This is a genomic window from Actinomadura sp. HBU206391 (assembly GCF_014323665.1).
GTDB lineage: Bacteria > Actinomycetota > Actinomycetes > Streptosporangiales > Streptosporangiaceae > Actinomadura_C.
The window spans coordinates 1-54,393 of sequence record NZ_JABVEB010000027.1 but is presented as its reverse complement, the minus strand read 5'-3'; the positions used below and the strand labels follow the sequence as shown (position 1 = coordinate 54,393).

General features: G+C 70.5%; 49 protein-coding genes, 2 tRNA genes and 1 pseudogene. 11 read left to right on the top strand and 41 right to left on the bottom strand.

The genetic code is table 11. The annotated features are described in order from the left end of the window. Window positions 1–4 precede the first annotated feature (4 nt). Window positions 5–78 (bottom strand) — tRNA-Pro (locus HKK72_RS12640). A 271-nt stretch (window positions 79–349) separates the two neighbouring features. On the opposite strand from HKK72_RS12640, the gene HKK72_RS12635 reads away from it, so the two are divergent. After that, a tRNA-Gly gene (locus HKK72_RS12635) sits at window positions 350–423 on the top strand. 442 nt (window positions 424–865) lie between these two features. On the opposite strand, the gene HKK72_RS12630 is transcribed toward HKK72_RS12635, so the two are convergent. The 4 genes from HKK72_RS12630 to HKK72_RS42115 form a co-directional block, all read right to left on the bottom strand. After that, window positions 866–1,204 carry a hypothetical protein gene (locus HKK72_RS12630; protein ID WP_187234513.1) on the bottom strand — a complete coding sequence of 113 codons (339 nt, stop codon included), beginning with the start codon at window positions 1,202–1,204 and terminating at the stop codon, window positions 866–868. A gap of 47 nt (window positions 1,205–1,251) precedes the next feature. Then, window positions 1,252–1,704 carry an HIT family protein gene (locus HKK72_RS12625; RefSeq protein WP_187234512.1) on the bottom strand — a complete coding sequence of 151 codons (453 nt, stop codon included), beginning with the start codon at window positions 1,702–1,704 and terminating at the stop codon, window positions 1,252–1,254. 177 nt (window positions 1,705–1,881) lie between these two features. Next, entirely contained in the window at window positions 1,882–2,346 is a 465-nt protein-coding gene (locus tag HKK72_RS12620) for an SRPBCC family protein (RefSeq protein ID WP_187234511.1), read from the bottom strand. 126 nt (window positions 2,347–2,472) lie between these two features. Continuing rightward, on the bottom strand, window positions 2,473–2,880 hold the full coding sequence (locus tag HKK72_RS42115) for a DUF2795 domain-containing protein (RefSeq protein WP_187234510.1): 408 nt from the start codon (window positions 2,878–2,880) through the stop codon (window positions 2,473–2,475). Window positions 2,881–3,109: 229 nt separating this feature from the next. Between HKK72_RS42115 and HKK72_RS12610 the strand changes: the two genes are divergently transcribed. Then, window positions 3,110–3,412: a hypothetical protein gene (locus HKK72_RS12610; RefSeq protein ID WP_187234509.1), complete on the top strand. Its 303-nt coding sequence runs from the start codon at window positions 3,110–3,112 to the stop codon at window positions 3,410–3,412. A gap of 64 nt (window positions 3,413–3,476) precedes the next feature. Here the strand turns inward: HKK72_RS12610 and HKK72_RS12605 are convergent, their stop codons facing one another. Continuing rightward, window positions 3,477–5,204 carry an ExeM/NucH family extracellular endonuclease gene (locus HKK72_RS12605; RefSeq protein WP_187234508.1) on the bottom strand — a complete coding sequence of 576 codons (1,728 nt, stop codon included), beginning with the start codon at window positions 5,202–5,204 and terminating at the stop codon, window positions 3,477–3,479. Between the two features lie 696 nt (window positions 5,205–5,900). Here HKK72_RS12605 and HKK72_RS12600 point away from each other — a divergent pair. Continuing rightward, window positions 5,901–7,388 (top strand): beta-N-acetylhexosaminidase, encoded by a 1,488-nt coding sequence (locus HKK72_RS12600; RefSeq protein ID WP_222720629.1) that lies wholly within the window; start codon window positions 5,901–5,903, stop codon window positions 7,386–7,388. An 81-nt stretch (window positions 7,389–7,469) separates the two neighbouring features. Here HKK72_RS12600 and HKK72_RS12595 read toward each other — a convergent pair whose 3' ends face one another. Beyond that, window positions 7,470–8,588: a PP2C family protein-serine/threonine phosphatase gene (locus HKK72_RS12595; RefSeq protein ID WP_187234507.1), complete on the bottom strand. Its 1,119-nt coding sequence runs from the start codon at window positions 8,586–8,588 to the stop codon at window positions 7,470–7,472. Window positions 8,589–8,847: 259 nt separating this feature from the next. On the opposite strand from HKK72_RS12595, the gene HKK72_RS12590 reads away from it, so the two are divergent. Continuing rightward, the gene (locus tag HKK72_RS12590) at window positions 8,848–9,072 is read left to right on the top strand and encodes a hypothetical protein (protein ID WP_187234506.1); all 225 of its coding nucleotides are present in this window, start codon (window positions 8,848–8,850) and stop codon (window positions 9,070–9,072) included. A gap of 81 nt (window positions 9,073–9,153) precedes the next feature. Here HKK72_RS12590 and HKK72_RS12585 read toward each other — a convergent pair whose 3' ends face one another. The 8 genes from HKK72_RS12585 to HKK72_RS12555 form a co-directional block, all read right to left on the bottom strand. Then, window positions 9,154–9,621, bottom strand: coding sequence for a ribose-5-phosphate isomerase (locus HKK72_RS12585; RefSeq protein WP_187234505.1), 468 nt, complete (start codon window positions 9,619–9,621; stop codon window positions 9,154–9,156). A 35-nt stretch (window positions 9,622–9,656) separates the two neighbouring features. Continuing rightward, the gene (locus HKK72_RS12580) at window positions 9,657–10,832 is read right to left on the bottom strand and encodes a hypothetical protein (RefSeq protein ID WP_187234504.1); all 1,176 of its coding nucleotides are present in this window, start codon (window positions 10,830–10,832) and stop codon (window positions 9,657–9,659) included. Window positions 10,833–10,852: 20 nt separating this feature from the next. After that, a complete protein-coding gene (locus HKK72_RS12575) occupies window positions 10,853–11,821 on the bottom strand; it encodes an ATP-binding protein (protein WP_187234503.1) in 969 nt (322 codons plus the stop codon). A gap of 157 nt (window positions 11,822–11,978) precedes the next feature. Next, window positions 11,979–12,731 carry an energy-coupling factor ABC transporter ATP-binding protein gene (locus HKK72_RS12570; RefSeq protein WP_187234502.1) on the bottom strand — a complete coding sequence of 251 codons (753 nt, stop codon included), beginning with the start codon at window positions 12,729–12,731 and terminating at the stop codon, window positions 11,979–11,981. Continuing rightward, window positions 12,716–13,498, bottom strand: coding sequence for a cobalt ECF transporter T component CbiQ (gene cbiQ, locus HKK72_RS12565; RefSeq protein ID WP_261986755.1), 783 nt, complete (start codon window positions 13,496–13,498; stop codon window positions 12,716–12,718). Before cbiQ ends, HKK72_RS12570 begins: the two co-directional genes overlap by 16 nt. A 39-nt stretch (window positions 13,499–13,537) precedes the next feature. Beyond that, window positions 13,538–13,846 (bottom strand): PDGLE domain-containing protein, encoded by a 309-nt coding sequence (locus tag HKK72_RS39830; protein WP_222720627.1) that lies wholly within the window; start codon window positions 13,844–13,846, stop codon window positions 13,538–13,540. Window positions 13,847–13,857: 11 nt separating this feature from the next. Next, window positions 13,858–14,559 (bottom strand): energy-coupling factor ABC transporter permease, encoded by a 702-nt coding sequence (locus tag HKK72_RS12560; RefSeq protein ID WP_222720626.1) that lies wholly within the window; start codon window positions 14,557–14,559, stop codon window positions 13,858–13,860. Window positions 14,560–14,726: 167 nt separating this feature from the next. Continuing rightward, window positions 14,727–15,335 (bottom strand): disulfide bond formation protein DsbA, encoded by a 609-nt coding sequence (locus HKK72_RS12555; RefSeq protein WP_187234501.1) that lies wholly within the window; start codon window positions 15,333–15,335, stop codon window positions 14,727–14,729. A gap of 279 nt (window positions 15,336–15,614) precedes the next feature. Between HKK72_RS12555 and pepN the strand changes: the two genes are divergently transcribed. Next, window positions 15,615–18,149, top strand: a complete 2,535-nt coding sequence (gene pepN, locus HKK72_RS12550) for an aminopeptidase N (RefSeq protein ID WP_187234500.1) — start codon at window positions 15,615–15,617, stop codon at window positions 18,147–18,149. 82 nt (window positions 18,150–18,231) lie between these two features. Here pepN and malQ read toward each other — a convergent pair whose 3' ends face one another. Then, window positions 18,232–20,397 (bottom strand): 4-alpha-glucanotransferase, encoded by a 2,166-nt coding sequence (gene malQ / locus HKK72_RS12545; RefSeq protein ID WP_222720625.1) that lies wholly within the window; start codon window positions 20,395–20,397, stop codon window positions 18,232–18,234. A gap of 141 nt (window positions 20,398–20,538) precedes the next feature. Next, window positions 20,539–21,969: an amidase gene (locus tag HKK72_RS12540; protein ID WP_187234498.1), complete on the bottom strand. Its 1,431-nt coding sequence runs from the start codon at window positions 21,967–21,969 to the stop codon at window positions 20,539–20,541. Between the two features lie 274 nt (window positions 21,970–22,243). Here HKK72_RS12540 and HKK72_RS12535 point away from each other — a divergent pair, with 274 nt between their 5' ends. Then, window positions 22,244–23,032, top strand: coding sequence for a nuclease-related domain-containing protein (locus HKK72_RS12535; protein ID WP_187234497.1), 789 nt, complete (start codon window positions 22,244–22,246; stop codon window positions 23,030–23,032). A 98-nt stretch (window positions 23,033–23,130) separates the two neighbouring features. Beyond that, window positions 23,131–24,993 carry a dihydroxy-acid dehydratase gene (ilvD, locus tag HKK72_RS12530; protein WP_187234496.1) on the top strand — a complete coding sequence of 621 codons (1,863 nt, stop codon included), beginning with the start codon at window positions 23,131–23,133 and terminating at the stop codon, window positions 24,991–24,993. 13 nt (window positions 24,994–25,006) lie between these two features. Here ilvD and HKK72_RS12525 read toward each other — a convergent pair whose 3' ends face one another. From HKK72_RS12525 to HKK72_RS12515, 3 genes are all read right to left on the bottom strand, one after another. Beyond that, the gene (locus HKK72_RS12525; RefSeq protein ID WP_187234495.1) at window positions 25,007–25,369 is read right to left on the bottom strand and encodes a cupin domain-containing protein; all 363 of its coding nucleotides are present in this window, start codon (window positions 25,367–25,369) and stop codon (window positions 25,007–25,009) included. Window positions 25,370–25,538: 169 nt separating this feature from the next. Further along, entirely contained in the window at window positions 25,539–25,754 is a 216-nt protein-coding gene (locus HKK72_RS12520; protein WP_187234494.1) for an FmdB family zinc ribbon protein, read from the bottom strand. A 13-nt stretch (window positions 25,755–25,767) separates the two neighbouring features. Then, the gene (locus HKK72_RS12515) at window positions 25,768–26,277 is read right to left on the bottom strand and encodes an HNH endonuclease (protein WP_187234493.1); all 510 of its coding nucleotides are present in this window, start codon (window positions 26,275–26,277) and stop codon (window positions 25,768–25,770) included. A gap of 324 nt (window positions 26,278–26,601) precedes the next feature. Here HKK72_RS12515 and HKK72_RS12510 point away from each other — a divergent pair, with 324 nt between their 5' ends. Next, window positions 26,602–28,698, top strand: coding sequence for a prolyl oligopeptidase family serine peptidase (locus HKK72_RS12510; RefSeq protein WP_187234492.1), 2,097 nt, complete (start codon window positions 26,602–26,604; stop codon window positions 28,696–28,698). 64 nt (window positions 28,699–28,762) lie between these two features. Here HKK72_RS12510 and HKK72_RS12505 read toward each other — a convergent pair whose 3' ends face one another. Beyond that, window positions 28,763–29,335 carry a GNAT family N-acetyltransferase gene (locus HKK72_RS12505; RefSeq protein WP_187234491.1) on the bottom strand — a complete coding sequence of 191 codons (573 nt, stop codon included), beginning with the start codon at window positions 29,333–29,335 and terminating at the stop codon, window positions 28,763–28,765. A 9-nt stretch (window positions 29,336–29,344) separates the two neighbouring features. Further along, a complete protein-coding gene (locus HKK72_RS12500; RefSeq protein ID WP_261986754.1) occupies window positions 29,345–30,433 on the bottom strand; it encodes an XRE family transcriptional regulator in 1,089 nt (362 codons plus the stop codon). Between the two features lie 894 nt (window positions 30,434–31,327). On the opposite strand from HKK72_RS12500, the gene HKK72_RS12495 reads away from it, so the two are divergent. The 3 genes from HKK72_RS12495 (at window position 31,328) to HKK72_RS12485 (ending at window position 33,342) form a co-directional block, all read left to right on the top strand. Then, window positions 31,328–31,612, top strand: coding sequence for a hypothetical protein (locus tag HKK72_RS12495; protein WP_187234489.1), 285 nt, complete (start codon window positions 31,328–31,330; stop codon window positions 31,610–31,612). Window positions 31,613–31,951: 339 nt separating this feature from the next. Further along, a complete protein-coding gene (locus tag HKK72_RS12490; protein ID WP_315987208.1) occupies window positions 31,952–32,947 on the top strand; it encodes a mechanosensitive ion channel family protein in 996 nt (331 codons plus the stop codon). 11 nt (window positions 32,948–32,958) lie between these two features. Next, entirely contained in the window at window positions 32,959–33,342 is a 384-nt protein-coding gene (locus tag HKK72_RS12485) for a globin (RefSeq protein WP_187234487.1), read from the top strand. A gap of 70 nt (window positions 33,343–33,412) precedes the next feature. On the opposite strand, the gene HKK72_RS12480 is transcribed toward HKK72_RS12485, so the two are convergent. The 19 genes and pseudogenes from HKK72_RS12480 to HKK72_RS12390 form a co-directional block, all read right to left on the bottom strand. Continuing rightward, window positions 33,413–34,822: a S28 family serine protease gene (locus HKK72_RS12480; protein ID WP_187234486.1), complete on the bottom strand. Its 1,410-nt coding sequence runs from the start codon at window positions 34,820–34,822 to the stop codon at window positions 33,413–33,415. Between the two features lie 161 nt (window positions 34,823–34,983). Then, entirely contained in the window at window positions 34,984–35,424 is a 441-nt protein-coding gene (locus HKK72_RS12475; protein WP_187234485.1) for an acyl-CoA thioesterase, read from the bottom strand. Window positions 35,425–35,560: 136 nt separating this feature from the next. Further along, window positions 35,561–37,225: an energy-dependent translational throttle protein EttA gene (gene ettA, locus HKK72_RS12470; protein WP_187234484.1), complete on the bottom strand. Its 1,665-nt coding sequence runs from the start codon at window positions 37,223–37,225 to the stop codon at window positions 35,561–35,563. A gap of 64 nt (window positions 37,226–37,289) precedes the next feature. Next, on the bottom strand, window positions 37,290–38,579 hold the full coding sequence (locus tag HKK72_RS12465) for a GGDEF domain-containing protein (RefSeq protein ID WP_187234483.1): 1,290 nt from the start codon (window positions 38,577–38,579) through the stop codon (window positions 37,290–37,292). Window positions 38,580–38,977: 398 nt separating this feature from the next. After that, window positions 38,978–39,586: a single-stranded DNA-binding protein gene (locus HKK72_RS12460; protein WP_187234482.1), complete on the bottom strand. Its 609-nt coding sequence runs from the start codon at window positions 39,584–39,586 to the stop codon at window positions 38,978–38,980. A gap of 208 nt (window positions 39,587–39,794) precedes the next feature. After that, the gene (locus HKK72_RS12455; protein ID WP_187234481.1) at window positions 39,795–41,504 is read right to left on the bottom strand and encodes a GTPase family protein; all 1,710 of its coding nucleotides are present in this window, start codon (window positions 41,502–41,504) and stop codon (window positions 39,795–39,797) included. Next, window positions 41,501–43,258 (bottom strand): AAA family ATPase, encoded by a 1,758-nt coding sequence (locus HKK72_RS12450; protein WP_261986753.1) that lies wholly within the window; start codon window positions 43,256–43,258, stop codon window positions 41,501–41,503. Before HKK72_RS12450 ends, HKK72_RS12455 begins: the two co-directional genes overlap by 4 nt. 29 nt (window positions 43,259–43,287) lie before the next feature. Next, entirely contained in the window at window positions 43,288–44,544 is a 1,257-nt protein-coding gene (cobA, locus tag HKK72_RS12445) for a uroporphyrinogen-III C-methyltransferase (protein WP_187234480.1), read from the bottom strand. A gap of 84 nt (window positions 44,545–44,628) precedes the next feature. Continuing rightward, on the bottom strand, window positions 44,629–45,765 hold the full coding sequence (gene cobT, locus HKK72_RS12440) for a nicotinate-nucleotide--dimethylbenzimidazole phosphoribosyltransferase (protein WP_187234479.1): 1,137 nt from the start codon (window positions 45,763–45,765) through the stop codon (window positions 44,629–44,631). Continuing rightward, window positions 45,749–46,765 carry an Rv2231c family pyridoxal phosphate-dependent protein CobC gene (cobC, locus tag HKK72_RS12435; RefSeq protein ID WP_187234478.1) on the bottom strand — a complete coding sequence of 339 codons (1,017 nt, stop codon included), beginning with the start codon at window positions 46,763–46,765 and terminating at the stop codon, window positions 45,749–45,751. The genes cobT and cobC overlap by 17 nt, the downstream gene beginning before the upstream one ends. Further along, window positions 46,749–47,663, bottom strand: a complete 915-nt coding sequence (locus HKK72_RS12430; protein WP_187234477.1) for a sirohydrochlorin chelatase — start codon at window positions 47,661–47,663, stop codon at window positions 46,749–46,751. Before HKK72_RS12430 ends, cobC begins: the two co-directional genes overlap by 17 nt. Further along, window positions 47,660–48,289, bottom strand: coding sequence for a precorrin-8X methylmutase (locus HKK72_RS12425; protein WP_187234476.1), 630 nt, complete (start codon window positions 48,287–48,289; stop codon window positions 47,660–47,662). The genes HKK72_RS12430 and HKK72_RS12425 overlap by 4 nt, the downstream gene beginning before the upstream one ends. Further along, window positions 48,286–48,474: an indolepyruvate ferredoxin oxidoreductase subunit alpha gene (locus tag HKK72_RS12420; RefSeq protein ID WP_187234475.1), complete on the bottom strand. Its 189-nt coding sequence runs from the start codon at window positions 48,472–48,474 to the stop codon at window positions 48,286–48,288. Before HKK72_RS12420 ends, HKK72_RS12425 begins: the two co-directional genes overlap by 4 nt. Further along, on the bottom strand, window positions 48,465–50,198 hold the full coding sequence (gene cobJ / locus HKK72_RS12415; protein WP_315987207.1) for a precorrin-3B C(17)-methyltransferase: 1,734 nt from the start codon (window positions 50,196–50,198) through the stop codon (window positions 48,465–48,467). The genes HKK72_RS12420 and cobJ overlap by 10 nt, the downstream gene beginning before the upstream one ends. Continuing rightward, window positions 50,191–51,432: a precorrin-6y C5,15-methyltransferase (decarboxylating) subunit CbiE gene (gene cbiE, locus HKK72_RS12410; protein WP_187234474.1), complete on the bottom strand. Its 1,242-nt coding sequence runs from the start codon at window positions 51,430–51,432 to the stop codon at window positions 50,191–50,193. Before cbiE ends, cobJ begins: the two co-directional genes overlap by 8 nt. After that, window positions 51,429–52,643 (bottom strand): cobalt-precorrin-5B (C(1))-methyltransferase, encoded by a 1,215-nt coding sequence (locus HKK72_RS12405; RefSeq protein WP_187234473.1) that lies wholly within the window; start codon window positions 52,641–52,643, stop codon window positions 51,429–51,431. The genes cbiE and HKK72_RS12405 overlap by 4 nt, the downstream gene beginning before the upstream one ends. After that, entirely contained in the window at window positions 52,640–53,455 is an 816-nt protein-coding gene (gene cobM / locus HKK72_RS12400; protein ID WP_187234472.1) for a precorrin-4 C(11)-methyltransferase, read from the bottom strand. The genes HKK72_RS12405 and cobM overlap by 4 nt, the downstream gene beginning before the upstream one ends. Further along, window positions 53,452–54,210 carry a precorrin-2 C(20)-methyltransferase gene (gene cobI, locus HKK72_RS12395; protein WP_187234471.1) on the bottom strand — a complete coding sequence of 253 codons (759 nt, stop codon included), beginning with the start codon at window positions 54,208–54,210 and terminating at the stop codon, window positions 53,452–53,454. Before cobI ends, cobM begins: the two co-directional genes overlap by 4 nt. Next, window positions 54,207–54,393 (bottom strand): annotated as a pseudogene (locus HKK72_RS12390) (cobyrinic acid a,c-diamide synthase); the annotation flags it as partial. The pseudogene HKK72_RS12390 and the gene cobI, both read right to left, overlap by 4 nt.

Sequence of the window (54,393 nt, the reverse complement as noted above, 5' to 3'; positions counted from 1 at the left end):
ACTGTCGGGGTGGCGGGATTCGAACCCACGGCCTCGTGCACCCAAAGCACGCGCGCTACCAAGCTGCGCCACACCCCGGCCACCGCGGCACGGCGTAAGCCCGTATGGGTGCACGCCGCGGTGGTGACCTGAGCAGTGTAGTGCCGATCCAGACGGCGGCGCTTCCATCAGAGGCTCCGTCGGCCTCATCCTCACGGCGGGCGAGCGGCCTTCCCCTGCCGGTAGTGCAGCTTGACCGGCCACCGGTCATGCGATCATGGTCACGATTAATCGTGACGCGAAGTGCACCCGGAAGCCGGTACGCTACCCAGGTGAGTGACCGGGCTAGGCTCTGGTCGCTCATTGCCGCGCGGGCGTAGCTCAATGGTAGAGCCCCAGTCTTCCAAACTGGCTACGCGGGTTCGATTCCCGTCGCCCGCTCCAACCTCAGAGGCCCAGGTCAACCGGCGTCCCCGGGACCTGGGCCTTTGATCTTCACTTGGTCTTCTACCGCTTCCGTGCCCGTTGCGCCCGGCGAACGGTGGTCACGGGTCGCGCCGCCGCTCTCGACGAACGGGGCCGCCGGCCTCGTCCCACTTGTCCGGTGCCGCCCAGAACGAACGCCTGCTGCGCCATTCTGACTTCCCTTCGCCACAGTCTGCGGCCCGCCGTCCTGCTCAAACCCAAGCCTGCGCCTGTCCGACCTGCTGGCTGATGCCGGTCGATCGGACGAGGCCGTTGGGGTCCTGCAGCCGGCCTGTGGCGCCGGAAGGAACCACACCAACCTAGGCGAAGCTGCTCATCCGCCAAGGACACGTCAAGGACGCCGTCACCGTCCTGCACACCGCCCCCGGCCGATCACGACTGAAGAGCGGTGGAACAGGGCCTAGGCCACCGTGAAATGGAAGCGCGTGGCACGGGCGGACGCCGCCATGAGCACGCTCTCGAGAGCGTTCAGGGCGGCGGCCAGCTCCTGGTCGGAAGGCCCGAGGGTCACCCGTATGTCGCCTATCGTCCGGATCGCGTCACGCGGCTCGTACCAGCTCAGCTCGGCGCCGACCAGTTCGTCCGGGTCGCCGGTGAAGGTGTCGGGGATCATCAGCGCGGCGTACGCGTCGAACCTCAGCAACGGATCGGCGAGCGGTGACTCGAGCAAGGTCACGCCCTCGTCGGTCAGCCCATGGGCTCGGCTGTCCTCGAAGACGGGCCATAGGGCCAGGCTCATGAGTCGAAGCGTATCCGCACCCGGGCCTGCGATGTCGGAGGAACCGATCATGCTCCGGGCCGGTTGAGCGCCGCCAGCCCGGTCCGGACGGCCTCGGCGTCCTCGTCCAGCGAGGCCCGCGTCCGGGTGTTCCAGTCGGCGGCCAGCCGGAAGCCGTCCCCCTCGTACCGCGGGAACACATGCAGGTGAAGGTGGAAGACCTCCTGGAAGGCGGCCTCACCGTCGGCGAGGAAGACGTTCACGCCCTCACATCGCAGACCGGAGCGCCGAAGCGCCCTTGCCATGCGGTGAGCCACCTTCCACAGGTGCGCGCCGGTCTCCTCGTCCAGGTCCTCCAACCCCACCACGTGAACGCGCGGGATCACCAGGACATGGCCCGGAGTGACCGGCCCGAGGGTCATGACCACCATCGCGAGGTCGTCCGAGTACACCGTGCTCGCCTCGGCCTCGCCGCACGCGATGGCGCAGAACACGCAGTCCGAGCCGTCCACGTCGCCCATGTGCACAGAGCATTGCAGGAGGTTCGTCCGGCGTCACCGATGCGGTGCCGGGTCATGCGCTCGGGGCGCACGGATCCCACCGGTCCATGAAGACGCGGGGGCCGGTGCCCTATCGGCACCGGCCCCGCAGTTCACCGCTCCGTCAGACGGTCAGACGGTCATGCGGTCGGATTCTCGTCAACGGGTCGGATCCTGTCCGATCTCGCCTCTCCAGGCGCCGCCCGCCTGCCCGCGCGATTCGATGAAGTGCTTGAACCGCTCCAGGTCGCCCTTGACGCGATGCTCGACCACGTGGAGCACCTCTCCGACCTTCTCGATGACGCCCTCGGGCTGATGCTCCAACTGCACCATGACGCGCGTCTGATCGTCACCGAGCCGATGGAAGGTGACGACTCCGGCCTGACGGGCTCCGTCGATGGAGGTCCAGGCCACTCGCTCGTCCGGCCGCTGCTCGGTGATCTCCGCATCGAACTCACGTCTCACGCCGCCGATGCTCGTCACCCAGTGCGTCCGGGTCGGAGACGTCTGCTCGATGCGCTCGACGCTCTCCATGAAGTGCGGAAACTCCTCGAACTGGGTCCACTGGTCGTAGGCCGTGCGGACCGGGACGTTCACATCGATCGACTTCTCGATCGTGCTCATGTGTCTCCTCCTCGGGATCGATCCCGGACCGCATCGAAAGTCCGGGGTCGTCCATAGCGGATTGCGAACGAAGCCACCCATCCCCGACGCCTCCGGCATCAAACGCCGATGCGCCGGCCGATGGGCTCACGCCCGGTGCGTCGGGTCCTCGCTCCGGCCGCCCAGCCCCTGCCAGACCTCGCGGACGTTCTGGAAGGCGTCCTGCCGCGGCAGCGACTCGAGCGCCCGTACGACCTGGTCGGGCGCACGCAGCCCGCGTGCGCTCTCGACGAGACGCTCACCGGTGGCCGGGAAGACGCTGGACTCGAGCCATCGTGCGATCTCGGCACGTCCCGAGACGTCTCTGGAGGTCATGCCGGTCGGTGCGCCGCCGGCGTGGTGGGCGTCGGGCGCGAGAGCCGCGATGGGTCCGTCGTCGCGGGGAGGCTCCGAATCTCGCCACTCGTCCAGGTAGGTCTCGATGGCCTCCGGTTGTCTCTTGAAGATCTCATCGCGGATCGGACCGTGCTTGTCACTGCGTCGCTGGATTTCCACCCCGATCAATCCCCTCTGCCGAGAGCCGCGGCTCTGCCGAGCCGAGTATGTCGTCGACCATTACCCAGCGATCCCAGGGGAAACACCCCTCTCTGACTTCACGGAGTCATGGCCGCGCCCGCGCGACCGACGCGATGACGCGGATAACGGTGGCGGCACCGCACGACATCTTGTGCCGGGATGACGTCCGTGATGTGATCACGGACACCCCGCCCCACGGAGGTCCACAATGACCGCTATAACGCAAGAAGGCCACTCGCCGGCCTCTTTGCGCCGTGCCCCGCTGATCGGCCCGGACGGCACCTACACCAGGAACGGGCAGGCGCTCGCGTTCGTTCTCGGTGTCATCGGCCTGCTCTTCGTCCCGGCCACGCTCGCCGCCGCGCTGCTCTACACCCGTGCCGAGACCCTTTTCGCCACCGAGCCGGAGGAGGCTCGCCGGCTGGTGAGCTGGTCCTGGATCGCACTCATGATCGTGCCGGTCCTCGGGATCGTCACCGGCTTGATCGCTCTCGTGGTGTCGGTGCTCTGAATCCACGCTCTGAACGCGACGAGGTCCCACCGGCGGCGCCGATGGGACCTCGCGTCGTCGTCGGTCAGACTCCGGGAAGCCTGAGGCCCACCACCACGGGATCGTGGTCGGACGAGCGGTAGGCGTCCGGGGCGTACAGGGCCGGCGGGTTGAACTCGGTGTTGTAGTCGAGGATCAACGGCTCGTCGCTGTTGATGTGCCAGATCGACGCTCCGGCGACCATGTGCGACAGAAGCCGGCCGGCGAGCATGTGGTCGAGTTCACCGGCCTGCCCGTCGAAGACGTAGCTGTAGCGCTGCGCCTGCGGTACGAAGCGCTCGGTCTGGCCGGCCAGCCCGCCACGCTCGAGGACCTTGATGGGGTCCTCTTCGGAGTAGGAGTTGAGGTCGCCGAGCACGAGCGGATTGAGCACCTTCGTCGACAGCCTGACGATGGCCGCGGCCTGGGTCTGGCGGCGGGCGTTCCAGCAGCCCTGCCCGTCGCCCTGGTCGGCGTCGGCGCCCGTGGCGTCTCCGCAGCTCTTGGACTTGAAGTGGTTGACGATGACGGTGAACGGCACGCTTGCGCGCTTGCGCATGAACGTCTGCACCAGCGGCGGCCGCTCGAACACCGGCTCGGCCGATGACTTCGCCGCGCCCACCGGCCGTACGTTCTTCGCCTTGTAGATGAGGGCCACGTGGATCTGGTCCGTGCCCGGCAGGGGATGCTTGATCCAGGCGTACGTGCCCGCGCCGACCTTGGCGTTCAGCGCGGAGACGAGCTCACCGAGTGCGACGTCGCCGTTGTTCTCCACTTCCATCAGCCCGACGACATCGGCGTTGAGCCCGGTCAACGCGCCGACGAGCTTGGCGAGCTGGCGATCCCGCTCCACCGCGGTGGTGGCGCTCCGGCTGCCGAGGGTGGTGAACCAGTTGAGCGTGTTGAAGCTGGCGACCCGCACGTTGCCGCCCACCGCCGGGGGCGCGGCCGGCCGCGGGTTGGACCGCGTGAACGTCACCGGCTCGGTCGGCTGCAGCCGGTACAGGTTGAAGCCGTAGTGGAGCACTCCGGTGAGGCCGGTGACCGTGTCGCCGAGCCGCAGCGCCTGGGGCGAGGTGTACGGGACGGTCGGCGGGTTCTGCCGCGTCGAGCCGTCGTCGACGAGCAGCCTGCGCCGGTCATTTCCGGCCTGCGTGACGCCGCTCCGGTCGGTGGGCTGGAACAGCCGCCCCTGGGCCGAGACGGTCACCTCTCCGAACCGCCCCAGCTGGAAGTGCTCGGTGGCGGTGAGGCGCTGCGGGAACGTCACGAGGGTGTTCTCGTTCCGCTCGAAGGTGACCCCGTCGGCGCGCGGCAGGTCGTAGCCGGCCGGCTGGATCGTGCCGGTTCCGCAGACGTCGACGGCGGTCACGGGTGACAGTTCGGTGAGTCCGTTGAACTCCACCGCCCGGCCGGTGACGAGGACCCGGTCGCCGACCTTCGTCTCCATCGTCGAGAAGACGAAGAGCCCGTCCGAGGTGGCGGGGTCGGCGTCGGGCGTCGGGTCCTGGACGAAGAAGCCGCTGAGCTGGTCGGTGCGCTGGAAGTCGCCGGTGACGACGCCGTCCACACGTACGGTCTGACCGGCGAGGGGGGTGGTGTCACCCGGTCCCTGTACCTCCGCGATCTCATGCGTGGCGGGCGTGTCACACGCGGCCGCGGAGGACGGGCCGGCGACAGGAGCGCCCGGCGCGGCCACGGCCGGTGGGGCGTTGGTGGTGAGGAGGCAACCCGCGGCCAGTACGGCGGCGGTCAGGACGGCTCTTCGGCGCATGCGCCGAGCGTAAGGCGGGAGATCATCGTCAAGGTAGGCCGAGATGAATAGCGGCTTTACCGAGACTTACCGCTAACACTCGCGCTGAGGTCCGGGTCGCGGTGGGTGGTCTGAGGCGACCCCGCGCCCACATACCGGGCGGGTGCACACCGCCGGCCGGTGACCGGGACGTCCGTGCCACCGCCGCCCCGGCCACCGGAAACCTCCGCCGTGAGAGCGCCCCTGACGACGGAGGCGGCATTGACCGCCCCTCATGCCCACGAGAGCACCGGTCGAGCCGAGTGGCGATGCCCGCGCCGGCGGTGAACAGATCCGGCGGCCGCATCACCATCATGAAGCGAATTTCCTAGCAACACAACTTGTTTAGTGGGAAATATGGCGCAGGGCGCGAGATGCCGGATCCATGGCCTGGAGACGGTAAGGGCCTCGGCGAGTAGATCTACCGAACCGGAACGGGACCTTGAGGAGCCGGCGCTCGCGCGGCGATGCCTCCCCACCCCTGGGGTACCACCGCGCGAGCGCCGATTCACCGCGCCGCACCGGCCGGCCAGGCCCCCGCCCCTCGAGGAGGATCGGGCGAGGACCCGTCGGCCGCCGCGTCACAGCCTCCACGAAGGAACGCTACGGAGCCTGATCACTCGATGTGCTACGGGGAGGTGACGGTCTGGTTTCGTCCGACTGATAACTTTCCTCCTCGTGCGAACGCTCAGCGTGATCCCTGAACCCGTTTCGCTGACGACCGTCGCAGAGACCTACACCCTCACGGCCGACGCGAAGATCTCCGTGCCCGCCGGGCCCGGCGAGGCCGTCGCCGCGCGGCTGGCGGCGTTGCTGCGCCGCCCGACCGGTTACGCCCTTCCCGTGAACCCGCCGAGCCGGCCGGCCACCGGGGACATCACCCTGTCTCTCGACGGTCCCGAACGGCTGGGCCGGGAGGGCTATCTGCTGCGCACCGGTCACGAGGGCGTACGACTGAGCGCGCACACCGCCGAAGGCCTGTTCCGCGGCGTGCAGACACTGCGCCAGTTGCTGCCCGCCGCCGTCGAGAGCACCGACGTGCGACCCGGCCCCTGGACGATCCCCGGCGTACGGGTGGACGACCGCCCGAGGTTCGCGTGGCGCGGCGTCATGCTCGACGTGGCGCGGCACTTCTTCGACACCGGCACCGTCAAGCGCTTCATCGACCAGGCCGCGGCGTACAAGATCAATACGCTGCACCTTCATCTCACCGACGATCAGGGCTGGCGGCTGATGATCGACCGCTGGCCTCGGCTGGCGGCCTATGGCGGCGGGACGGAGGTCGGCGGCGGCGCGGGCGGCCACTACACCAAGGCGGACTACCGGGAGATCGTCGACCACGCGGCCGCGTGCCACATGACCGTCGTGCCCGAGATCGATGCGCCCGGCCACACCAACGCGGCGCTGGCCTCGTATCCGGAGCTGACCGCCGGCGGCCCGGCGCCCGACCGCTACACCGGGATCGAGGTCGGGTTCAGTTCGCTCCATGCCCGCGAGGAGGTGACCTACCGGTTCCTCGGCGACGTGCTGGAAGAGGTCGCCGAACTGACCCCGGGCCCATACCTCCACATCGGCGGTGACGAGGCCCACAGCACCGACCCCGCCGATTACGCCGAGTTCCTCGCACGCGCCCAGCGGATCGTCGCCGAGCAGAGCAAGACCGCGGTCGTCTGGCAGGAGGCCGCCGCGACGGCGCTCGCCCCAGGAGCGCTGGTGCAGTACTGGCGGCCGGCCAAGGGATCGCAGCCGTACACCCAGGCCGCCCGTGACGCGGCCCGCCAGGGCGCGCGGCTCATCCTGTCCCCCGCCGACCACGCCTACCTCGACGGCAAGTACCACGCCGGCACCGAGCTCGGCCTGGACTGGGCCGGCCACGTTGGCGTGCGCGACTCCTACACCTGGGATCCCGCGACGCACATCGACGGTGTCGGGGAGCCGGACATCGCGGGCGTCGAGGCTCCGCTCTGGTCGGAGACGCTGACCGGCCGTGCGGACATCGACTTCATGGTCTTCCCCCGGTTGCCGGGGATCGCCGAGATCGGCTGGTCACCCGCCGAGGGGCGGTCGTGGGACTCCTACCGTCACCGGCTCGCCGCGCACGGAGCCCGCTGGACGGCCGCCGGCACCGCGTTCTACCGCTCCCCCGAGGTGGACTGGCTGGGCTGAGGCACCGCTCGCAGGCGAACTGGGGCGGCCACGCGTGCGCCGGCCGGGGGGCGACCGTACGATCACGGCCGGGAAGCGTGGTCAGGTGCGCCAGATGAGGACGAGGGCGCAGTCGTCGTCGCGGGCCGCGGCCATGGTCTCGACGAGTTCCTTGGCCCCCTTGCGGAATCCCTGCGGCACGAGTTGCTCGGCCTCGCCCAGTAGCCGGTCGATCCCGGCGTCGAGGTCACGGCCGGGCGACTCCACCAGCCCGTCGGTGTAGAGCAGCAGCGCGTCGCCGGGACGCAGCAGTCCGCTCTCGGGCTCGCACCGCAGGTCGGGGACCACCCCGAGGACGACGCCCTTGGCCGCACTGACCTGCCAGGTTCCGCTGCGCGCGTCGAACTGCACCGCCGGCGGGTGCCCGGCGGACTCGACGACGTACTCTCCCGTGGCCAGATCAACGACCACGTGTACGGCGGTGACGAACCCCTCGTCCCAGCGCTGCCGCTGGAGATAAGCATTACAAGAGGGGAGGAAACGGTCACATTGGACCGATCCAAGCAGGCCTCCGAACGCACCGGACAGCATCAGGGCTCTGGTGCCGGCGTCGACGCCCTTACCGGAGACGTCGACGAGCGCTACCTCGAGTGTCTTGCCGTCGCATGCCGAGACGACGAAATCGCCGCCGAACGACGACCCGCCCGCCTGGAGCAGCACCACCTGGGAGTCCCAGCCGGTCGGGAGCTCGGGCATCTCGCCGTGCTTGCGAAGCCGATCGCGCAGCTCGAGCAGCATGTACTCGCCGCGCAGGCCCTGGACGCCGATCTGCTCCCGGGTCTGGGCCAGGGTGATCGCGAGCACCGCCGTGACGAGCACCGTGACGATCACACCGGGACCCATGCGTGGCCAGCCGACCACGAAGCCGTCGTACACGAGCACGACGGCGACCATGGCGAGGAGGATTCTCAGCGTGCGCACGCGGAGCAGCAGCCCGCCCGCGAGCACGGTGAGCACGATCGCGCTCGACGGGAACCAGGTCTGCGAGATCGGGGCCATCAGGCCGATGACGATGGTGGCGAGCGCGAGCGCCACGAACATGTTCCGCTCGCGGGTGAGTTTGCCCCTCCGGAGCCACTGGTAAATCCGCACGAGAATGGGCACGCGCCGTAGGTAGGCGCGCAGTCCCGGCGGGAGCAGGTGGACCAGACGTTGGAGCATCCCGAGAACTGTACCGAGCATCGGCCCGACCTGGCTCAAATCCCCGACACCCTTTACCCTTTGTCACGAATAAATCACCTAACGCAGGTAACCGGTCGCCGACCAGCATGACTTCCCGCGAGTGCGTGTGCGCCACGATCACGATCGATGGCGTTGCGTAGTACCGACTCCTCCAGATCGTCGTGCGCCGTCTTTGTACGCCAGGGCGCCCGGCCGTGACCACGAGTGGGTGAGGCCGTTGAGGGGTAGGACGTCTGTCATGAATCAGCCCGGTATGCGCGTCACGCTGGACGCGGCGATGCGAGCGCGAGACGTGTCACGTCCGAGGGCTGAGGGCGATGAACCGCCCAAGCCGCAGGCTCCGCGCAAGCCCGCCAAGGGCGAGCGTCGGCGGCTCGGCAAGCGCCAGGCAAGAGAGCAGGGCGGGCAACAGGGCGGCGGTCACCAGGGCGGGCGGCACAGCGGCGGGCAGGCCCTGCGCTAGGCCTCGCGTGGCAGGGAGAGGTGTGCGCGCCACGCTCTCCTGGACCTGAGTTTCGACGGAGCAGGACCACCGCACCCTCGACTACGGTACGGGCGGTAGCTCGCCGGTCTTCTCATAGTGCGTGAGCATGTCGATCCGCCGGACATGACGTCCTTCGCCAGAGAAGGACGTGGTGAGGAACAGCTCCACGAACCGGGTCGCGGTGTCGAGGTCGTGCATGCGCGCGCCGATGCTGATCACATTGGCGTCGTTGTGCTCCCGCGCGAGCTTCGCGGTCTCCTCGCTCCAGGCCAGCGCGGCCCGCGCACCCTCGACCTTGTTCGCGGCGATCGCCTCGCCGTTGCCCGAACCGCCGATGACGATGCCGAACGAGCCCGGCTCGGCGACGGTCCGCTCGGCGGCCCGCAGCACGAACGGCGGGTAGTCGTCGGCGGGGTCGAACGCCACGGGCCCGCAGTCGACCGGCTCGTGACCGTGGGCGGCCAGCCAGCCGACGAGGTGCTGCTTCAACTCGTAGCCGGCGTGGTCGGAACCCAGAAATACGCGCATGCCGAGAAGTCTGTCAGGTCCCACCGGCACCGGGATCAGGTGGGGGGCGGAAGGCGATCCTCGGGAGGTTCGGACCCGGCGGGCTCTGGACCATTTCTTTCACCGCCCCCGGACGCCTCCCCGTCATCGCGTGTCTCCGTGCGCTCGCGCGTCTCCGAAACCGTCTGCCCCGCGTCGCCGGCCGTGTCCGAGACCGTCTCGTTCGTGCGGTCGGCCGAAGTCTCGCCTTGGCCTGTGTCCTGCGCCGGCTCCTGAGCCGACTCTTGGCCCACCGACTCCTGCGCTGCGTCCTGCGCGGGGTCCTGCGCTGCGGCCAGGCCATCGGCGGCCGACGGAACCGGCGGCGGGGGGTAGGGGACGGGAGGCGCCTGCGGATACCCGGCCGCCGCGTGCGGCGGGTAGCCGGGAGGCGGTGCCTGCCCTCCGAAGGGCGGCTGCCCTCCGTACGGCGCCTGCCCTCCGTACGGCGGCCGTCCACCCTGGGGCGGCTGTCCCCTGAACGGGGCCTGCCCCGGCGGCGGGTACCCGGCGGGCTGCGCGTGGGCGGCCTGTGACTGCGGCGGTCCCCAGGCCGCCGGCGGCTGAGCCCCCCAGCCTCCCGCCGCCTGCCGCTGCGCCGGTGGGGGCGGTGGCGGTGGCGCCCCCTGCGGGCCCGCAGCACCATGACCGCCGAACGGCGCGGGTGCGGAGGCGTCCTTGGGCCGGGTGGCGAGGAAGACCACCAGCATGGCCAGGCCGGGCAACCATCCGTAGAAGAGCCCGAAGCCCGCGCCGGAGTAGATGCCGTTCCAGATGAGGTTCGCCCTCGTGCCTTCCGGGAAGTCCTGGACGGGGATGTAGAGCAGGGCTCGCACCAGGCCCATCAGGCCGCCCGCGACGACCGTGGCCCACCAGCCGAGGATGAGCGCACCCGGCGCACCGCGCCGCGGCTCCAGAGCGCGCGCTCCGGCCATGACGAGCAGGCCGATGACGGCCAGGAAGAGGACCAGCGAGAGGTCGATGACCACAAGGTAGGAGAAACCGGAACTCCCCCTCGTGGTCAGCCGCCAGGTCGGAAACTGGATCAGCCTGAGAAGGCCCCCGAAACCGCCGTACTCGATGTCCTTCCTTGCGAGGAACTCGAAAGTCCACTGGTTGCCGAACACGAGAGCGATCAGGCCCACCGGGCCGACGGCACTGATGACGAGAGGGAGGGTCCGCCGCGCTGCCATGCCGGAAGGTTAGTGCGCGATCACTGGGGGCGGTAGGCCTCGCCGGTGAAGTCCGGATCGATCTGCGCCTCGAGGTCTTCGCCGACGGCCCGGTTGGCCCAGCTCCGCGCGTTCTTGACATGGAATTCGACGGCTTGGCGGTGGAATTTCGGCCAGTCCTTGGGACGGACGTCCACCGCGTCCAGCAGGCACGCGAGCGCCGCCTCGTTGGAGGCCTCCAGCGTCACGTCGCCACGGCCCTGCTCCAGCGCGCGAACGGCGGCGGAATGCTCCATCCACGTCAGCAGGTCGCCGCCCACGTGCTCGCGCAGATAGGCCACGTCACCCTCTCCGTGCACCTTGTTGCCGACCACACTGATGGCGACGTCGTAGTCGGCGGCGTAGTCGACGTACTGGCGGTAGACCCCGACGCCCTTCCAGGTCGGCTCGGCGACCAGGACCAGCAGGTCGAACCGGGTGAACAGCCCGGACGCGAAGGTGTCGGCCCCCGCCGTCATGTCGACCACCACGTACTCGCCCGGGCCGTCGACGAGGTGGTTGAGGTAGAGCTCGACCGCCCCCGTCTTCGAGTGGTAGCACGCCACGCCGAGGTCGTCCTCGGTGAACGGCCCGGTGGCCATGAGGGCGACATCGGGCGAGCCGGCGCCCACCCTGACCTCGGTGGCGAGCTTGGTGTGGAACGGATCGTCGCCGCCCACCCGCAGCAGGCGCGACCCCGCCCCCGGAGGTGTGGTCTTGACCATGGCGGCCGAGGAGGTGATGCGGGGGTTGTCACCGCGGAGATAGTCCTTCAGCTCGCTGAGGTGCTCGCCCATCGACGGGAGCGCGGCCGTCTGGTGCTCGTCGAGGCCGAGCGCGGCACCGAGATGCTGGTTGATGTCGGCATCGATGGCCACCACCTGGCGACCCCGCAGGGCGAGGTGGCGCACGAACAGTGCGGACAGCGTCGTTTTTCCACTGCCGCCCTTGCCGACGAACGCTATCTTCACGGTACCTCCGCTTGATCATCGGCTGATCGTGCACTGGATCATACACTTGATCATCCGAGTGATTTATGAATGATTATGAAAACCATCGTCGTTCCTCGAGGTCGAGTCTCCCCGGAGATCAAGATCGAATCAAGCGGATCCGGCAGATAGGCCGAGGTCAGCGAGCCGCGGCCGCCGGATCGAAGCCGAACGGAAGCTCGAGGCGGTGGGCGCGCAACAGCCCGTCGTCCGTGAGGATGTCGGGCGTCGGCCCGTCGGCCACGATCAGGCCGCCGGACATGATGAGGGAGCGCGGGCACAGCTCGGCCGCGTACGGCAGGTCGTGCGTGACCATGAGGACGGTCACGTCCAGGGACGTGAGGATCTCGGCGAGCTCACGCCGGCCGGCCGGGTCGAGGTTCGACGACGGCTCGTCCAGCACGAGGATCTCCGGCTCCATCGCCAGCACCGTCGCAACCGCGACCCGGCGGCGCTGCCCGAAGCTCAGGTGCTGGGGCGGCCGGTCGGCGACCTCGAGCATGCCGACGCGGGTCAGCGCGGACTCGACCCGCCGGTCGAGCTCGTCGCCCCGGACGCCGAGGTTGGCCGGGCCGAACGCGACGTCCTCGCGCACGGTCGGCATGAACAACTGGTCGTCGGGGTCCTGGAACACGATGCCGACCCGCCGGCGGATCTCCCGGAGCGACTTCTTGTCCTTCGGGTCCACCCCGAGACCGGCGACCCGTACGGTGCCGAGGCCCCCGTGCAGAATGCCGTTGAGATGCAGGACGAGGGTGGTCTTGCCGGCGCCGTTCGGGCCGAGCAGCGCCACCCGCTCGCCCCGCTCGATCGTGAGGTCCACGCCGAACAGCGCCTGGGTGCCGTCGGGATAGCCGTACGCCAGCCCGCGCACGTCTAGAGAAGGGTCCACTGGACCATCCAAGCAGTCGCGGCGACCAGCGCCGCAGCCGCGGGCACCACCGCGGCCGTCGCCCACTGACCGCCGGACGCGCCGACGTCCCGGTGGGCCGGCATCCGGCCCTCGTAGCCCCGGCTGACCATCGCCAGATAGACCCGCTCACCACGCTCGTACGAGCGCAGGAACAGAGCGCCGAGCGAGCGGGCGAGCACGCCGACGTCCCGGATGCCGCGGGCCTCGAAGCCGCGGGCGGCCCGGGCGACCTTCATCCGGCGCAGTTCGTCGAGGACCACGTCGGCGTACCGCAGCATGAAGGTGGCGATCTGGGTCAGCAGCGACGGCAGCCGCAGCCGTTCGATCCCGAGTAGCAGCGCCCGGGGTTCGGTCGTGGCCGCCAGCAGGATCGAGGCGACGACGCCCAGCGTGCCCTTGACGAGGATGTTCCAGGCCCCCCACAGCCCGCTGACGCTGAGCCCGACGCCGGCGACCGTGACGCGCTCACCGTGCGCCACGAACGGCATCAGCAGCGCGAACGTCACGAACGGCAACTCGATCGCCATCCGGCGCGCGATGACCCCGGCGGGGACGCGCGCCGTCGCGGCCACGGCGGCGAGCAGCGCAGCGTACAGGCCGAAGGCCCACGCCTGCTCGCGGGGCGTGGACACGACCGCCAGCACGAACGTGACCGTCGCCACCAGCTTGCACTGCGGCGGCAGCCGGTGCACGACGGTCGCCCCCGGCAGGAACAGCCGGCTCATCGAGGTCGCGGCCGCGCTCATCCGCTCGCTCCGCTCGAGTTCACGTTCACGTTCACGCTCTCACTGGCGCTCAGGCTCTGAGGTGCGGCGACGGACGATCCAGAACAGGCCGCCGCCGAGGGCGAGGGTGACCCCCACGCCGATGACACCGGCCAGGCCGCCGGACAGCCGCGGGTGGTCGACGCCCTTCACCCCGTAGTCGCCGAGCGGGGAGTCCTTGAACGTGTGGTGCTGCTCCTCGGCGTTGATGCCCTTGTCGGCCGCCACCTTCTCCAGGCCGTCGGGCTTGCTGCTCGCGTAGTAGCTGACGATCCCGGCGAGGATCAGGGCGACGAGGACCCCGGCGGTGAGAAAACGTCTGGTGGTCATGACTCTCCTTCTCAGGCGCTCACGCCGGACGGCTGGGCCGGTGCGTTCCTGAGCTCCAGCCGGCGGAGCTGCCCGCGCGCCGCGTAGACGAGGTCGGGGCGAACGGCGAGCACGCTCGAGACGGTGACCATCGTGATCAGCGCCTCGCCCACGCCGATCAGGAGGTGCACACCGATCATCGCGCCGGCGACGGTGCCGAGTGGCACGTCCGTGGTGCCGCCCAGGGCGTAGATGCCGGTGAACGCCAACGCCGACACGGGCACCGACACCAGCGCCGCGACGAAGGAGGCCGCGGACACCGCGGCCCGCGACCTGGGCAGCACCCGCACGAGCAGCCGGAACACCCCGTATCCGACCACGACCGTGACCAGCGCCATGTCGGTGATGTTCACTCCGAGCGCGGTGAGCCCTCCGTCGGCGAACAGCAGTCCCTGTACGAGGAGCACGACCGACACGCAGAGCACGCCGGTATAGGGCCCCACCAGGATCGCGGCGAGGGTGCCGCCGAGCAGGTGGCCGCTGGTCCCCGCGGCCACCGGGAAGTTCAGCATCTGCGCCGCGAAGACGAAGGCGGCGGTCAGGCCCGCGAGGGGTGCGGTGCGATCGTCGAGCTCCCTGCGCGCGCCGCGCAGGCACACCGCGATCCCCGCGGCGGCGACGACGCCCGCGCCGAGGGACACCGGTGCGTCGATGAATCCATCCGGTACGTGCATGCCGCCTCCTGATCGCCGCTGTCCACCCCGGTCAGACCAGTCTGACCGCATGGCCCCGCTTGTTGCAAGTTTGTCGCAACAAGTAGGTGATGGCGACAAGCCACACCGGTCGATCAGGTAAGGAACAGCGGTCGATCAGGTAAAGCGCCGCAGGTGAAGGCGCCCGATCAGGTGAAGATCGGGTCCCGGGTGCGGCTGCGCTTGAGTTCGAAGAACCCGTCGGTGCGGGCCACGAGCACCACTCCGTCCCAGAGCTTCGCGGCCGCCTCGCCCCGCGGGATCGGCGAGAGGACCGGCCCGAAGAACGCGGCGCCCTCGACGTCGATCACGGGTGTGCCGACCTCGTAGCCGACCCGGTCCATGCCGTCCTTGTGCGAGGCCCGCAGTGCCGTGTCGTGCTCGTCGGTGTCGGCCGCGGCGGCCAGCGCCGGGTCGAGGTCGGCCGCGCGCAACGCCTCCTCGATGGTGGCGCGGTCCTTGGGCTTGCCCTGATCGTGAAAGCGGGTGCCGAGCTCGGTGTAGAGCCGTCCCAGTACCTCAGGGCCGTACTTCTGCTCGGCGGCGATGCAGACGCGCACCGGCCCCCAGGCGTTGTCGAGGAAGCTGCGGTACTCCTCGGGAAGGTCCCGGCCTTCGTTGAGCACGGAGAGGCTCATCACGTGCCACCGCGGCTCGATCGGCCGCAGCGCTGACACCTCATGGATCCAGCGGGAAGTGATCCACGCCCAGGGGCAGAGCGGATCGAACCAGAAGTCCACGGGCGTGTTCTCCGACATGGCGAACCTCCACAAGGGGCGAAAGATCTTCGCTTCTCCTGAACCGTAAAGTGAGCCGCCGCATTCCCCCATGTCACCGCCCTTTGACGAACTCCTCCGGCCCGCGCCGTACCGGCCGTCGCACCCGCCTCCGGACCCACCGCCGTACCCACCGCCGGGGCCCTGCCGGGCGGGGCGTGGCCGCACTCGGCCACCCCGGACATGGGAGGATGCCGGGAAGACCGAGGCCACGCGGCCGATCACCGCCGCGCGGCCGTTCAGTAGATCGAGGAGGGGCACGTGGCAGGCAACCTCACGCGCGACGAGGCGCAGGAACGCGCCAGGCTGCTGGCCGTGGAGTCGTATTCTGTGCAGCTCGACCTGACCACGGGCGATGAGCGGTTCGGATCGGTCACGGCCGTCCGGTTCGCCTGCGCCGAGCCTGGTGCGTCCAGCTTCGTCGACCTGCACGGCGCCGTCGTACGGGAGATCACTCTCAACCGTCGCACGCTCGACCCCGCCTCCTACGACGCGGCCAAGGGCCGGATTCCGCTGCCGGACCTCGCGGCGACCAACGAGCTGACGGTGGTGGCCGACTGCGCCTACTCCCGTTCCGGCGAGGGCCTGCACCGCTTCGTCGACCCGGTCGACGAGAGCGTCTATCTGTACACGCAGTTCGAGACCGCCGACGCCCACCGCATGTACACCTGCTTCGACCAGCCGGATCTCAAGGCGACGTTCGAGCTCGGCGTCACCGCGCCCGAGGACTGGGAAGTGGTGTCCAACTCGGCGCCGTACGAGGAGACCCGGGAGAAGGGCGCCCCGGGACGGTGGCGCTTCGCCCCCACGCCGACCATGTCGACGTACATCACCGCGCTGGTCGCCGGGCCCTACCACGTCGCACGCGACGAGCACGACGGCATTCCGCTGGGCATCTACTGCCGTTCCTCGCTGGCCGAGCACCTCGACGCCGACGCGATCTTCGAGGTGACCAAGCAGGGCTTCGACTTCTTCCGGCGGGTGTTCGCCCAGCCGTACCCGTTCGGGAAGTACGACCAGTTGTTCGTCCCCGAGTTCAACGCCGGAGCGATGGAGAACGCCGGCTGCGTGACGTTCCTCGAGGACTACGTCTTCCGGTCGCGCGTCACCGACGCCGCGTACGAGCGCCGTGCGGAGACGATCCTGCACGAGATGGCGCACATGTGGTTCGGCGACCTGGTCACCATGCGGTGGTGGGACGACCTGTGGCTGAACGAGTCGTTCGCCACGTACATGAGCGTGCTCTGCCAAACCGAGGCCACCCGCTGGAGCGGGTCGTGGACCACGTTCGCCAACCTGTGGAAGGCGTGGGCCTACCGGCAGGACCAGCTGCCGTCGACCCACCCGATCTCGGCCGACATCCCGGACATCCAGGCGGTCGAGGTGAACTTCGACGGCATCACCTACGCCAAGGGCGCCAGTGTGCTGAAGCAGCTGGTCGCCTATGTCGGCCGGGACAACTTCCTCGAGGGCGTGCGCCGCTACTTCCAGCGGCACGCGTGGGGCAACACCGTGCTCGCCGACCTGCTCGACGCGCTCGAGGAGGTGTCGGGCCGCGACCTCACCTCCTGGTCGAAGGAGTGGCTCGAGACCGCCGGCGTCAACACGCTGCGCCCGACCTATGAGCTCGCCGAGGACGGGACGTTCAGCTCGTTCGCGGTGCTGCAGGAGGCGCCGTCGGATCACCCGACACTGCGCTCCCACCGCGTCGCGATCGGTCTCTACGACCGCACCGACGAGGGCATCACCCGGCGCCGTCGTCTGGAGCTCGACGTGGTCGGCGCCCGTACGGACGTGGCCGAGCTCGTCGGCGAGCGCCGCCCCGATCTGGTGCTGGTCAACGACGACGACCTGACCTACGCCAAGATCAGGTTGGACGCCCACTCCCAGCGCACCCTGGTCGAGGGCATCGGCGAGATCCCCGAGAGCCTGCCGCGGGCGCTCGGCTGGACGGCGGCGTGGGACATGTGCCGCGACGCCGAGATGGCCACCCGGGACTACGTGCGGCTGGTGCTGTCCGGCATCCGGGGCGTCAGCGACATCGCGGTCGCCCAGACGCTGCTGCGGCAGGCCCGAACGGCCGCCCAGCAGTACGCCGACCCGGCGTGGCGCGAGACCGGGCTGCGGCTGATGGCCGACGCGCTGCACGACCTGATGCGGGAGGCCGACGCCGGCTCGGACTTCCAGCTCACCTACACCCAGGCGTTCGTGGCGGCCGCCTCCGACGACGCGCACCTGGCGTACATCAAGGGACTGCTCGACGGCACCGAGGTCCTCGACGGGCTCACGGTCGACACGGATCTGCGGTGGTCGCTGCTGCGCCGGCTGGTCGTCCGCGGCGCCGCGGGCGAACCGGAGATCGCGGCCGAGCTGGAGCGCGACGCCACCGCGGCGGGCGAGCGCAACGCGGCGACCTGCCGAGCCGCCATCCCGACCGCCGAGGCGAAGGCCGCCGCATGGGACCGGATCGTCGGCGGGGACCTGCCGAACGCGGTGTTCCGGGCGACGCTGGGCGGGTTCGTGGAACCCGACCAGACGGAGCTGCTGGAGCCGTACGTCGAGAGGTTCTTCGGCGAGGTCGGCCGGATCTGGCAGGAGTGGAGCAGCGACATGGCGCAGACCTTCGCCGAGGTCGCCTATCCGGTCCTGGTGATCTCACCGGACACCATCGCGCGCACCGACGTCTACCTCGAGGAGAACCGGCCGCCGGCGGCGCTCGCCCGGCTGCTGTCGGAGGGCCGCGACGGCATCGCCCGTGCCCTGCGCGCCCGCGACAAGGACGCCTCCGCCGCCTGAGCCCCCCGAAGGGCCCGGACAAAGTGTCGATCAAGGATCAGGGCTTCTCAAGGTGCCCTGATCCTTGATCGAAACCGGTTGATCAGGGGTTCCTCATCGCGTCGATGACTGGCGCGACGGCGGCCCGGATGCCCGCCGGGTCGTCGCGGAGGTCGTCGAGCAGAACGGCGCGGCCCGCGGCGTCGGCGAGCGGGATCCGCCAGTTCGGGTACTCGTCGGTCGTGCCGGGCTGGTTCTGGGTGCGCCGCTCGCCCACGGCGTCGGCCAGCGAGACCCCGATGAGCCTGGCGGGGGTACGGGCGAGAAAGGCGTGCAGCGCGGCCACGATCTCGCGGTCGGAGCCGCCGCCCCCGTGGAGGCCGGGTTCGTGGAGGCCGGGTTCGAGCAGCCCGAGCTCGATGAGCGTCTTGATCCATTCGGCGAGCGCGCGCTCGTGCTCGGCGAGCTCCTCGCCCACCGGCCTCGTGAGCAGCCCGAGCCGGTTCCTCAACTCGATGTGGTCGCCGTGCAGGAACCCGGTGATCGGTGGCATGTCATGGGTGCCGACCGTGGCCAGGCACAGCTCGCGCCATCGCTGCGGCGGCAGCGGCGCACCCCGCTCGTCGCGCTCGAACCACAGCAGCGAGGTGCCGAACGCCCCGCGGCCGGCCAGGTCCGCACGGAACCCCGGTTCGACGACGCCGAGGTCCTCACCGACCAGGACCGCTCCGGCCCTGGCGGTCTCGGAGCACAGGACGTCCAGCAGCGTCGACCGGTCATAACCGACGTAGGTGCCCTGATCGGCCGGCGCGCCCTCGGGGATCCACCACAGCCGCGACACCTGCATGGCGTGGTCGAGGCGGAGCCCGCCCGCGTGCCGCAGCGTGTAGCCGACGATCTCGCGGTACGGCCCGTACTCCGCGGCCGCCAGCCGGCCCGGATGCCAGGGCCGCTGGCCCCAGTCCTGCCCGCGCTGGTTGAACTCGTCCGGCGGAGCGCCGACGCGCATCCCGGACGCGAACATCGCCTGGTAGCTCCACGCGTCCGCGCCGCCGGGATGCACCCCCACGGCCAGATCGTGCACCACGCCGATCGGCATTCCGGCGGCGCGCGCACTGCGCTGGGCGGCGTCGAGCTGGCCGTCGAGCCGCCACTGCAACCAGGCGTGGAAGCCGACCCGGTCGGCCAGCCGGTCGCGGGCGGCGGCGACGGACGGCGACCGCGGGTCGCGCAGCTCGGCCGGCCAGCCGCGCCAGTCGGCCCCGTGCTCCTCGGCGAGGGCGCACCAGGTGGCGAAGTCGGTGAGGGCCGCGCCCTCACGCGCCCGGAACCGAGCGAACTCGGCCGCACTCGCCGGGCCGAGGGCGACGCGGTGGAGCGCCTCGAGGGCGCCCAGCTTGGCGGACCAGACGGCGTCCCGGTCCAGAAGCCCCGCCGTACGATCGCGCTCGCCGATCCTCAGCGGCGCGGCCAGCGCGGAGATGCGTCGCCGATCGTCCTCGGCGGCGGCCGCGTACTCCGGTACGTCCTCGACCCGCAGATAGAGGGGGGCGGCGAAGCGGCGGCTCATCGGGAAGTACGGCGACGGCCCGATCGGAGGCACCGGCTCGGCCGCGTGCAACGGATTGACCAGCACGAATCCCGCGCCGAGCTCGTCACCGCTCCAGGCGGCGAGATCGGCCAGATCCCGCAGATCTCCGAGCCCCCACGAGGCGCGGGACCGCACGGAGTAGAGCTGGGTCATCAGGCCCCAGGCGCGCGCCACGGGAGCAGCCGGCCGGGGCCGGGTCACGAGCAGCGCGGCCCGCTCGTGACGACCGCCGTGCTCGGCGTGCAGACGGTGCCACCCGGCGGGGATCTCCGCCGGCAGCGGGACGTCGTGCTCCATCCGGTCGCGGCCGAGCGTCTCGTGCCGCCGCCGTCCCTGGATGCCCGCGCGCAGGGCCACCGTGCCGCCCCCGTCCAGCTCCACCCACATCCGCTCGGAAACGGGCAGCCGGAGCGGCTTCGAGGGCGACGCGCCGGCGGCACCGCCAGGGGACGCCGGCCGCTCCGCCGGATGGACGACCACCGGGGGCAGCAGCCGCGTGCTCCACTCCTCGCCGAGCCGGGCCAGCTCGGCCCGGACGGTGTCCGGAGACGACGCGTCGACGTCCATCGCGGCCAGGACGGCCCTGATCGTGTCGGGTGACACGTCGACCCGGCGCCCGCGCCAGTCCGTGTAGCCCGTCCCGACCCGGTATTCGCCCGCCAGTTTGTTCAGTTCCATGTCCACCACAGCACAACCATGCCCATCGAAGACGCGAACACGACAGCGAAACCCGTCTCGCACTCGCTCGCCGGTGGGCCGGGTGATCTCCGTCCAGCGCGAACAACTGCAAGATCACCGGACGGATCGGCCGTGCCCGGGCTAGGCGGTCCAGATCGGCGGGGTGCGCCCGATCCAGGGCCGGGCGGCCTCGAGCTGGGCAGACAGCGAGATCAACGTGCCCTCGCCGCCCAGCCGGCCCGCGAGCATCACGCCGATCGGGAGGCCGTTCTCGGTCCAGTGCAGCGGCACGCTGACCGCGGGCTGGCCGGAGATGTTGTAGATCGAGGTGAACGGGGTGAACCGCTTCTGCAGCTCGAAGTTCTCGGCCGGATCGGCATCGTGGAAGTAACCGATCGGCACGGGCGGCTGGGCCAGTGTGGGGTGCAGAATCGCGTCGTACTCCGCAGTGGCGGCGAGCGCGACCCGTAGCGCTCCCTGTAGCTGTGCGTGCGCCGAGAGCAGCGCGTTGGCGGTCACGGCGTCGCCCCGCTCGCGGAGCCAGCGGGTGAGCGGCTGCAACCTGTCCGCACGGAGCGGATCGACGGGCGTCATCGTGGCCATCACCGACCACAGCGTCTCGAAGATCGGCACCAGGTCGGGCCCGAACGGCGGCGACACGTCCACGATCTCGTGGCCCAGTTCGACGAGCAGTGACGTGGCCTCCTCGTAGGCGGCGACGCAGTCGGCGTGGATCACCGCTCCCGGCACGACCGGCTCGATCATGCGGGCGATCCGCAGGCGTCCCGGCTCCCGCCCCACGTATGCGGCGAAGGTGCCGCCGTCCGGCAGCGGCGGTGCCATGAACAGGTCACCGGGCGTCGGCCCGGACATCACGTCGAGCAGCGTGGCCGCGTCCAGGACGGTCCGCGCGATCGGCCCGTTGGTCGACAGCCCGAACAGGTCGGGGATGAGCGGGCCCTGCGACACCCGGCCCCGGGACGGTTTGATGCCGAACAGCCCGCAGACGCTGCTCGGGATGCGGATCGAGCCTCCGCCGTCGCTGCCCTGCGCGACCGGGGCGAGACCCGAGGCGACCGCCGCAGCCGCCCCTCCGCTGGAGCCGCCGGCCGACCGGTCAAGGTCCCACGGAGTACGGGCGGGCGGCGCGACCGAATTCTCCGTGTAGCACGGCAGCCCGAACTCCGGCGTATTAGTCTTCCCGATCATGACCGAGCCGGCCTCGCGCAGCGCCGTCACGACATGGTCGTCCACGAACCCCGTGAGGTCGTCGAAGACCGCCGACCCGAAGGTCATCGGCACGCCTTGGACCATGTTGAGATCCTTGATCGGCACCGGAACACCGAGCAGCGGCGGCAACTCCGCCGGATCCGCGGCTTCGAGCACGACCCGCTCCGCCTTCCGGGCCTGCTCCCGCGCCGACTCATCGGTGACGGTCACGTAGGCGCCCACCTGGCGATTTACCCGTTCAATACGACCGAGGTAGTGATCAACGATCTCAACGGGGGAAAGCTCACGGTTACGGACCGCTGTGGCCTGCTGCTCTGCGGTGAGGTCGTGGATATCAGTCACACCGCCGAACAGTAGACGCCGCCACGGCCGGGATCAAAGGCCGCAGTGACGAACCTCACGCTCCACCACTCGGCGAGCCGCATGGCTCCCACGCTGACGGGCACGCCGAAGAGAAGGGGTGAAGAAAGATCTACCCTCCCGGGACGCAAATGAATCACCCGGATGGGGCGACAAAAGTATAAACCTGACAAGACTAGTCGCTCGTAACCTAAATGCTTACTCTGCGCTAAGAGAATCACGCATCTTTCCCGGAAAGGAATACGGAGCGTTAAAAATGTCGATTTTGGGACGGGACGGTAAGACCCGGTCGGTAGGCGGTCATCCGCAGGAGGGTCCGTCCTCCCGATCTCGGGAACAGACGTACGGCGATCTGATCAGTGACCCGCAGGTCCGCAGATGGGCCCAGCGCGTGGGAGTCGCGATCGTCATCGGAGTGGTGTTCGCCGTCTTCTTCAGCATCCGCGTCGGCTTCACGATCGCGGTGATCGCGGTCATCGCGGACACGATCCGGCGGGCTCGAAAGCACTCCAGCGTCGACGCCTGGCGCAAGTCCTCCGCGGCCGAGCGCCGTACCGAACGACAGTTGCGCGGCCTGGAGAAGAGTGGGTGGTGCATCCTGCACGCCCGCGCGGTGCCGCGCGACGACGAGGGCGTCAGCGACGGCAAGATCGATCATCTGGTCATCGGCCCGAGCGGCGTCTACGCCATCGACTCGGAGAAGTGGGACAAGCGCCTCCCGGTGCGCACCCTGTCCCACCGCAAGCTCTTCCACGGCCCCTTCAACAAGAAGGAGCGGCTCGACGAGGCGTGCTGGGAGGCCGGCCAGGCCAGCAGGCTGCTCAGCGCCCAGGTCGGTTTCGAGGTGCCGGTGCAGCCGTCGGTGGCGATCTACGGCCCGTCCATTCCATGGAAGGTGATGACGGTGCGGGACGTCGACGTCTACTCGGGCGGCCGGGCGAAGTCCTATCTGCGCCGCAGGCCGAAGATCCTCACCGAGACGGACATCCAGCGGATCGCCAAGGCGGCCGAGAGCATGCTGCCGCCGGCCTACTCCGCGGACTGAGCCTCGGCTGGCCCGGCGTCCAACTGCTGGGACGGTCGTCTCATCCGCATCCGTGGGGCCGTACGATCGAGAGCAAAGCATTCAGTTGGGAGAGCCCCATGCCACCGCTCAGATCACGTACGGTCACGCACGGCAGGAACATGGCCGGCGCCCGGGCCCTCATGCGGGCCACCGGCGTCGCCCGCGAGGACTTCGGTAAGCCGATCATCGCGGTCGCCAACAGCTTCACCGAGTTCGTGCCCGGCCATGTGCACCTACGTGAAGTGGGACAGGTGGTGGCCGACGCGGTCCGGCAGGCCGGCGGGGTCCCGCGCGAGTTCAACACGATCGCGGTCGACGACGGCATCGCGATGGGTCACGGCGGCATGCTCTACTCGCTGCCCAGCCGCGAGCTGATCGCCGACTCGGTCGAGTACATGGTCAACGCCCACTGCGCGGACGCGATGATCTGCGTGTCGAACTGCGACAAGATCACTCCTGGCATGCTGATCGCCGCGATGCGGATCAACATCCCCACGGTGTTCGTGTCGGGCGGGCCGATGGAGGCCGGCAAGGTCACCGTGATCAACGGCGAGGCGAGGACGACCCGAAAGCTGGACCTCATCGACCCGATGATCGCGTCGGCGGACGAGAGCGTCTCCGACGACGAGCTCGCCGAGATGGAGGAGAACGCCTGCCCGACCTGCGGCTCGTGCTCGGGCATGTTCACCGCCAACTCGATGAACTGCCTGACCGAGGCGATCGGGCTGTCGCTGCCCGGCAACGGCACCACGCTGGCCACGCACAGCGCCCGCAAGCGCCTCTTCGAGGACGCCGGGCGGGTGATCGTCGACATCGCCCACCGCTACTACGACGGCGACGACGACTCGGTGCTGCCGCTCAACATCGCCACCCGTGACGCGTTCGAGAACGCGATGACGCTCGACGTGGCCATGGGCGGGTCCACCAACACGATCCTGCACCTGCTCGCCGCGGCCCGCGAAGGGAACGTCGACTTCGGGCTCAAGGAGATCGACGAGGTCTCCCGCCGGGTGCCGTGCGTCTGCAAACTCGCCCCGGCCACGGCGAAGTATCACGTCGAGGACGCCCACCGGGCCGGTGGCATCCCCGCGCTGCTCGGCGAGCTCGACCGGGCCGGACTGCTCCACCGCGGCGTCCACACCGTGCACAGCGCGACGCTGGGCGAGTTTTTGGACGGCTACGACGTCCGCTCCCCCAACGTGCGCCCCGAGGCCGTGGAGCTCTTCCACGCCGCGCCGGGCGGCGTCCGCACGATCAAGCCGTACGCACAGGACACGCGCTGGGAGTCCCTCGACCTCGACCGGGCCACCGGGTGCATAAGAGATGTGGAGCACGCCTACACCAAGGACGGCGGACTCGCCGTGCTCTACGGCAACATCGCGCCCGAGGGCGCGATCGTGAAGACGGCGGGCGTCGAAGAGGAGCTGTGGACCTTCTCCGGCCCGGCGATCGTCTTCGAAAGCCAGGACGACGCCGTCGACGGGATTCTCGGCGACCAGGTCAAGCCGGGCGACGTCGTGGTGATCCGCTACGAGGGCCCCAAGGGCGGGCCGGGCATGCAGGAGATGCTCTACCCGACCAGCTTCCTGAAGGGCCGCGGTCTCGGTAAGGCCTGTGCGCTGGTCACCGACGGCCGGTTCTCCGGCGGCACCAGCGGCCTGTCCATCGGGCACGCCTCGCCCGAGGCGGCCGCCGGCGGCCTCATCGCACTGGTCGAGAACGGCGACCGGGTGGTGATCGACATCCCGCAGCGCTCGCTGGAGCTCGACGTTCCCGAGCAGGAGCTGCGGGCCCGCCGCGAGAAGCTGCTGGCCGACCTCGGCTCCTACCGCCCGCGCGACCGGCAGCGTCCGGTCAGCGTGGCGCTGCAGGCCTACGCCGCGATGGCCACCTCGGCCTCCACCGGCGCCTCCAGGGACATCAGCCAGCTCTCCGGCTGACCCCGCCATGAGGTCAGCCCTCTCGGTGCACCAGGTCCGGGGCGAAGGCGGGGAGGCAGACGGCGATGTACTCGGCACCCTCCGCGCCGGGTGAGCTGTAGCGGACCCACTCCCCCGGCTTGGTGTGCACGGCCTGGCCGGCGGTGACGTTCAGGCTGCCGCTCTCGTACTCCACGAGCAGCATGCCGTTCAGCACCACGGTGTACTCGTCGAACTCCGGGCGCTGGCCGGGTTCGGCCCACCCGCCGGGGCTCCGCATGTGCGCCACGCTGAGCCGCGACTCCTCGGAGTTGACCCGGCCGACGTACTCGTCGATCAGTTTGGGCGGCTCGCCGGCGGCCGTCACCCGGGACGGCTTCTCGATCAGTTCAGGCATGGTGTCAGCATGCCGCATCCCCCGAGCCGCCGAGCGGAGCGAGGCCATCAGCCGCGAGGGGCGCGGCGTTGCCTGGACTGAGGAGCGCAGGAGCGAGGAACGAGCGACGGAGCGACGAGGGAAGGCAGCGCCTCAAAGGCGCCCCGAGCCGCCGAGCGGAGCGAGGCCATCAAGCACAGCAGCCTCCGCCGCAGCAGCCGCCCCCCGCCGGTCGGGCGACCGGTGCGGAGGCCCCGGAGGAGCCCGTCATCGCGACCGTGGACAGCAGCTTGACCGTGTCGTCGTGGCCGGCCGGGCAGGAGGCGGGCGCGGACGACTCACTCATCGGGCGGGAGAGCTCGAAGCTGTCTCCGCACGCCCGGCATCGATACTCATAGCGCGGCACCCCCTCAGGGTACCTAGGCCGCGGGCTCGGTGACATACGGCGCCCATTGCGGATCACCGTCGTGGATGACGCCGATGAGCCGCCAGTGGGCGCCACGTGGCACCACCGGGGCGACGTGCAGGGTCCACCCCAGCTCCTCCAGGAGTCGATCGGCCTTACGGTGATTACAGGGCATGCAGGAGGCGACGCAGTTCTCCCAGGTGTGCTTTCCGCCGCGGCTGCGCGGCAGGACATGATCGATCGTCTCCGCGCGGCGGCCGCAGTAGGCGCACTGGAAGTTGTCCCTGCGCATCAGCGCGGCGCGCGTCAGGGGCACCCGGGTCCGGAACGGGATTCGAACATACCGGCGAAGCCGAATGACCGAGGGCACCTCAATGGACATCGTCGCCGACCGCAACTGCGCCCCGGTGATGTCGTGATGGACGACGTCCGCCTTCTCCCTGAGCACAAGGCAAACCGCCCGCCGCAGCGGAAGTGTGGTGAGCGGCTCGTACGTCGCGTTAAGGAGGAGGACTTGTCGCATCAGACGACCTCCGCGGGGCCACAGGCGCCGGCCGCCCCCGGGGGCACGCTCGAACGCGCCTCGGTCGGAGGCTCACCCTGCTCCGTCAGCACCTGCGCCACGAGGACCTCCTCAAGGGCGAACTCGAAGCTGCAATCAGTGTGGCTCGTGATGACCCGATCCCGCTACCCATGAATTTCGCGGGAGCGCCACCGTGAGTCATCCCGAGCCTACTGGCCGCCCGCAAATTCGGACCTCCGAGCGGTGACGGCAAGAACACGCAAAGTGCCGGAGCGTCCGGATGTGCGGCACGGAGCGGTACTAGCAGGACGTAAGGTGCGATCCATGAGCCGACCAACGTACCCGGCCGCGCAGCGCCAGGACATCGTCGAGGATCTTCACGGTCACCAGGTCGCGGACCCGTACCGCTGGCTCGAGGACCCGCAGAGCGATGACACCAAGAGATGGCTCACCGACCAGGACGAGCTCTTCCATCAGGCCGTGGACGGGCTGCCCGGCCGGGAGCGGCTCCGGGCGCGGCTCACCGACCTGCTCGGCTCAGGCAGCATCGGCTCCCCCGTATGGCGCGGCGACCGGCGATTCTTCGTCCGCAGGGCGGCGGAGCAGGAGCACGCCGTGCTCTACACCGTGGGCGCCGACGGCGGAGAGCGGATCCTGCTGGACCCGATGGCGATCGACGACTCCGGGCGTACGACGCTCGACGCCTGGCAGCCGGACAAGGAGGGGCGGCTGCTCGCGTACCAGCTGTCGCACGGCGGTGATGAGGAGTCACTGCTGCGGGTGATGGACGTGGCGACCGGCGAGGACGTGGAAGGGCCGATCGAGCGCTGCCGCTACTCCCAGATCGCCTGGCTGCCCGGAGGTGCGGCGTTCTACTACGTGCGGCGGCTCCCCGCCGCCGAGGTACCCGACGGCGAGGACCAGTACCACCGCCGGGTCTACCTGCACCGCGTCGGCTCCGATCCCGAGACCGACGATGTGATGATCTTCGGTGAGGGGCGCGAGAAGACCAACTACTACGGCGTGTCGGTGAGCCGGGACGGCAGGTGGCTGGCGCTGTCGGCCTCGCAGGGCACCGCGCCGCGCAACGAGCTGTGGATCGCCGACCTGACCGCGTCGCCGATCGAGGCCCCGGCGCTCAAGGTGCTCCAGGAGGGCGTCGACGCCGAGACGGGCGTGTACGTGGGCCGGGACGGGCGGGCCTACATCTTCACCGACCGCGACGCGCCGCGCGCCCGGCTGTGCGTCACCGACCCAGCCGATCCCTCGTACGAGACGTGGCGGGACCTGATCCCCGAGGACCCGGAGGCGGTGCTCAGCGACTTCGCCATCCTGGACGGGCCCGAGCTGGAGCGCCCGGTGCTCCTGGCCGGATGGACGCGCCACGCGATCAGCGAGATCACCGTGCACGATCTGGTCACCGGGGAGCGGATCGGCGAAGTGCCCACGCCCGGCCTGGGCTCGATCGGCGGCATCGTCGAGCGCCCCGAGGGCGGCCACGAGGCGTGGTTCGGCTACACCGACAACGTCACGCCCACCTCCGTTCAGCGCTATGACGCGCGCACCGGCGAGACGAGCCTGTGGCAGGCCGCACCCGGCACGGTGGACCTGCCCGACGTGCAGGCGGAGCAGATCACGTACGAGTCCTACGACGGCACCGAGGTGCGCATGCTCGTCATCTCCCGGGCCGACGTGGCGGCCCGGGACGAGCCGCGGCCGACCATCCTGTACGGCTACGGTGGCTTCAATGTGTCGCTGACCCCCTCGTACTCCCCGATCATCCTCACCTGGGTCGAGGCCGGTGGCGTGTACGTCATCGCCAATGTGCGCGGCGGCGCCGAGGAGGGTGAGGAGTGGCATCGGGCCGGCATGCTCGCCCGCAAGCAGGCCGTCTTCGACGACTTCCACGCGGCGGCCGAGAAACTGATCGCCGACGGCTGGACCACGCCGGAGCGGCTGGCCATCTCGGGCGGCTCCAACGGCGGCCTGCTCGTCGGCGCGGCGCTCACCCAGCGGCCCGAACTCTACCGGGCGGTGGTGTGCTCGGCGCCGCTCCTGGACATGGTGCGGTACGAGAGGTTCGGCCTCGGCCAGACCTGGAACGTGGAGTACGGGTCCGCCGAGGTGCCCGAGCAGCTCGGCTGGCTGCTGGGCTACTCGCCGTACCACCACGTCCGGGAGGGCGTGGAGTATCCGGCCACGCTCTTCACCGTCTTCGACAGCGACACCCGGGTCGACCCCCTGCACGCCCGCAAGATGTGCGCGGCCCTCCAGCACGCCACGGCGTCGGCGGAGCCGATCCTGCTGCGCAACGAGGCCGAGGTGGGACACGGCGCGCGTGCGGTGAGCCGGACGGTGCAACTGGCCGTCGACACCCTGTCGTTCATGGCCGCCCGCACGGGCCTGGACCTGGAGACGTGATCTGTGCCGACGTGATCTGTGCCGACGTGATCTGGCCGACGTGATCTGTGCCGACGTTCGCGGTTCAGGGCGGTGGGAGCTCCTTCTCGCCGTAGATGTTGACGATGCCACAGATGACCTCGCGACGGGTCTCGCGCCAGCCGAACCTCTCGTACAGCGCCAGCGCAGGCCCCTGCAGGTCGGTCGTGTCGCCCTGGAGCAGGCGGTAGCCGAGCTCGATCGCCCGTTCCTCCAGCGCGAGGACGATCGCGGCGCCGTAGCCGCGGCGCTGAACGTCCGGGTGTACGCGGAGCCGCACCATCTCGGCGGTGCGCTCGTCGACCCGGCGCAGCCCGCCCATGGCGAGCACCCGCCGGCTCTGACCCGTCAGCCTCCCGGTGATCCTCGCGGGCCGGCCGATGACGAACTCTCCGCCGTTGTCCAGATAGATCTCCTTGAGCGCGGGAAAGTCGTGGTCGTAGTAGACGCCGTCTCCGGGGCGCAACCCGACCTGGGCGAGCCCGTCGTGGTGCAGCGCGAGGACGGCCTCGTGGTCGGCGGAGCGGTACCGCCGGATGATCAGGTCACCGAACGCCCAGACAGGGGGCTCCGCCCGACGCCGGCTGAGTCCCCGGACGTCGCTGTCGCGATTCGTCATCCCGGCCGGTCAGATCGACTCGGGAGTCGACGGCTGAGGGACCGGTGGCGCCACCGTCGGGCTCTGCACCGATGGACCCGACAGGGCCTCGCGGAAGTCCTTCGCCTCGGGGATCTCCCCGTGCTTGGCGACCACCGCCGCGTTGAGCTGCCGGGCGCGGTGCAGGAGGATGTCCGACCGGTGCTCGACGGGCAGCTCCAAGATCGCTTCCTTGGCCGTGTCGGCCGCGGCGCCGGGCTCACCGGCGTGCAGCTTGCACGCGGCCCGGTTCAGCCGGACCAGGGTGCGGTCCACCCGCTCGGTGGCGGAGTACAGCGTCAGGGCGTGGCTCAGCACTTCGTCGCCGCGCTGATGGTCCCCGAGGTTGGTGAAGGTGTCGCCTTCGTAGAACGACATCTGCCGCTCGGTGAAGCCGAAGGCGAGATCGCTGAGATCGGTCTTGGACAGCTGGTCGAACACGGCGCGGCTGCGGACCAGCGCACGCCTGGCGCCGGGCGCGGCGTCCGAACGGCCGCGCAGCGCGAGTTGGCCGAGCGCGCGGGCCTCCACGGCCGGCGCCATGGCCGCCGCCACACTGGGCGTACGACCGGCCAGGTCCTGTGCCTTGCGTGCGAGGTGCAGCGCCTCTCGCGGGTCGCCGTAGTACATCGGGACCAGCGCCTCGCGGACGGTCACCCAGGCACGCAACGGCCGGTCGCCGGTCTCGTCCGCGGCGGTACGCGCGGTGCGGAAGAACGAGCGCGCCAGCCGGTGATCGCCCAGATTGATCATGATCAGCCCCGACATCCCTGCGAGCTGGGCGGCCAGCCGGCACAGCCGCTCCTGCAGCTCGATGGGCTGCCGGTGATCGCACATGCGGCGGACTTCGCTGAAGTCCAACAGCACGTCACAGAGCATGCGCAGTGACGGAGTGGCCTGGTACTGCTGGCCGTACCCGAGGGTGGTCTCCTCCCACTGGTCGAGCATCGTGGGCGACACGGTGGCGTTGACCAGTGTGTCGTCCATCTTGCGGCGAAGGTTGTCGATTGAGCCGAGAAACTGACCATCGAGGGTCACGCCCGCTCCCGCGAGCAATTGCAGAAGGGTCCTGCGAAGCACGATGTCCTCCTCTCCAACATCCGCGCAGGCAGGCTCCCGTGCGCGGTCAGGGCCATATAGACCTCTAACTTGATTGATCCAGTGCCGGTCGTCAGGCATGGCGACGACGACAGAGCCGACGAGTGTGTCTGTTTCGCCCGGAACTTGGCCTAATGGAGTGGTACCGGGACGTGCCGCATGCCCCTGCCCGCAGATACAGCGGCCGGGGTAACCGAGCTTTTCGGGATCGACCCGGAACACCAGACACAGATAGTGCAGATACTCCGGGCCGGGTCTCTTGTAACCGCTCTCATAAGCCGACAGCAGTGTCTCGCCGAGCTTTGGGGTGGGCCGGCCCTCGAGTTCGTACAGCGCCCTCACCTGGGCCACCACATCGGACAGCGCCACGCCTAAGGCGAGGCGGTGCGCCTTCACCGGACTGGTGCCGAAGAGGGGGCCACATTGATCGTGAATATCTGAGGCGATCTTCACGGACGTCAGCCCTCGAGCCAGACCATGTGCTCGAATTCTGCGCGCTATGTCCGTTTCTTTCCGTGGGGGTTCCGACATCCGTTCCGGCCTCCTCGCCACCAGGGCGACCGGTAATCAATCAGGTCGATTACTCTTCGTGACGAATCGTAACTCTCACCTGGCCGCAAGCCAACCCATTCACAAGAAATGAGGCTGCACCGGAGGTTCTCCGACCGCTTCCGGGCTGAGATATCTCCCCCGGCGGTTGAGATACGTCCACCACAGGGTCGACTTTTCCTCCTCGCGGGATGACCCGTGCTTGACCGACCCTCCGGGTACTTGCAATTCTCGCTTCGCATAGCAATGCGTATTCGCTTGATCACACAGGATGCTCGGAGAGTCGCCAGGACTACGGAAGCCAGGACTACGGAAGAGGGTGCTCAGGTGTTAACCGACAGGCGCGTCGGCTATCTGGAAGAGCTGGTGCACGAACTCGGAACACACGGGCTGGTGGCACGGGTGGTCCAGACCCGGATCGACGGCCCCGCGTTCCTGCGAGTGGTCAATCCAGAGGCGGCGAGCCTCTCAGAGAACGTGACCTGCGCCCCAGCGCCGGATACCCGCGATGACTACTACTGGTGGTCATGGGGTGAGCGCCTGCACCAGGTCGGCGATCCAGGAGGCGCCGCCGTCAAGGTGGCGCGTGTCCTCGAGATCCGCCGCCATTAGCCCGGGCGTGTCCCGTGGGTCCCCGGCTGGAACGGCGCGGCGGCCGGATCCCACGGGACACGCTCGGCCACGTCCCGCGTGAGCGGATCCTCGGCCGCCCGCAGCAGACCCACACCGATGCGGTGGGCGGCCCTTCCCCGGACCTCGCCGGGCCGGCGCGAACCAGCGCGCGCCGGCCCGGCGGGTCCGGCTCTCCCCGGGGGCCGGCGATCCGTGCGCATCGCGCGGTGGTGTCGTATGAACCGGTCTCTGCCGTCCCCTACGATCGGCTCGTACCCGCCGCCGACCGCGGTGATGTGACAGCGAACACAGATGACCGGCCCGGGGAGGGTCCCACTCGTGCCATTGCTCAACGTGACTCTGCCGGCCTTCTGGGAACAGGGACGGCCGGAGGACCACTGCGGGCCCGGCGAGCCCAGTATCGCCTGCCGGATCAGCTGGGCCGCGTCGCACAACCCCGACTTCACCAGGTTCTTCCGCACCTGGCTCGACCGGCCGCTCACGGGGCTGGTGCAGGTCACCATCACCTTTCTGATCGCGATGATCCTGCGGCACTTCGCGCACCGGCTCATCACCAGGGTCACGCTCCGCATGTCCGAGGGCACCATGCCGGAACGGCTGCGCGAACGTACCCGTACGATCTTCGACGGCAGTCCGGTGCTGCTCAGCGAACGGCGCCGCCAGCGGGCCAGGACCATGGACTCGGTGCTGCGCAGCATCGCCTCGATCCTGATCCTCGGCACCGCGCTGATCAGCGTTCTCGGGACGCTCGGCCTCAATCTCGCCCCGATCCTGGCCAGCGCCAGCGTGATCGGTGTCGCCGTCGGTTTCGGCGCGCAGAGCATCGTCAAGGACTTCCTGTCGGGCATCTTCATGCTGCTGGAGGATCAGTACGGCGTGGGCGACGTGGTCGACGTGGGGCCGGCGAAGGGCACGGTAGAGGCGGTCAGCCTGCGCGTCACGCGGCTGCGCGACATCAACGGCGTGGTCTGGTACATGCGCAACGGCGAGATCCTCCGGATCGGCAACGAGTCCCAGAACTGGGCCCGGACCGTGCTCGACATCCCCGTCTCCCCCGACGAGGACGTCGACAAGGTGCGCACACTGCTCAAGGAGACCGCCGAGACACTCGCCGTCGACCCACCGTGGGACGAGATCATCTTGGAGGAGCCGTCGGTGTGGGGCGTACAGGCCCTGACCGGTGACGCCATGGTCGTCCGGGTCGTGCTCAAGACCGCTCCGGGCAAGCAGGCCGAGGTGGCCCGGCAGCTCCGCGAGCGGGTCAAGAAGACCTTCGACGAGGCCGGGATCGCCGTGGCCTCACTCCCCGCATAGGGTTGAGGCTGATGGCTACTGACATGAATTTCTTCGCGGAGGTCGGAGGCGAAGAGACCTTTCGCCGCCTCGTCCACCGGTTCTACGAGGGCGTGGCGGACGACCCGGTGCTGCGCCCCCTCTATCCCGAAGAGGATCTCGGTCCGGCCGAGGAACGGCTCCGGATGTTCCTCACGCAGTACTGGGGCGGCCCGAACACCTACAGCCAGCAGCGCGGCCACCCGCGCCTGCGGATGCGGCACGTGCCGTTCACGATCGGCATGAAGGAGCACGACGCCTGGCTCCGCCACATGCGCGACTCCCTGGATGAGCTGGGGCTGTCGCCCGAACTCGAGCAGAGGCTGTGGAACTACCTCGTCATGGCCGCACGCAGCCTGATCAATCAGCCGGTCTGACCGGCACGCGGCACGTGACGGGCCCGTGCCGCCGCAGGGCGGGCACGGGCCCGTTCACACTCTGGAGGGGTTACAGCGGCGGGCGGTTGGCCTGCAGCTCGTCGTAGGTGTCGAACGTGCTGGTGAGCGTCCTCGCCTGCTGCTGACCGGACACGCCGGCCCACCGCTGAAGCGCCGCGGTGGCCTTGGTCCGCTCGTCCTGCGGCAGGAAGCCGATCAGGCGTCCGTTGTGGTTGAGGCCGGCGACCTCGTACCAGTAGGAGTCCTTGGTGCCCCGGCCGAGACGGAACGGCTCGGCGCCCCACGGGTCGTTCGCCCCGTAGAGGAACATCAGGTGGCGGCCGTCGTTGCGCACCCAGCGGTCGACGTCACGCATCACCGAGGAGTCGAAGTTCATCTTCAGCTCTGCCGGTACGAACGACCGCGGCTGGTAGAGACCGGGGTACTTGGCCAGGCCGCGCAGGTTCTCGAACTTCGGGTACGGCCAGCCCAGCTGGGTGCCGGCCTGGTAGTAGTACGGGATGTAGGGGGCCAGGCCCTGGTCGGAGTAGAACGAGAAGCCCGCGATCTGGTCGACGAAGGTGTAGAGATCGTCGGTCGTGACCGTCTTCGGGTCCGGGACGTTCGCGCACTCCGACTGCAGCGCGTACTGCCAGAAGCCCCACTCGAGGTCCAGCACCGAGGCCTCGAAGGCGCGGTCGGGCGTCTTGAGGTTGCTGAAGGTGAGGGCCTGCTCGGCGGCCGCCGCCTCGAACTTGGCCAGCATCGCCGGCCTGCGCCTGAGCGATTCGGCCGCCAGGTCCTTCAGCCGCTGCCGGCATTGCGGGTCGGTGCCGACCGTCTTGAAGAACCGGTCGTAGGCGCTGTCCTCCTTGTTGTCGACGTCGTTCGGAGCCACGTAGGCGACGACGCCGTCCACATCCTGGGGATAGAAGCGGCTGTGGTAGACCGAGGTCATCCCGCCCTTGCTGGCGCCTGTTGAGATCCACTTCTTGCTGTAGATCTTCTTGAGCGCCTTGACGAGGCGGTGGTGGTCGGTGGCGGCCTGCCAGATGTTCAGCTTGCGCCAGTCGGCGGGCTCAGGCCGCGACGGCGTGAAGAAGCGCTGCTCCACCGCGATCTGGTTGCCGTCGATGAGCTGCGCGGGCTCGGACCGGAACGTCGGCAGGTCGTTCAGGTTGTAGCCGGAGGTATAGAGCACCATCGGCCGGTCGACGGCCTTGTGCAGCAGCGTGAACCGCTGGTCGAAGCTTCCCCGCTCCGGGTGCCGGTGGTCCACCGGCTGCCGGTAGCTCAGCAGGAAGTAGCGGAACCCCGGATTGGTCGGCCGTTCCGCGATCACCTTCAAACCCGGGATGGCCTTGAGCCTCGCGAGGATGTCACCCTCGGTGGCACTCGGCGACGCCTGCGCCGAGGTCGCGCTGCCGACGAGCCCCATGAGAAGCAACATCGACAGCAGCAATGCAGAGATTTTCCGCATCCCCACCCCTTTTATGTCGTAATCAACCCGTTCCGGGCGTGACGTTAGAGGTGAAGGGCCGGGAAGTGTACATCGGGGTGAAGTTCGTTATGCATCTGTGTTACTCGTCCGATACCACGACAGGCCGTCCGGTGCACCGCCCTCGAGAGGGGCCCGGCCTCTCATGGGGCCCGATGCAGATACCGCGTGATGCGCTCGCGCTCCTGCTCGGTGAACCGGCGCGGGCGGACCGCCTCGACGTCGTAGGCGACGACGCGCGAGGTCGCCCTCGCATAGACGTGCTCGTCATCGCGAACCTCGTGGGCCAGCCGGAACGACACGGCTCCGGCCTCGGTGACCCACGTCTCCACCCGGATCGGCTCGATGTCGAACATCAACGGCCGCAGGTAGTCGATCTCATGACGGGCGATGACCATTCCGCGCACGGGCGGCTCGCCGTTGCGCACGGGGTCGGCGTGGAACATCTCCAGCCGCGCGTCCTCGAGATAGGTCAGGAACCGGACGTTGTTCACGTGCCCCTGCGAGTCGATGTCACCGAAACGGATACGGAACTCGTGTACGTGGCGCAGGCCGGCCACGGGCAGGGTCGCGATGTCGTCCATGTCCTCGCCTGATGATCCATGTTCCTGGGGCCGGCAGCGGCCCATCAAAGTCGGGCCGATGCTACCCGCCGGGGAGCCGCGGTCGACCGCGGCTCCCTGACGTACGCCCTGTCCGCTCGCGCCTGTGCGAGCCCGCTCAATCCCGGGTGAGCTTGCGATAGGTGACCCGGTGCGGCCGGGCCGCGTCGGCCCCGAGCCGCTCGATCTTGTTCTTCTCGTAGTCGGCGAAGTTGCCCTCGAACCAGAACCAGTTCGAACCCTCTTCCCACGCCAGGATGTGCGTGGCGATCCGGTCGAGGAACCACCGGTCGTGGGAAGTGATCACTGCGCATCCCGGGAACTCGAGCAGCGCGTTCTCCAGGCTCGACAGCGTCTCGACGTCGAGGTCGTTGGTCGGCTCGTCGAGCAGCAGAACGTTGCCGCCCTGCTTGAGGGTGAGCGCCAGGTTGAGCCGGTTGCGCTCGCCGCCGGACAGCACACCCGCGGGCTTCTGCTGGTCGGGGCCCTTGAACCCGAACGCCGCGACGTAGGCGCGCGACGGCATCTCCACCTGACCGACCTTGATGTGGTCGAGCCCGTCGGAGACGACCTCCCAGACGTTCTTCTTCGGGTCGATGCCGCCCCGGCCCTGGTCGACGTACGACACCTGAACGGTCTCGCCGACCTTGAGCGCGCCGGAGTCGGGCGTCTCCTCACCGACGACCATGCGGAAGAGCGTGGTCTTGCCGACACCGTTCGGGCCGATGACCCCGACGATGCCGTTCGGCGGCAGCCGGAAGGACAGCTGCTCCATGAGCAGCCGGTCCGCGAAACCCTTGGAGAGGTCGACGGCGTCGATCACGGTGGTGCCGAGACGAGGGCCCGGTGGAATCTGGATCTCCTCGAAGTCCATCTTCCGGTACTTCGCCGCCTCGGCCGCCATCTCCTCGTAGCGCTCGAGCCGCGCCTTGCTCTTGGCCTGTCGCGCCTTCGGGTTGGAGCGCACCCACTCGAGCTCCTGCTCGAGGCGCTTCTTCTTCTTGGCGTCCTTCTGCCCCTCGACCTTGAGCCGCTCCGCCTTCTTCTCCAGATAGGTGGAGTAGTTCCCCTCGTAGGGGAAGCAGCGGCCCCGGTCGAGCTCCAGGATCCAGGTGGCGACCCGGTCGAGGAAGTACCGGTCGTGGGTGACGGCCAGGACGGTGCCCTCGTACTTCTCCAGGTACTGCTCCAGCCACTGAACACTCTCGGCGTCGAGGTGGTTGGTCGGCTCGTCCAGCAGCAGCAGGTCGGGCGCCTCCAGCAGCAGCTTGCAGAGCGCGACCCTTCTGCGCTCACCACCCGACAGCGTGGTGACCTCGGCGTCCGGCGGCGGGCAGCGCAACGCGTCCATCGCCTGCTCGAGCTGGCTGTCCAGATCCCAGGCGTTGCGATGGTCGAGCTGCTCCTGCAGCTTGCCCATCTCCTCGAGCAGTTCGTCGGAGTAGTCCGTCGCCATCTGCTCGGCGATCTCGTTGAACCGGTCGAGCATGGCCTTGGTCTCGGCCACGCCCTCCTGGACGTTGCCGAGCACCGTCTTGTCCTCGTTGAGCGGCGGCTCCTGCTGGAGCATGCCGACCGTGAAGCCGGGCATGAGCCGCGCGTCCCCATTGGACGGGTGCTCCAGTCCGGCCATCATGCGCAGCAGCGTGGACTTTCCCGTGCCGTTCGGGCCCAGCACGCCGATCTTCGCCCCGGGCAGGAAACTCAGGGTGACGTCGTCGAGGACGACCTTGTCGCCGTGTGCTTTGCGCACGCGCTGCAGCGTATAGATGTACTCGGGCATGTCCTCAAGCCTATGGGGTCTTGAGGGCAGCTAGAGACCTAACTCCGGGTGCCCGGCCCCACGATCACATCGCCGGGGGCCGTGGTGCCGTGGTGGCGGGGAGACAGACCCGGTCGCGGCCTGATTCCTTGGCCCGGTAGAGCGCGAGGTCGGCGGCGGTGAGCAGTTCGATCAGGTCCTCGCCATGGGTGCGGAACAGCGCCACGCCCACCGATACCGTGACGCCGACCGTGCCGTCCTCAGCCGGCACGGACAGCCGGCGGACCCAGTTGCGCAGCCGCTCGGCGACCCGGCACGCCTCGACCGTGTCGGTGCCGGGCAGCAGCACGACGAACTCTTCACCGCCGAAGCGGCCGGTGATGTCGTAGTCACGCAGCTGGCTGCGCAGCGTGGTGGCGACCCCGATCAGCACCTGATCGCCGACCAGATGACCGTGGGTGTCGTTGACCCGCTTGAACAGGTCGATGTCGATCAGCAGTAGTGCCAGCGGCTGGTCGGACCGGCGCGCCCGGGAGATCTCGGTGTCGGCCTCGCGCTGCCAGGCCGCGGCGTTGAGCAGCCCGGTCTTGGCGTCGGTACGGGCGGCCGCCTGCAACTGCTGGTGCATCAGGCTGCGCTGCAGGAGCATGACCGGCGGGAGGGCCAGCATCAGCAGGCCGAGCGAGATCGCGGCGGAGATGGTCACCAGCACGCCGACGCACAGCTCCACAACGTCGAGGATGAGGCTCTCCCGATTCCACAGCACCTCCCGCCAACGGCTGTCGGGGGCGGCACTGCGCGCCGCGACCGCCACCAGCGCCGTGTTGACGACCGTGAACAGCGCCGCACAGCCCACGGCCGTGGCGACGCCCGGGCCCGCGTCGTTCACCCAGGTCGGGGAGCCCCGCAGCGGTTCGGGCACGACCCAGTGGAACACATACGACGCCGAGGCTCCCGCCAGCCCGTAGGCCGAGGCGACCAGTACCCGGCGGTGCAGCAGCGTGCGGCGCACCCGGAACTGCAGCAGCGCCTGGAGCGGGATCGGGAGCAGCAGCGCGTACACGGGCGGCAGCAGCAGCGCGACCGGCAGCCACCAGGCCGACAGCAGGTCGCGTGCCACACCGGCGGGCATGCCCAGCCGTCTGGACGCCTCGATGCACACGGCCCCGCAGCCCAGCAACGCGGCGAAGCCGGCCAGCTCGCTCAGCCGCAAGGGGGTCTGGGCCAGCTCCCGCACGGTCAGGAGCACATGAAGGTAGACGATCAGCACCACGTAGATGGCCAGCCGGAGCGGATGCGGCATCAGCGGCCTCCGCCGTGGCCCGTGCGCCAGATCCGCCCGCTCCTTGGCGGACGGCTGCTGCACTGCCGTCATACCTTCCCCCATCGCTCGGGACGCCCTCGGTGGGTCTTGCGCATTCCCCCGGTGATTCACGTTGTGTAACACGATAGTTGCAAAGTGTGCGGGGCGGACCGCGAACGGGTACCTTCGTTTACGCACACGTGGGCGCATGGGGAGCAAGGCCCACGTGAGGACCCGTGGTCACGCGGTGCCCAGGAGCATCCCGGAGGGGGAGCACACCATGCGCGGCATTTCATGGATATGAGCGGCGCTTGCGGCTACGGACGGCGGCGCACCCTCCCGCGCGGCCACCGACGCCGCCTTCACTGACCCCCGTGACCGGCCTGAACCTTTGATCAGCCTGGACCCTTGATCGGCAGGGGCGCCGCCGCAGTGGACGACGCCCCGCACCCGGATGCAACGCCCGCCGGTCAGGCCGCCGTGGTGCGCATCTCGTAGCGCCCGACCTCCGCTCCGTCCTCTTCCTCGTCGTCTTGTCCGGTGGTGTCCCCCGGGTAGCCGTCAGCGGCCCCGGCCGTGCCCTCGGACGCACCTGACCGCGCGTCCGTGGGCTCGATCTCGTCCTCGTCCGAGGCCGGCACGGGCCCGCCGGCCTCGGCCCACCGGTCGTTGTGCTCCGCCGCCTCCGCACGGTCCTCGGTGGTCATGACCCCGCCGCGCTGGACCCGCCGGAACTCGGCGCACCCGCGGGTGAGGTCGTGGCCGAGTGTGGTCGCCTCGACCTCGGCGGAGAAGCGCAGTTGCTCGTCCTTGACGTACTGCCGGATCCGCAGCCGCCCGGTGACGACCACCGGCTCGCCCCGCTTCAGCTTCGAGGTGTTGATGTTGTCGGCGAGGCCCCGCCAGCAGTTCACCGTCAGGAACATGCTCTCCAGGTCCTGCCACTGCCCGGTCTGCCGGTCGAAGCGACGCGGCGTGCAGCCCACCCGTAACGACAGGAAGGACGTTCCGTTCTGCGTGACCGTGTAGAACGGATCCTGGGCCAGCCAGCCGACCAGGGTGACGTGCGCTTCGTTCATCGAATCCTCCACTCGGTGTCTCGTGAGGCCGGGTACGACCCCGTCCGAGACCACCGTGAAGCACCGAACCCCCTGATGGGAGCCCAGACCCCAATCTGTGGATAACTTCCCGCGCAGTTCCCACGGCGACCCGCGAGCGGGCGCGCGGCGGCCGGACTGAGGAGCGAAGGAGTGAACGAACGACTGAGCGACGAGGGAAGCCGCCGCGTCAAAGCGCCCGTGAGCCGCCGCGCGGAGCGCGGCCATTGAACAGAGCCTGGTATCTCGCGTACACGTTCAGTTCGGCGCTGACCGGGTTGAGGACCTTCTCCCTGGCCACCGCGCTGATCCGGGTGCGCATGTGGTCCTCCATCCGTTCCCCGTGCTTGGCCGACGACAGCGCGACGACGTTACGGCAGGCGGAGGAGGTGAGGGCGCCCATCCCGAAGGTGCAGGCGATGAGTATGGCGACGTACGGGATCAGGCCGGAGTCGCCGAGCAGCCCCTCGGACGAGTCCCCGGCGCCGAAGACGCCGTAGATCACCAGGAGACCGATCCAGATCAGCCCGATCACCGTGACCAGGACCAGGAAGTACTGCCAGGTCTTGACCAGCCACCACCAGCGCGGTACCTGGTTGAACACCGGGAGGGCCTCTTTGAGCGAGATGCCGAGTGCCTCGGGCAGGGACGCGGCGTGGGAGCGGCTGGCGGCCCGTACCGACCGGGACCATGGCTCGGGAAGGCCGACGGTGACCTCGTCGGTCACGCCCTGCAGAGCGTTGTCGACGTCGCCCTGCTGGGCACCGACGGGACCGGTGAAGGCACCGCGCAGCTCTTCGCGCAGCTCGGTGAGCCGCATCTTACGGAGCGGGTCGGAGCGCAGCCGGGCGACGGTCCGCGCGACGGGCCAGCCGACGTAGTCGACGGCCCGAAGCTCGTAGGCGCTCTCCATGACCTCGGCGACGGCCGGCGCCCCTGCCGCGTCGGTGAGCGCGTCGACCAGCGCGGTGGCCCGGCGGTCGTCGACCGCCGGGGACGGCTCCGGTTCGGCGGCGAAGTCGGCGAACCGGTCGACCAGGGCGCCGAGGTCGGTGGCGAGCCGCTCGGTACGGGCCCGGCGGGCGGTGACGGAGTCGACGAGGACCTCGCGGAGCCCCGCGATGCCGCCCTCGGCGACCGTGGAGGTCGTGAGGATGCGGGGCTTCTGCAGACCCTCGGCCTCGAGCAGCCTGCGCAGGTCCGACACGCAGTCGTCGACCTCCTCGGGCTGCAGCCGGTCGACCTGGTTGAGCACGATGAGGGTGACGCCGGCGTGCCTGGCGTACGGCACTATGTAGTTGCGGTGCAGCGAGGCGTCGGCGTACTTCTGCGGGTCGACGACCCAGACGAGCAGGTCGGCGATGGTGACGAACCGGTCGACCTCGGCGCGGTGGGCGGCACGGATCGAGTCGTGGTCGGGAAGGTCGAGCAGCACGAGACCCTGCAGCGACCCCTCGGGGGCCCCTCCGCCGTCCCGGCCGGCGCCGGATCCGTCGAGCGCGCTGGCCCTGGCGTAGCGGTACCGCTTGTCGACGTCGAGCCAGTCCAGCAGCGGGCCGGCCCCGTCGAGGCCCCAGACGCAGGCGTGCGCCTGCGAGGTCATGGGGCGGCGCACGCCGGTCGGCGAGAGTTCGAGCCCGCAGACGGCGTTGAACAGCGAGGACTTCCCGCTGCCGGTGCCACCGGCGAGGGTGACCACCGTGTGCTCGCCGGACAGCCTCAGCCGTTGGCCGGCTCGTCCGAGCAGGGCCTCGGTCTCGTCCAGGAGCGCCGGGTCGAGCCGACCGGCGCCGAGCTCGACCAGCTGTTCAAGCGCTTCGAACCGAGCCGAGAGATTGACGCCCTGTCCGGACGGAGGGTGCGCCGAGGGTTGGAAGGCGTTGAAAGCGGTCGTGGTCATCGCGCGACCTCGAGGTTGTATGTCGCCTGATAGAGCTGGACGGCGGTGGTCTCGTCGGGAATTCCGGCGGCGTCGATGGCCTGCCCGAACCTGATGGCCTCCTCGTCGAACAGCATGCCGATCCGGCTGCGCAGGTCGGCCCTGGCCTTGGCGCCCATGCCGCGCAGCGACTCGGCGCCGAAGAGGGCCTTGAGCAGGCGCTGCGGCACCGCGCTGGTGCCTCCCTCGACGGCGACGTCGCTGGTGCCGTAGGCGAGCAGCCCGACCATGAGCACCAGCGAGAGCGCCTCTTCGTCGAAGGACACGAGCTTGGCCACCGAGCGCTTGGTGACGCCATCGGTGCGGACCAGTTCGAGGACGTAGTCCTGCCAGGCGCTGACGGCCCGGGTGACGCGGCGGGCGAGTTCCGGCGAAGCGTGCTCCAGCGCGGCCGCCCGTGCCCCGTTGGCCTCGGCTCCGTGGCCGCCGAGCAGGACCTCACGGCCCGCCGGGTTGTCCCGCCAGCGGGTGACCACCTGTTCGGCGGCGTGGTCGGCGCCGGCCAGGATCAGCGACTCCAGACCCGCCCGCAGGGCGCTCTTGAGCGCCCTGACCCGGGCCGGGGTACGGCGCCGCCGGTTGGCCTTGCGGCTCGAACGGCTGCGTTGTACGTGCAGCGCGCGCACCAGGTCGCCGGTGCCGGCGAAGTCCTGCCAGCGGGCCAGCACCTCGCCGCGCAGCAGGGAACCGTTGCGGGTCGCCTCGTCGAGCTCGGCCAGCGCGGTGGCATAGCCGGCCTCGACGTCGGACCGCAGCGCCGTTCTCAGCTCGACCTGGACCTCGACCTGCTTGGCCAGCTCTGGCACTCGGGTGCGGAAGCTGTCGAGCACGCCGCCGAAGGTGTCGCGGATGACGTCGGAGCGGCGCTCGTCGCTTTCCGCGAGCCCGATGAGCCAGTCGCGGACGTCCTCGACGCACTCTTCGGGCAGCCGGCTGGCCTCGATCTTGGTTTCCGGGATCGTGAAACGCTCGGCCTCGCCGACGCCGTGCTCCTCGAGCATCTCGACGAAGTGCTCGACGACCTCGGAGCCCGCGCCCTGCGGCACCCGGGACAGCACGGTGCCGATGGTCGCGCCGTGCTCCTTGGCCCGCCGCAGCATCTGCCACACCTGCGCGTCGGCGTAGCGTGCGGCGGTCGTCACGCACAGCCACAGGTCCGCGGCCGCCATCAGCTTCGTCGCGAACTCGTAGTGGTCTTCGAAGACCGAGTCGAAGTCGGGGCTGTCCAGCAGGGCGAGCCCGGCCGGCAGCGTCTCGCTCTGCATGATCACCAGCTGGTCGCCGACCACCGCGTCGGGCGCGGGGCCTGGCACCTTCGCCATGCCCGGCAGCAGCGGGCCCTCGAGGAACCACTGGGCGTGGTCGGGGTGGCAGACCAGGATGGGGCTGCTCGTGGTAGGCCGGAGCACGCCGGTGGCGCTCACCCGCGAGCCGACCAGGGTGTTGACGAGCGTCGACTTGCCCGCGCCGGTCGAGCCGCCGAGCACGACCAGCATCGGAACGCCGGAGCTGCGCAGGCGGGGCAGAACGTAGTCGTCGAGCTGGTTCCTGATCTCCAGCTGAGCGGCCCGCGCCTCGTCGGCGCCTGGCACGTCCAGCACGAACCGGAACGAGTCGATCTGGTCACGCAGCTCGATGAGGACTCGGCCGAGACCGCCCGTGGAAGCGGAGGTGACCGCCGTGTCGCTTCCGGCTCCGGCTCCCGAGCCCGCCATGTGAACAGCGCTCTGATCCGCCGGGGTCGTCACGGGCCCTGCCCCATGTCCGCTCTTATCATGTCGATTTCCCGCGCCACGTCCACCACATCTCCGACGACCACGATCGCCGGAGGTCGCACGTCCTGTGCCGTCATCTCATCCACCACCGTGTCGAGCGTCGCCGTCAGCGCGCGCTGGCCCGGCAGCGTACCGTCCTGGATGACGGCGACCGGCGTGTCAGGGGACCGACCATAGCGCATGAGGGCTGCCGCTATGGGGGTCATGCGCTCGACTGCCATAAGCAATATCAAGGTTCCATGTGATCGGCCAAGAGCGGCCCAGTCGACGGTGGAGCCGGGGGCGCCCGGGGCCAGGTGCGCCGACACGACATGGAACTCCTGGCTCACGCCACGGTGCGTGACGGGGATGCCCATCGCCGATGGCACCGCCACGGCGCTGGTGATCCCGGGGACCACCGTGACGGGGATGCCGTGCCGGGCGCAGTGCAGGACCTCCTCGGCCCCGCGGCCGAACACGAACGGGTCGCCGCCCTTGAGCCGTACGACGAATCTGCCCTGCCGGGCATGCTCCACCAGCAGCTCGTTGATGCGTTCCTGGGTGGCCGAACGGCCGTACGGGATCTTGGCCGCGTCGATCACCTCGACGTCGTGCGCGAGCTCGTCGAGCAGCAGCCGCGGAGCGAGCCGGTCGGTGACGACCACGTCGGCGAGGGCGAGCAGCCGGCGGCCACGCACGGTGATCAGCCCGGGGTCGCCGGGCCCGCCGCCGACGAGGGCCACGCCGACGGGCTTGTGCCGGGAGTGACGCGCCTCGAGGCTGGCGTCGCGCAGCCCGTCGGCGACGGCGTCGCGGATGCCCGCCGCCCGCCGGGGATCGCCGCCGGCCAGCACGCCGACCGAGGTTTCGCCGACGATCGCGCTCGCCGGGGTCCATGCGGCCGACGCCTCGGCGTCGTCGGCCCGTACACACCACGTCTGGCCCGCCTCGGCCTCGGCGGCGACCGCCGCGTTGACCTTCGGGTCGTCGGTGCACGCCTGCACCAGCCACGCGCCCGCGCAGTCACCGGCGGTGAACGGCCGGCGCTCCCAGCGCACCTGACCGGCGGCGATGAGGTCCTCGAGCGACGGCGTCACCTCGGGAGAGATGAGCGTCAGGTCGGCGCCGGCGGCGGCCAGCGTGGGCACCCGGCGTTGCGCGACCCGTCCACCGCCGACGACGACGACGCGTCGCCCGGTGAGACGGAGGCCGAGCAGGTACGGGGGCACGGTATCGATCTTCCTCATCGCGGAGCCGGCCACCGCTTCACCCTGTGGCCGGGCAATGACAGGCAGGTGTGTTCGCGCACCAAAGTACTCGGGTTCACGTCGTTATGCCGAACCGTCCTGCTGACCGTCCAGTTGCTTCTCGGTAACACCCGCGGAATCGAATGTGGCCACCTCGTGAAGGACCCGTACGGAGCTCTGCACCAGGGGCAACGCCAGGAGCGCCCCGGTCCCTTCCCCGAGCCGGAGCTCCAGGTCGACCAGCGGATGAAGGCCCAGGTGAACCAACGTAGCGGCATGCCCGGGCTCCGCCGACCGGTGCCCCGCGACACAGGCCGCGATCGCGTTGGGCTCGACCGCCGCGACGATCAGCGCCGCGGCGCCCGCGATCACGCCGTCGAGCACGACCGGGACGCGGCGAGACGCCGCGCCGAGGATGAAGCCCGCGATCGCCGCGTGCTCCAGCCCGCCCACCGCCGCGAGCACCTCCAGCGCCCGCTCCACCCTGCCGCGATCATGCAGTTGCTCCCGCATCGCGTGTATCGGCGTGGCGTGCCGGTCCAGGGCGGCACGGACGACGTCGACCTTGTGGGCGTGCGTGGCCTCGTCGATGCCGGTGCCGCGTCCGGTCACCTTCGCCGCGGGCAGCCCGGTGCAGGCGGCGATCAGCGCGGCCGAGGCGGTCGTGTTGGCGATTCCCATGTCGCCGGCGACGAGGCAGCGGTGCCCCGCCGACACCAGATCGCGGGCGACCATCACCCCGGCCTCGACCGCTTGGAGCACCTGCGCGGCCGTCATCGCCGGCCCCTCGGTCATGTCGGCGGTCCCGTACGCCACCTTGCGCGACAGGAGGCCGGGCCCGGGGGCCAGGTCGGCGGCGACGCCGACGTCGACCACCGTGACCTCGGCTCCGACCTGGCCGGCGAACGCGTTGACGACGGCGCCTCCGGCGAGGAAGTTGCCCACCATCTGGGCGGTCACCTCCTGTGGCCAGTGCGTCACGCCCTGCGCGTGCACACCGTGGTCGGCCGCGAAGACGGCGACGGCCGCGGGGGCCGGCAGCGGCGGCGGGCACTCCCCGGCCAGCCCGGCCAGCCGCACCGAGACGTCCTCGAGCATGCCGAGCGACCCCTGCGGCTTGGTCAGCCGGTCCTGGTGCTCGCGGGCGGCCCGCATGGCGGCGTCGTCCGGCGGGCGGATCTCCTCGACCGTCCGCTGGATGGGCTCAGAGTTCCAGGTCATCAAGTACCTCCAGGAGGCTGTCGTTCGTGCGGGTGTCGCGTACCGCGATCCGCACCCACTCGGGACCCAGCCCGGGAAAGGTATCGCCTCGCCGCACCGCGTGACCGCGTTCGCGCAGCAGGGCGCGCAGCCCTTCGGGACCACGGACGCAAAGGAAGGACGCGCGGGGCTCCGGCACCACGTGCAGGCCGTGGGCGCCGAGGGCCCCGGCGAACCGCTCGCGCTCGGCACCGAGGTCCACGGCCCAGGCGCCGGCCTCGGTGACCGCCTCGGGCGAGCAGCATGCCTCGATCGCGACGAGCGCGGGGGTCGACACGGCCCACAGCGGCTGCGCCCGCTCCAGTTCGGCGATCAGGCCGGGCTCGGCGAGCACGTACCCGGCCCTCAGCCCGGCCAGCCCCCAGGTCTTGGTGAGACTGCGGACGACCGCCAGACCCGGCCCTCCGGACGAGGCCAGGCTCTCGGGTTCGCCGGGCACGCAGTCCATGAACGCCTCATCGACCACGACCAGCCGGCCGGGCCGGACGAGGGCGAGGAGACCGGCCGCCCGATGCAGGACCGAGGTCGGATTGGTCGGGTTGCCGATCATGACGAGATCGGCGTCCGCGGGAACCGCCGCAGGGTCGAGGGTGAAGTCACCGTTCAGCACGGCCCGCTCGACCCGGTGGCCGGCGGCCCGCAGCGCCGCCTCGGGTTCGGTGAACTGCGGGTGCACCACGACCGCGCGCCGGGGCGCCAGCACCCGGGCGAGCAACACGAACGCCTCGGCCGCGCCCGCCGTCAGCAGGACCTCCTCCTCGGGCCGGCCGTGCAGGCGGGCGACGGCGGCGCAGGCCCGGTCGGGCCGGGGATAGGCGGCCAGGTCGTCGACGGAGCGGCGCAGCCGATCGGCCAGCCAGGCGGGCGGCGTCCCGCCACGCACGTTGACCGCGAAGTCCACGAGGCGGCCGTCGACCTCGGCGTCCCCGTGATGCCCCAAGGGGTCAGTGGGCGTGGGCATGGCCGTGGCCGTGGGTGGGGTCGTCGGGGTGATGGTGCGGGCGCTGCGGGGCGCCGAGGCGGTCGGCGAAGCCGGGCATGGCGATCCGGTACACGCAGGTGTCGCAGTTCATCCGGATGTCCCCGGCGAGCGCCTCCTCGTACCGCTCCGCCACCAGGTCGGCCAGCCCGTCGCAGTCGCCGATCACGTCCGCGCACCGTACGTCGAGCTCGGGGTGGCCGGCGGCGTACTCGCGCGCCTGCGCCGCCACGCGGTCCGGCAGCACCCCGGGGAACAGGAAGTACGGCAGGACGACGACGCGCCGGGCGCCGAGCCGGCGGCAGCGTTCCAGACCCTCAGAGACCCCCGGCCAGGCCAGGGACACGAACGCGGGTTCGGTGCCGTGGCCACCGCCGCCCTCCGCTGCCCCGGCCCGTCCCCCGGCCCACCGCGTCTCCCAGAACAGCCGGGCCACCTTGTGCACCTCGGCGTTGGCGTCGGGGTCGGTGGAACCGCGGCCCACCAGCAGGACGGCGGTGCCGGCCCGCTCGGCCGGGTCGAGTACGGCGGTCAGCCGCTCCTCCAGCAGGGACAGCAGGGTGGGATGCGGGCCGAGCGGCCGCCCGTACGCGTAGGACAGCCCGGGATGGCGCGTCAGTTCGCGGTTCATGGCGGCGGGGATGTCGCCCTTGCCATGCCCTGCGGCGACCAGGACCAGCGGCACGGCGGCGACGCGCCGGTGCCCGCGCTCGAAGAGCTCGGCGACCGCGTCGGTCAGCGGCGGCTGCGACAGCTCGATGAATCCCCCGGCGACCTCGACCGGCATCCGGTCGCGCAGCCGCCCGACGAACCTCCCGAACTCGGCGACTCCCTCGTCGTCGCGGGTCCCGTGCCCGACGATCAGCAGCGGCGGCTTCACCGGTCCTCCTCGCATGCGGCTTCGCGGTCGGCTTCGTGATCGTCGCCGGCGTACAGCAGCGCGTTCACCGCGGCCGCCGCCTGGGCCGAGCCGCCCTTCTCTGAGACGTTGCTGAGCTGGGGCAGCCCGCTCGCCCTCAGCGCGGCCTTGGCCTCGGCCGCGCCGACGAACCCGACCGGCAGGCCGACGACCAGCGCGGGCGCGACCCCGAGCGAGATGATCTCTTCGAGCGCGGTGGGCGCGCAGCCGACCGCCCAGACCGCCCCGGGCCCCATCTCCGCGTACGCCAGCCGTACGGCCGCGGCCGACCGGGTGATCCCGGCGTCGCGGGCCGTCCGCGCCGCGGCCGGGTCGCCGATGCGGCAGACCGCCGCACGGGCGGTCACGCCGGCGGCGACCATGGCCACATCGGTGACGAGCGGTGCGCCCGCCCGCAAAGCGGCCAGCCCCCGCTCCAGATCGGCCTCGTCGGCGACGATGTCGGTGGCGTACTCCAGATCGGCGGTGGCGTGGATCACGCGCTCGACGACCGCCCGGCGCAGGGGCGGCATCGTCGACAGGTCGATCCGGGAGCGCAGGATCTCGTACGACCGCACCTCGATCGGGTGCGGTTGGCGCGTGCTCATGGGGTGATTTCCTCGATCGCGTCGACGGGGCAGATCTCGACGCACTCACCGCAGCCGGTGCAGAGATCGTCGAGCACGAGCAGCGGCTCGCCGTGCGGGCGGATGGCGTGTTCGGGGCAGGTCAGCAGGCAGGCGCCGCAACCCTGGCAGCGCGAGGTGACGACCACCTTGAGGTCTACGCCCATGTATACCCCCGGGGGGTGACAAATCGTCCCGCCACCGTCCGGCTGCGGCTGGACCCGACGATCACCACGGTGAACATGTCGACCCGGCCGGGGTCCACTTCTTCCAGCGTGGTCAGCGTCACGCTCTGCCCGGGACGGGCGGCGTTGCGCACGTACCCGACGGGAGTGCCGGGCGGCCGGTGCTCGGCGAGGATCGACAGAGCCTTCGGCAGCTGCCAGTCGCGCGCGCGGCTGCGCGGGTTGTAGAAGCACACCGTGAAATCGCCCTCGGCGGCTGCGCGCACCCGCCGCTCGATGACCTCCCACGGGGTGTGCAGGTCGGAGAGCGAGATGTAGGCGTGGTCGTGGCCGAGGGGGGCGCCGAGCAGGCCGGAGGCCGCCACAGCGGCGGTGATGCCGGGCACGCCCTCGACGACGATGTCGGCCGAGGCGAACCCGAGCGCGGGAGCCGCCATCGCGTAGACCCCGGCGTCGCCGGAGCCGACGAGCGCGACCGCGTGCCCGCGCTCCGCCTCCTCCACGGCCGTACGGGCCCGTTCCTCCTCCTGGCCGAGGCCGCTCTCGATGGTCCTGGTGCCGGGGCGGAGCAGGTCGCGGATCTGGTCGACGTACTGGTCCAGGCCCACGACCACCGACGCCCGCCGCAGCGCCTGTTCGGCACGCGGGGTTACCAGGTCGAGGGCGCCCGGCCCGAGCCCCACGAGCGTCAGCCGGCCCTTGGGGGTCAGCCGTGCGACGGCGACCGTGGCGGCCGCCGACTTGCGCTTGCCGACGACGAGTTCGGCGGCCCGGCCGTGCGTACGGGCGCCGAGGATCGCGGCCGCCTCGGCCACGCTCGGCGTGCCGACCTCGGCGCGCACGATCTCGGAGGGATTCGGCACCTCGATCACGGCGAGCGCGTCCGCCGGGAACGTGATCACTTCCCAGCCGCGTTCCCGAGCGGCCTCCAGCAGGCCCTCCTCGTCGGCCTTGAGGTCGACGGTGGCGACGCACTGCACCGACGCCGGCGCGAGGCCCTCGTCGGCCAGCGCCGTGTCGATGAGCCGGCCCACCTCCTCCGCCGGCACGCCCCGTGCGGCGCCGACCCCCACGACGAGGGACTTCGGCCGGACCAGCAAGGTCGCCTCGGGATCGGAGAACCACGTGACGTCCAGGTCGTCGATCCGGATGAGCACCCGCGCGCCGGCGCCGTCGGCCGCCGCGACATTGCCCGGCAGCGGGGGAACCGGCCAGGGTCCCTGGTCGGCCAGCGCGACGGGCTCGCCCGACAGTACGGCGGCACCGACCCGGGCGAGCATCCACGGGTTCTCGACCGTGAAGCCGAGGTCGGCGCCGAATGTGTCCAGAGAGGGCACCCCGGCGGCGTCGGTGGCCGTGGTCACCACGGGCAGGCAGCCGAACACGCCGCTCAGCCGGTTGGCCAGGGTGTTCGCACCGTGATGGCCGCCGAGCACGGCGACCGCGAAGCGCATCGACTCATCGACGCAGACGACCGCGGGATCGCTCGTCTTGTTCCCGATCAGCGGTGCGAGGACCCGTACGGTGGCGCCGACCGCGAGGAAACTGACCACGCTGTCGCACTCGCGCCACGCCTCGCGCAGCGCGTCACCGGCTTTGCCCTCGGTGAACGAGCGGACCTCGCCCGGCCACGCGACGGCCAGCGCGGCCGCCGCGGTGCGGCCGCTCGCGGTCGCCGCCACGACACCGATCATGTGCTCACTCACGTGTTCCCCAGACGACGAAGACGGGATTGCCCGCGGCCAGCCGGTGCACGTCGCCGGGCAGCGCCGACAGCCGGTTGGCCTGCAGTTGTACGGCGTCGGCGGTGAGGCCGGCCGCGGCGAGCGCGTCGAGCGACGGCCGCACGCGTTCGACGGCGGCGAGCGCGACCACCACCGAGCGCAGCGCCCGGGCGGCGCAGGCGGCCACCACGTCGGGGCCGCCGCCGCCGACGAAGACCGCGTCCGGATCGGGCAGGTGGTCGAGCACGGCCGGTGCGTCGCCGCGCGACACCGCCACCTTGACGTGGTGCGCACGCACGTTGTGCCGGATCCGGTCGCACGAGGCGGCGTCCCTCTCGACCGCGATGACGGCGGCGCCGAACCGGGCGCACTCGATGGCGACCGAGCCGCTGCCCGAGCCGATGTCCCAGACCAGGTCACCGACCCGCGGGCCGAGCCTGGCCAGCGCGAAGGCTCGTACCTCGGCCTTGGTGACGACGGAGTTGCGGTGTTCGAACGCGGATTCGGGCAGAGCCCATCCGGCCGGGCCCGGGCCGGCGCCCGCGAGCCAGCGCTTGGCGCCGGTCACGCGCCCCGCGTCGAGGACCAGGACGACGTTGGGGTGGCGCCAAGTGCGGGTGGTGGCCTCGGCGGGGCGGCAGCGGGTGACCCGCTCGTCCGGTCCGCCGAGATCCTCACACACGACGAACGACCGCGGGGTCTGCGGGGCGAGCTCGCGTGCCAGCTCGGCCGGGCCGGCGCCTGGAGCGGTCAGCACTGCGACCTTGGGGTGGGCACGGCAGGCGTTGACGGCACGCCGAAGCTCGCGGCCGTGCGCCGAGACCACGAGGGCGTCGTCCCAGGGCAGACCGGCCCGGGCGAACGCCAGCGCGACCGACGAGACGGCGGGCAGCACCTCGGGGTCGTGCCCGCGCTCGCGCAGCGCCCGTACGATCCCGAAGAACCCCGGGTCGCCGCTCGCCAGCACCACGACATCGGGCAGATCACCCATGTCCTGCGGTGATCTCGCGGTCGTCCGCGTGGGAGGCGGAGGGTGCACGGCATTGATCTCGCCGAGGGCGGCGCTCACATCGCCCATGACGATCCGGCGTGCCCCGGCGGGCGGTCGTACCGCGCCGAGCTGACGGGTCCCGCCGACCACGAGCGCGGCCGACTCGAGCCGCTGCCGAGCCTGCGCGGAGAGCGCGGCGCCGTCGTATCCGATCACCGTGATCATGAGGGTCCCCGCGCCAGCCGCCCGAACATGCCGATCATGCGCTGGCCGGTGAAGTCGACCAGGACGACCTGCGCGGCGACCCGGCCCTCGCCGCCGGCGACGGCCGTGTCGGCGTAGCGCTCCAGCACGCCGGCGACCCGCCTGCACAACTCCCGGCCGCAGGGACCGAGCACGCCGGCGGACTCCCAGAGCTCGTACGCGTGCCGGGCGGTGTTGGCCTGTGCGACCTCGGCGGCCAGCTCGGCCGAGCCGCCCATGTCGGTGGTGATCTCGCCGAGCAGTTCGGTGGACACCCGCGAGCGGGTGTAGTGCGTCATCAGCACGCCGGAGGCGAGCTTGGTGAGTTTGCCGACCATGCCGACGAAGACCACCTGGGTGACCCCGTGCTCGACGGCACGGCGCAGCGCGGCGCCCGTGAAGTCGCCCACCTCGACGAAGCACACGTCGGGCAGTTTCGGCAGCAGCTTCATGGCGCCCCGCTCGGTGCGCCCGCCGGTGCACAGCACCAGGGTCTTCTCCCCCTGCGCCGCGAGCACCGAGACGGCCTGCTCGACGCTGGCCCGCCACGACGCGGTCGAGAAGGGCCGCACGATGCCGGTCGTACCGAGGATGGAGATGCCGCCGAGGATGCCGAGCCGCTTGTTGGTCGTCTTGCGGGCCATGACCTCGCCCCCGGGGACCGAGATCACCACCCGTACGCCCCGGCCGGATCCCGGCTCGGCCACCCGCTCCGGTGCCGCGCCGGCGGGCGCGTCCAGAGCCTCCGCCACCGCCTGAGTGATCATCTGGCGTGGCACGGGGTTGATGGCCGGGCCGCCGAGCTCCAGACCGAGGCCGGGCTTGGTCACGACTCCCACGCCCTCACCGCCGTCGAGCTGGATCCCGGGATCGGCCCGCCAGCTGACGGTGGCGGTGATGTGCGCGCCGTGGGTGACGTCGGGGTCGTCGCCCGCGTCCTTGACCACCACGGCGGACGCCCGGGTCCGCTCTTCGTCGCTGTCGGGGCTCTCCACGGCGAAGGTCACCCGGTTGCCGGACGGTAGGCCGATCTCGACGTACCCCGGCATCTCGTCACCGCGGAGCAGCAGTGTGGCGGCCTTGGCGGCGGCCGACGCGCAGCTGCCCGTCGTCCAGCCGGTCCGCAGCGCCTTCTGGCGCACCTTCATGGTGCGCGGCAGGTCCGGTTCACGCAGCTCGGGATGCTCGTTCATGGTCGCCGACCCTCCCGGAGTTCCCGCCGCGCTGTGCGCTCGGCGCGCCGGAAACCGTGGAAGTGACCGGGGTGGTAGAGGTGCGAGCGGGTGCCGCCCGCCTCCAGCGCCGGGCCGACGAGCACGAGCGTGTGCTTCCACAGCCGGTGCTCTTTGATCGTGTCGGCCAGCTCGCCGAGGTCGCAGCGCACGATGAGCTCGTCCGGCCACGAGCACTGGTAGGCGACGACACAGGGGGTGCCGGGCGGGTAACCGCCCTCGATGAGCTCCTCCTGCAACTGCCTTGAGCGCGCCGCGGACAGGAAGAGCGCCATCGTGGTGCCGTGCCTGGCGAACTCGCGGACCTCCTCACCCGGGGGCATCGGCGTCTTGCCGCCGCCGAGCCTGGTGAGGATGACCGACTGCGCGACCTCGGGGATGGTGAGCTCCCGCCCCACCCGCGCCGCGACCGCGCTGAAGCTCGACACCCCGGGGACGATCTCGGTCTCCAGGCCGAGCTCGTCGCAGCGGTCGAGCTGTTCCTGCAGCGCCCCCCACAGGGCCGGGTCGCCCGAGTGGATGCGCGCGATCGTCAGCCCCTCGGCCGCGGCCCGCCGGTAGTGGGGCAGCACCCCTTCCATCGGCAGCAGCGCGGAGTCGATGATCTCGGCGTCGGCGCGGGCGTGGCCGAGCACGTCGGGATGCACCAGGCTGGCCGCCCAGATCACCACGTCGGCGTCGGCGATCGCGCGCGCGGCGCGGAAGGTCAGCAGGTCCGCCGCTCCGGGCCCTGCGCCGACGAAAATCACCTTGCCGGTCGTGGTCTCCTTCATCGGAGCTTTCCTCCTCGTGTGTCGCGGCGTCCGGGCACGAGCAGCGTGGACAGGTACGGGAGCGGGCCATCGATGTCGCGGGCCGCCCGTACCTCCTCGCCGGGCAGGCCGAGACGGGCTCCGTAGACGGCGTCGTCCAGCCGTCCGGTCTCCTTGAGCACCTCGTGCACGTCGGTCGCGACGCCGCCGAACTTGTAGGCGACGACGGTGTCGCAGACCTCCAGAGCCTGCCGGAGCGTCTCTGCTCCGCCGGTCAGCGGCAGCAGCACGACCGACTCGGCGCCCTCGGCGAGCACGGTCGAGGAGCGGGCCGCCAGATCCTGCATGGCGGTGATGCCGGGCACGGTCTCGACGGCGACCTCCGCCAGCCCGGCGCGCACGGTCTGCGCCAGGTAGGTGAACGTGGAGTACACGTTGGGGTCCCCGATGGTCACGAACGCCACCGTCCGCGCGCCCGCCGCGAACTCGGCCGCCACTCTGCCGGCGGCGTCGTCCCAGGCGGCCGCCCGCCGCTCGGTGACGCCGCCGCGGTCGCTCAGCGCGAAGACGACCCGGGTGACCTCGATGCCGTGGGCGCCGGCGACCGCCTCGGCGCGGCCCTGCTCGTCAAGGGCCATGACCGGGGCGAGCACCACGTCGGCCTCGCGCAGCACCCGGAGCGCCTTGACGGTGACGAGCTCCGGGTCGCCGGGGCCGAGCCCCACCCCGATCAGCCGCCGCGTCGCGCCCGGCCGGGCCTGAATGTCGACGGTCATGCGCAGGCCTCCACGAATCGTCGCGCCGCCTGTGGGCTCCCGGCCCAGTGCAGATGCAGATAGGAGGCGACGCAGCCGCGGTGCACGAACCCCTCGGGACCGGCCGTGGACCACTGCCACGCCGGGACCGGTCCGTGGCCGGGCCGGACGGCGGTGCGGTGGAACTCGTGGCCGCGCAGCCGT

Excerpts from the sequence above, each read along its gene's own strand:
- HKK72_RS12630 (WP_187234513.1), bottom strand. The coding sequence starts at position 1,204 with ATGAGCCTGGCCCTATGGCCCGTCTTCGAGGACAGCCGAGCCCATGGG.
- HKK72_RS12625 (WP_187234512.1), bottom strand. The coding sequence starts at position 1,704 with ATGGGCGACGTGGACGGCTCGGACTGCGTGTTCTGCGCCATCGCGTGC.
- HKK72_RS12620 (WP_187234511.1), bottom strand. The coding sequence starts at position 2,346 with ATGAGCACGATCGAGAAGTCGATCGATGTGAACGTCCCGGTCCGCACG.
- HKK72_RS12610 (WP_187234509.1), top strand. The coding sequence starts at position 3,110 with ATGACCGCTATAACGCAAGAAGGCCACTCGCCGGCCTCTTTGCGCCGT.
- HKK72_RS12605 (WP_187234508.1), bottom strand. The coding sequence starts at position 5,204 with ATGCGCCGAAGAGCCGTCCTGACCGCCGCCGTACTGGCCGCGGGTTGC.
- HKK72_RS12595 (WP_187234507.1), bottom strand. The coding sequence starts at position 8,588 with ATGCTCCAACGTCTGGTCCACCTGCTCCCGCCGGGACTGCGCGCCTAC.
- HKK72_RS12590 (WP_187234506.1), top strand. The coding sequence starts at position 8,848 with ATGAATCAGCCCGGTATGCGCGTCACGCTGGACGCGGCGATGCGAGCG.
- HKK72_RS12585 (WP_187234505.1), bottom strand. The coding sequence starts at position 9,621 with ATGCGCGTATTTCTGGGTTCCGACCACGCCGGCTACGAGTTGAAGCAG.
- HKK72_RS12580 (WP_187234504.1), bottom strand. The coding sequence starts at position 10,832 with ATGGCAGCGCGGCGGACCCTCCCTCTCGTCATCAGTGCCGTCGGCCCG.
- cbiQ (WP_261986755.1), bottom strand. The coding sequence starts at position 13,498 with ATGAGCGCGGCCGCGACCTCGATGAGCCGGCTGTTCCTGCCGGGGGCG.
- HKK72_RS39830 (WP_222720627.1), bottom strand. The coding sequence starts at position 13,846 with ATGACCACCAGACGTTTTCTCACCGCCGGGGTCCTCGTCGCCCTGATC.
- HKK72_RS12560 (WP_222720626.1), bottom strand. The coding sequence starts at position 14,559 with ATGCACGTACCGGATGGATTCATCGACGCACCGGTGTCCCTCGGCGCG.
- HKK72_RS12555 (WP_187234501.1), bottom strand. The coding sequence starts at position 15,335 with ATGTCGGAGAACACGCCCGTGGACTTCTGGTTCGATCCGCTCTGCCCC.
- malQ (WP_222720625.1), bottom strand. The coding sequence starts at position 20,397 with ATGGAACTGAACAAACTGGCGGGCGAATACCGGGTCGGGACGGGCTAC.
- HKK72_RS12535 (WP_187234497.1), top strand. The coding sequence starts at position 22,244 with ATGTCGATTTTGGGACGGGACGGTAAGACCCGGTCGGTAGGCGGTCAT.
- ilvD (WP_187234496.1), top strand. The coding sequence starts at position 23,131 with ATGCCACCGCTCAGATCACGTACGGTCACGCACGGCAGGAACATGGCC.
- HKK72_RS12525 (WP_187234495.1), bottom strand. The coding sequence starts at position 25,369 with ATGCCTGAACTGATCGAGAAGCCGTCCCGGGTGACGGCCGCCGGCGAG.
- HKK72_RS12515 (WP_187234493.1), bottom strand. The coding sequence starts at position 26,277 with ATGCGACAAGTCCTCCTCCTTAACGCGACGTACGAGCCGCTCACCACA.
- HKK72_RS12510 (WP_187234492.1), top strand. The coding sequence starts at position 26,602 with ATGAGCCGACCAACGTACCCGGCCGCGCAGCGCCAGGACATCGTCGAG.
- HKK72_RS12505 (WP_187234491.1), bottom strand. The coding sequence starts at position 29,335 with ATGACGAATCGCGACAGCGACGTCCGGGGACTCAGCCGGCGTCGGGCG.
- HKK72_RS12485 (WP_187234487.1), top strand. The coding sequence starts at position 32,959 with ATGGCTACTGACATGAATTTCTTCGCGGAGGTCGGAGGCGAAGAGACC.
- HKK72_RS12480 (WP_187234486.1), bottom strand. The coding sequence starts at position 34,822 with ATGCGGAAAATCTCTGCATTGCTGCTGTCGATGTTGCTTCTCATGGGG.
- HKK72_RS12475 (WP_187234485.1), bottom strand. The coding sequence starts at position 35,424 with ATGGACGACATCGCGACCCTGCCCGTGGCCGGCCTGCGCCACGTACAC.
- ettA (WP_187234484.1), bottom strand. The coding sequence starts at position 37,225 with ATGCCCGAGTACATCTATACGCTGCAGCGCGTGCGCAAAGCACACGGC.
- HKK72_RS12465 (WP_187234483.1), bottom strand. The coding sequence starts at position 38,579 with ATGACGGCAGTGCAGCAGCCGTCCGCCAAGGAGCGGGCGGATCTGGCG.
- HKK72_RS12460 (WP_187234482.1), bottom strand. The coding sequence starts at position 39,586 with ATGAACGAAGCGCACGTCACCCTGGTCGGCTGGCTGGCCCAGGATCCG.
- HKK72_RS12455 (WP_187234481.1), bottom strand. The coding sequence starts at position 41,504 with ATGACCACGACCGCTTTCAACGCCTTCCAACCCTCGGCGCACCCTCCG.
- HKK72_RS12450 (WP_261986753.1), bottom strand. The coding sequence starts at position 43,258 with ATGGCGGGCTCGGGAGCCGGAGCCGGAAGCGACACGGCGGTCACCTCC.
- cobA (WP_187234480.1), bottom strand. The coding sequence starts at position 44,544 with ATGAGGAAGATCGATACCGTGCCCCCGTACCTGCTCGGCCTCCGTCTC.
- cobT (WP_187234479.1), bottom strand. The coding sequence starts at position 45,765 with ATGACCTGGAACTCTGAGCCCATCCAGCGGACGGTCGAGGAGATCCGC.
- cobC (WP_187234478.1), bottom strand. The coding sequence starts at position 46,765 with ATGCCCACGCCCACTGACCCCTTGGGGCATCACGGGGACGCCGAGGTC.
- HKK72_RS12425 (WP_187234476.1), bottom strand. The coding sequence starts at position 48,289 with ATGAGCACGCGCCAACCGCACCCGATCGAGGTGCGGTCGTACGAGATC.
- HKK72_RS12420 (WP_187234475.1), bottom strand. The coding sequence starts at position 48,474 with ATGGGCGTAGACCTCAAGGTGGTCGTCACCTCGCGCTGCCAGGGTTGC.
- cbiE (WP_187234474.1), bottom strand. The coding sequence starts at position 51,432 with ATGATCACGGTGATCGGATACGACGGCGCCGCGCTCTCCGCGCAGGCT.
- HKK72_RS12405 (WP_187234473.1), bottom strand. The coding sequence starts at position 52,643 with ATGAACGAGCATCCCGAGCTGCGTGAACCGGACCTGCCGCGCACCATG.
- cobM (WP_187234472.1), bottom strand. The coding sequence starts at position 53,455 with ATGAAGGAGACCACGACCGGCAAGGTGATTTTCGTCGGCGCAGGGCCC.
- cobI (WP_187234471.1), bottom strand. The coding sequence starts at position 54,210 with ATGACCGTCGACATTCAGGCCCGGCCGGGCGCGACGCGGCGGCTGATC.